This window comes from Dokdonella sp. (assembly GCF_041395345.1).
GTDB lineage: Bacteria > Pseudomonadota > Gammaproteobacteria > Xanthomonadales > Rhodanobacteraceae > Dokdonella.
In genome coordinates, this window is record NZ_JAWLAR010000003.1 from 57,672 (window position 1) to 115,342 (window position 57,671).

Annotated in this window: 45 protein-coding genes, 2 tRNA genes and 3 rRNA genes (1 of these 50 only partly in view); 14 read left to right on the top strand and 36 right to left on the bottom strand. The window is 59.8% G+C overall.

Annotated features, from left to right (window positions below):
• Window positions 1-53: 53 nt before the first annotated feature.
• The 7 genes from R3F00_RS03665 to R3F00_RS03695 form a co-directional block, all read right to left on the bottom strand.
• Window positions 54-950 carry a septal ring lytic transglycosylase RlpA family protein gene (locus tag R3F00_RS03665; protein WP_371280359.1) on the bottom strand — a complete coding sequence of 299 codons (897 nt, stop codon included), beginning with the start codon at window positions 948-950 and terminating at the stop codon, window positions 54-56.
• Window positions 947-1,948 (bottom strand): lytic murein transglycosylase B, encoded by a 1,002-nt coding sequence (gene mltB, locus R3F00_RS03670; RefSeq protein WP_371280360.1) that lies wholly within the window; start codon window positions 1,946-1,948, stop codon window positions 947-949. Before mltB ends, R3F00_RS03665 begins: the two co-directional genes overlap by 4 nt.
• An 85-nt stretch (window positions 1,949-2,033) precedes the next feature.
• Complete coding sequence (gene rodA / locus R3F00_RS03675) at window positions 2,034-3,152, bottom strand: rod shape-determining protein RodA (RefSeq protein ID WP_371280361.1); 1,119 nt, start codon at window positions 3,150-3,152, stop codon at window positions 2,034-2,036.
• The gene (gene mrdA / locus R3F00_RS03680; protein WP_371280362.1) at window positions 3,149-5,026 is read right to left on the bottom strand and encodes a penicillin-binding protein 2; all 1,878 of its coding nucleotides are present in this window, start codon (window positions 5,024-5,026) and stop codon (window positions 3,149-3,151) included. The genes rodA and mrdA overlap by 4 nt, the downstream gene beginning before the upstream one ends.
• Window positions 5,023-5,514, bottom strand: a complete 492-nt coding sequence (mreD, locus tag R3F00_RS03685; protein WP_371280363.1) for a rod shape-determining protein MreD — start codon at window positions 5,512-5,514, stop codon at window positions 5,023-5,025. The genes mrdA and mreD overlap by 4 nt, the downstream gene beginning before the upstream one ends.
• A complete protein-coding gene (mreC, locus tag R3F00_RS03690) occupies window positions 5,511-6,443 on the bottom strand; it encodes a rod shape-determining protein MreC (RefSeq protein WP_371280364.1) in 933 nt (310 codons plus the stop codon). Before mreC ends, mreD begins: the two co-directional genes overlap by 4 nt.
• Before the next feature lie 19 nt (window positions 6,444-6,462).
• Window positions 6,463-7,509 (bottom strand): rod shape-determining protein, encoded by a 1,047-nt coding sequence (locus R3F00_RS03695; protein ID WP_371280365.1) that lies wholly within the window; start codon window positions 7,507-7,509, stop codon window positions 6,463-6,465.
• A gap of 316 nt (window positions 7,510-7,825) precedes the next feature.
• On the opposite strand from R3F00_RS03695, the gene R3F00_RS03700 reads away from it, so the two are divergent.
• Window positions 7,826-8,761 carry a carbohydrate kinase family protein gene (locus tag R3F00_RS03700; RefSeq protein ID WP_371280366.1) on the top strand — a complete coding sequence of 312 codons (936 nt, stop codon included), beginning with the start codon at window positions 7,826-7,828 and terminating at the stop codon, window positions 8,759-8,761.
• A gap of 279 nt (window positions 8,762-9,040) precedes the next feature.
• Here R3F00_RS03700 and rrf read toward each other — a convergent pair.
• From rrf to R3F00_RS03730, 6 genes are all read right to left on the bottom strand, one after another.
• A 5S ribosomal RNA gene (gene rrf, locus R3F00_RS03705) occupies window positions 9,041-9,155 on the bottom strand.
• 210 nt (window positions 9,156-9,365) lie between these two features.
• Window positions 9,366-12,229 (bottom strand): 23S ribosomal RNA (locus R3F00_RS03710).
• Between the two features lie 185 nt (window positions 12,230-12,414).
• Window positions 12,415-12,491: transfer RNA gene (locus R3F00_RS03715), tRNA-Ile, on the bottom strand.
• Between the two features lie 131 nt (window positions 12,492-12,622).
• Window positions 12,623-12,697 (bottom strand) — tRNA-Ala (locus R3F00_RS03720).
• Between the two features lie 125 nt (window positions 12,698-12,822).
• Window positions 12,823-14,345 (bottom strand): 16S ribosomal RNA (locus R3F00_RS03725).
• Together the 16S, 23S and 5S rRNA genes with 2 tRNA genes alongside form the textbook arrangement of a ribosomal RNA operon.
• A gap of 913 nt (window positions 14,346-15,258) precedes the next feature.
• Window positions 15,259-15,444, bottom strand: coding sequence for a rubredoxin (locus R3F00_RS03730; RefSeq protein ID WP_371280368.1), 186 nt, complete (start codon window positions 15,442-15,444; stop codon window positions 15,259-15,261).
• A gap of 100 nt (window positions 15,445-15,544) precedes the next feature.
• On the opposite strand from R3F00_RS03730, the gene thiE reads away from it, so the two are divergent.
• The 3 genes from thiE to R3F00_RS03745 are packed head-to-tail and all read left to right on the top strand — an operon-like array spanning window position 15,545 to window position 18,583.
• Window positions 15,545-16,153 (top strand): thiamine phosphate synthase, encoded by a 609-nt coding sequence (gene thiE / locus R3F00_RS03735; protein WP_371280369.1) that lies wholly within the window; start codon window positions 15,545-15,547, stop codon window positions 16,151-16,153.
• Window positions 16,154-16,169: 16 nt separating this feature from the next.
• On the top strand, window positions 16,170-17,453 hold the full coding sequence (hemL, locus tag R3F00_RS03740) for a glutamate-1-semialdehyde 2,1-aminomutase (protein WP_371280371.1): 1,284 nt from the start codon (window positions 16,170-16,172) through the stop codon (window positions 17,451-17,453).
• Entirely contained in the window at window positions 17,450-18,583 is a 1,134-nt protein-coding gene (locus R3F00_RS03745; protein WP_371280372.1) for a PLP-dependent aspartate aminotransferase family protein, read from the top strand. The genes hemL and R3F00_RS03745 overlap by 4 nt, the downstream gene beginning before the upstream one ends.
• Window positions 18,584-18,598: 15 nt before the next feature.
• Here the strand turns inward: R3F00_RS03745 and R3F00_RS03750 are convergent, their stop codons facing one another.
• The 8 genes from R3F00_RS03750 to R3F00_RS03785 all read right to left on the bottom strand — a co-directional run bounded on the left by R3F00_RS03750 (window position 18,599) and on the right by R3F00_RS03785 (window position 26,795).
• Window positions 18,599-19,813 carry an aspartate aminotransferase family protein gene (locus tag R3F00_RS03750; protein ID WP_371280373.1) on the bottom strand — a complete coding sequence of 405 codons (1,215 nt, stop codon included), beginning with the start codon at window positions 19,811-19,813 and terminating at the stop codon, window positions 18,599-18,601.
• Window positions 19,814-19,895: 82 nt separating this feature from the next.
• A complete protein-coding gene (locus tag R3F00_RS03755; protein ID WP_371280374.1) occupies window positions 19,896-21,470 on the bottom strand; it encodes a long-chain fatty acid--CoA ligase in 1,575 nt (524 codons plus the stop codon).
• Window positions 21,471-21,500: 30 nt separating this feature from the next.
• Window positions 21,501-22,166 (bottom strand): hypothetical protein, encoded by a 666-nt coding sequence (locus tag R3F00_RS03760; RefSeq protein ID WP_371280375.1) that lies wholly within the window; start codon window positions 22,164-22,166, stop codon window positions 21,501-21,503.
• Window positions 22,167-22,538: 372 nt separating this feature from the next.
• Complete coding sequence (locus R3F00_RS03765) at window positions 22,539-23,357, bottom strand: SDR family oxidoreductase (protein WP_371280376.1); 819 nt, start codon at window positions 23,355-23,357, stop codon at window positions 22,539-22,541.
• Window positions 23,358-23,523: 166 nt separating this feature from the next.
• Window positions 23,524-24,114 (bottom strand): LON peptidase substrate-binding domain-containing protein, encoded by a 591-nt coding sequence (locus R3F00_RS03770; protein ID WP_371280377.1) that lies wholly within the window; start codon window positions 24,112-24,114, stop codon window positions 23,524-23,526.
• Between the two features lie 15 nt (window positions 24,115-24,129).
• A complete protein-coding gene (gene mpl / locus R3F00_RS03775; protein ID WP_371280378.1) occupies window positions 24,130-25,524 on the bottom strand; it encodes a UDP-N-acetylmuramate:L-alanyl-gamma-D-glutamyl-meso-diaminopimelate ligase in 1,395 nt (464 codons plus the stop codon).
• Between the two features lie 83 nt (window positions 25,525-25,607).
• Window positions 25,608-26,159 carry a hypothetical protein gene (locus tag R3F00_RS03780; RefSeq protein WP_371280379.1) on the bottom strand — a complete coding sequence of 184 codons (552 nt, stop codon included), beginning with the start codon at window positions 26,157-26,159 and terminating at the stop codon, window positions 25,608-25,610.
• A 72-nt stretch (window positions 26,160-26,231) separates the two neighbouring features.
• Window positions 26,232-26,795 carry an adenylate kinase gene (locus tag R3F00_RS03785; protein WP_371280380.1) on the bottom strand — a complete coding sequence of 188 codons (564 nt, stop codon included), beginning with the start codon at window positions 26,793-26,795 and terminating at the stop codon, window positions 26,232-26,234.
• Between the two features lie 177 nt (window positions 26,796-26,972).
• On the opposite strand from R3F00_RS03785, the gene R3F00_RS03790 reads away from it, so the two are divergent.
• Window positions 26,973-28,229, top strand: coding sequence for a 6-phosphofructokinase (locus R3F00_RS03790; RefSeq protein WP_371280381.1), 1,257 nt, complete (start codon window positions 26,973-26,975; stop codon window positions 28,227-28,229).
• A 405-nt stretch (window positions 28,230-28,634) separates the two neighbouring features.
• Window positions 28,635-30,704 carry a sodium-translocating pyrophosphatase gene (locus tag R3F00_RS03795; RefSeq protein ID WP_371280382.1) on the top strand — a complete coding sequence of 690 codons (2,070 nt, stop codon included), beginning with the start codon at window positions 28,635-28,637 and terminating at the stop codon, window positions 30,702-30,704.
• Window positions 30,705-30,978: 274 nt separating this feature from the next.
• Here the strand turns inward: R3F00_RS03795 and R3F00_RS03800 are convergent, their stop codons facing one another.
• Entirely contained in the window at window positions 30,979-31,821 is an 843-nt protein-coding gene (locus tag R3F00_RS03800) for a hypothetical protein (protein WP_371280383.1), read from the bottom strand.
• Between the two features lie 307 nt (window positions 31,822-32,128).
• Here R3F00_RS03800 and R3F00_RS03805 point away from each other — a divergent pair, with 307 nt between their 5' ends.
• The 4 genes from R3F00_RS03805 to R3F00_RS03820 are packed head-to-tail and all read left to right on the top strand — an operon-like array spanning window position 32,129 to window position 36,534.
• The gene (locus R3F00_RS03805; protein ID WP_371280384.1) at window positions 32,129-34,117 is read left to right on the top strand and encodes an acetoacetate--CoA ligase; all 1,989 of its coding nucleotides are present in this window, start codon (window positions 32,129-32,131) and stop codon (window positions 34,115-34,117) included.
• Window positions 34,118-34,160: 43 nt separating this feature from the next.
• Window positions 34,161-35,099, top strand: a complete 939-nt coding sequence (locus R3F00_RS03810) for an NAD-dependent epimerase/dehydratase family protein (RefSeq protein ID WP_371280386.1) — start codon at window positions 34,161-34,163, stop codon at window positions 35,097-35,099.
• A 35-nt stretch (window positions 35,100-35,134) separates the two neighbouring features.
• A complete protein-coding gene (locus R3F00_RS03815) occupies window positions 35,135-36,103 on the top strand; it encodes a glycosyltransferase family 2 protein (RefSeq protein WP_371280387.1) in 969 nt (322 codons plus the stop codon).
• The gene (locus R3F00_RS03820; protein ID WP_371280388.1) at window positions 36,100-36,534 is read left to right on the top strand and encodes a GtrA family protein; all 435 of its coding nucleotides are present in this window, start codon (window positions 36,100-36,102) and stop codon (window positions 36,532-36,534) included. The genes R3F00_RS03815 and R3F00_RS03820 overlap by 4 nt, the downstream gene beginning before the upstream one ends.
• On the opposite strand, the gene R3F00_RS03825 is transcribed toward R3F00_RS03820, so the two are convergent.
• A complete protein-coding gene (locus tag R3F00_RS03825) occupies window positions 36,526-37,248 on the bottom strand; it encodes a class I SAM-dependent methyltransferase (RefSeq protein ID WP_371280389.1) in 723 nt (240 codons plus the stop codon). The two genes, R3F00_RS03820 and R3F00_RS03825, sit on opposite strands and share 9 nt — an antisense overlap.
• A 282-nt stretch (window positions 37,249-37,530) precedes the next feature.
• Here R3F00_RS03825 and R3F00_RS03830 point away from each other — a divergent pair, with 282 nt between their 5' ends.
• Window positions 37,531-39,771 carry a hypothetical protein gene (locus tag R3F00_RS03830; RefSeq protein WP_371280391.1) on the top strand — a complete coding sequence of 747 codons (2,241 nt, stop codon included), beginning with the start codon at window positions 37,531-37,533 and terminating at the stop codon, window positions 39,769-39,771.
• A gap of 25 nt (window positions 39,772-39,796) precedes the next feature.
• Here the strand turns inward: R3F00_RS03830 and R3F00_RS03835 are convergent, their stop codons facing one another.
• The 8 genes from R3F00_RS03835 to R3F00_RS03870 form a co-directional block, all read right to left on the bottom strand.
• Entirely contained in the window at window positions 39,797-40,969 is a 1,173-nt protein-coding gene (locus R3F00_RS03835; protein WP_371280392.1) for a cystathionine gamma-synthase, read from the bottom strand.
• A 123-nt stretch (window positions 40,970-41,092) separates the two neighbouring features.
• Window positions 41,093-42,661, bottom strand: coding sequence for an FG-GAP-like repeat-containing protein (locus R3F00_RS03840; protein ID WP_371280393.1), 1,569 nt, complete (start codon window positions 42,659-42,661; stop codon window positions 41,093-41,095).
• 253 nt (window positions 42,662-42,914) lie between these two features.
• Window positions 42,915-43,889, bottom strand: coding sequence for an FkbM family methyltransferase (locus R3F00_RS03845; protein WP_371280394.1), 975 nt, complete (start codon window positions 43,887-43,889; stop codon window positions 42,915-42,917).
• A 17-nt stretch (window positions 43,890-43,906) separates the two neighbouring features.
• Window positions 43,907-44,890, bottom strand: coding sequence for an FkbM family methyltransferase (locus R3F00_RS03850; protein WP_371280395.1), 984 nt, complete (start codon window positions 44,888-44,890; stop codon window positions 43,907-43,909).
• Window positions 44,891-44,954: 64 nt separating this feature from the next.
• On the bottom strand, window positions 44,955-46,325 hold the full coding sequence (locus R3F00_RS03855; RefSeq protein WP_371280396.1) for a pyridoxal-phosphate dependent enzyme: 1,371 nt from the start codon (window positions 46,323-46,325) through the stop codon (window positions 44,955-44,957).
• Between the two features lie 609 nt (window positions 46,326-46,934).
• Entirely contained in the window at window positions 46,935-47,168 is a 234-nt protein-coding gene (locus tag R3F00_RS03860; RefSeq protein WP_371280397.1) for a YdcH family protein, read from the bottom strand.
• A 389-nt stretch (window positions 47,169-47,557) separates the two neighbouring features.
• Window positions 47,558-48,529 (bottom strand): OmpA family protein, encoded by a 972-nt coding sequence (locus R3F00_RS03865; protein WP_371280398.1) that lies wholly within the window; start codon window positions 48,527-48,529, stop codon window positions 47,558-47,560.
• Window positions 48,526-48,918 carry a DUF4398 domain-containing protein gene (locus R3F00_RS03870; RefSeq protein ID WP_371280399.1) on the bottom strand — a complete coding sequence of 131 codons (393 nt, stop codon included), beginning with the start codon at window positions 48,916-48,918 and terminating at the stop codon, window positions 48,526-48,528. Before R3F00_RS03870 ends, R3F00_RS03865 begins: the two co-directional genes overlap by 4 nt.
• A 103-nt stretch (window positions 48,919-49,021) precedes the next feature.
• Here R3F00_RS03870 and R3F00_RS03875 point away from each other — a divergent pair, with 103 nt between their 5' ends.
• A complete protein-coding gene (locus R3F00_RS03875; protein ID WP_371280400.1) occupies window positions 49,022-50,125 on the top strand; it encodes a PilT/PilU family type 4a pilus ATPase in 1,104 nt (367 codons plus the stop codon).
• A gap of 331 nt (window positions 50,126-50,456) precedes the next feature.
• Window positions 50,457-51,128: a Fe2+-dependent dioxygenase gene (locus R3F00_RS03880; protein ID WP_371280401.1), complete on the top strand. Its 672-nt coding sequence runs from the start codon at window positions 50,457-50,459 to the stop codon at window positions 51,126-51,128.
• A gap of 359 nt (window positions 51,129-51,487) precedes the next feature.
• Here the strand turns inward: R3F00_RS03880 and R3F00_RS03885 are convergent, their stop codons facing one another.
• From R3F00_RS03885 to R3F00_RS03900, 4 genes are all read right to left on the bottom strand, one after another.
• Window positions 51,488-52,546 (bottom strand): hypothetical protein, encoded by a 1,059-nt coding sequence (locus tag R3F00_RS03885; protein ID WP_371280402.1) that lies wholly within the window; start codon window positions 52,544-52,546, stop codon window positions 51,488-51,490.
• Between the two features lie 27 nt (window positions 52,547-52,573).
• Window positions 52,574-53,215, bottom strand: coding sequence for a 2OG-Fe(II) oxygenase (locus R3F00_RS03890; RefSeq protein ID WP_371280403.1), 642 nt, complete (start codon window positions 53,213-53,215; stop codon window positions 52,574-52,576).
• Complete coding sequence (locus tag R3F00_RS03895) at window positions 53,205-55,025, bottom strand: sulfotransferase (RefSeq protein ID WP_371280404.1); 1,821 nt, start codon at window positions 55,023-55,025, stop codon at window positions 53,205-53,207. The genes R3F00_RS03890 and R3F00_RS03895 overlap by 11 nt, the downstream gene beginning before the upstream one ends.
• A gap of 391 nt (window positions 55,026-55,416) precedes the next feature.
• Window positions 55,417-57,246 carry a sulfotransferase gene (locus R3F00_RS03900; RefSeq protein WP_371280405.1) on the bottom strand — a complete coding sequence of 610 codons (1,830 nt, stop codon included), beginning with the start codon at window positions 57,244-57,246 and terminating at the stop codon, window positions 55,417-55,419.
• Between the two features lie 27 nt (window positions 57,247-57,273).
• Between R3F00_RS03900 and R3F00_RS03905 the strand changes: the two genes are divergently transcribed.
• Window positions 57,274-57,507, top strand: coding sequence for a hypothetical protein (locus tag R3F00_RS03905; RefSeq protein ID WP_371280406.1), 234 nt, complete (start codon window positions 57,274-57,276; stop codon window positions 57,505-57,507).
• Window positions 57,508-57,579: 72 nt separating this feature from the next.
• Here R3F00_RS03905 and R3F00_RS03910 read toward each other — a convergent pair whose 3' ends face one another.
• Window positions 57,580-57,671, bottom strand: the end of a protein-coding gene (locus tag R3F00_RS03910; RefSeq protein ID WP_371280407.1) for a TonB-dependent receptor plug domain-containing protein. Its footprint extends 2,737 nt past the window's final position; 92 of the gene's 2,829 nt are visible here — the last part of the coding sequence; the start codon falls outside the window, past its right edge — the gene reads right to left on this strand; the stop codon is at window positions 57,580-57,582.

Here is a 57,671-nt window from a genome sequence, read left to right on the forward strand (position 1 = left end):
GATGAAATGACGCGTAACTCTATGTGAAATCGGTGAATCGGCGGTAACGGAGATCAATCATCGATCGCGACTCGCGGCGTGCCAAGGCCCAACGATTCGATGCGCTCGACGAGCGAGTCGGCTCGCGCCACCGAATCGATCGGACCCAGTCGGACGCGGTGGATTTCGCGATCGTCGATACGTGTAGCGACAATTCTGGCCGTGCCCAGCCCAGCGCGCTCGACCTTCTTCACGACCTGTTCCGCATTGGCACGATCCGAGAACGCACCGAGTTGAAGGAAAATTCGCGCGTCGCCGTCCGCCCCTGTGACCGCAGAGGACGATGACGGTTCCGCAGCCGGATGTTCCGGGTCCAGTGCCTGGACCTCAACCAGCCCGGTGCCTTTTGGCCAGACACCGATGCGCACCGCAGCCGCATAAGACAGGTCAATGATGCGACTCTCATGGAACGGCCCGCGATCATTGACCCTGACCACGACGCTCTTGCCATTGTCGAGATTGGTCACGCGCACATAGCTCGGCAGGGGCAGCGACTTGTGCGCGGCAGTGAACTTGTACATGTCATAGGGTTCGAGGCTTGAAGTCATGTAGCCGTGGAACTTGTTGCCGTACCACGAAGCAATGCCGCGCTCGGAATATCCGGTCGAATCGGGCAGGACCGTATAGGTCTTGCCAAGCACGCTGTATGGCGACTTGTTGCCATAGCGCGATTTGGGTTCGCGCCTTGGCACCGGCTCGACGAGCTTGCTGACATCCACCTCCGGCGCCGCGGGTCCGCCATCCTTGGAGTTTCGATAGCGACTCGATTGAGGCAGGCTGGTTTCCGGTACCGGCGCTCGCTGACTCGAAGCCGCGGGCTGCTTCGGCGGAGGCGACGATTCACGCGGTTTCCTCGAAGCGCAAGCCGCCAGCAGGAAAATCGTCGCCAGCAGCAACCACCGCTTGCTCACGGTGTCTTGTCGACGGCGTTGAGGGCAATTTCCTGCGACAGCTGCCAGACCGCCATCGAATACAGGGGACTGCGGTTGTAGCGCGAGATGACATAGAAGTTGTGGAACGTCAGCCAGTCTTCGTTGCCCTTGCTGCCTTCAAGCTTGAGCAAGGTAGCAAGAGCAGTGGCATCGACGGTTTCTGCCGGCTCATACCCCCAGGCACGCATCTGCTCGATCGGATAGACAGGCTCAAGTCCGTTGGCTTCGATACTGCGTGCGTTGGCGGCGGCGGTGGCCTCGATCGCGACCGGTTGTCCAGCCGTCCACCCGTGAACGGAAAAATAGTTGGCCACGCTACCGACAATATCCGGCAGGGAGTTCCATAGATCGATGCGACCGTCGCCATCGTAGTCGACAGCAAAGTTGGCCACGCTGGTTGGGATGAACTGACCCCAACCCATGGCACCGGCGTATGAGCCAACCAGTTCGTCGATCGGGTAGGCCATGCGCGAGTCGCCGAGCAGGAAAAGCTGCCGGAGTTCGCCGCGGAAGAATTTTGAACGGGGTGGATAGTGAAATGCCAGCGTGACGAGCGCATCAAGCACCTTGTAGCTGCCGAAGTTCTGGCCGTAGCTGGTTTCCACTCCAATAATGGCGACGATGATCTCCGGGGCCACACCGAACTCGTTCGCTGCACGTTCGATCAATTCACGATTTCCCTGATAGAACGCAACTCCCTCATTGATCCGCTTGTCGGTCAGAAAAATCGGTCGATAATCCTTCCACGCCTTGGTCGCTTCAGCCGGCCGGGAAATCGCGTTGAGGATGCTTTGCTGCACCCTGGCCTTGGCCAGCGTAGCGAGCACCTCGGCTTCCACAAGACCGTCATCCTGATGGAGCTCACGCGCAAATTCCCGGTACTCGGGATCGACATCGAGCTGGGGGCGGGCGAGAACCTTCGTCGCTTTCGCATTGGCCGCCACAGCCGTACCCGCAACTGCCAGGGCAAGAGCCATGGCCACGCCTGGAAGGATCCAATGCCTCAATTTCAAGTTCGGACAGCCTTTGTAGGGACAACAAATAGGGTATCGCGTCGGGTGCTCATGCGGCTACTCGTCGGCGTTGCGCGTGTATCGACATGAGAACCCCGAAACCGGCCAGCAACGAGACTGCGGATGTCCCGCCATAGCTGACCAGGGGCAGGGGCACCCCGACAACGGGCAGGATACCCGTGATCATGCCGCCGTTGACCATGACATAGACAAAAAACGCCATTGCGATCGAGCCGCCGAGCAGCCTTGAGTAGGTGTCCTTTGCATTGGCCGCAATCCACAAGCTGCGACCAACGATGAAGACATACAATGCCAGCAGCAGCAGGACGCCGATCAGGCCCCACTCCTCGGCAAACACCGAGAATATGAAATCGGTGGTGTGCTCCGGCAGGAACTCGAGCCGGGACTGGGTCCCCATGTGCCAGCCCTTTCCCCAGAGGCCGCCGGAACCGACCGCGATTTTCGACTGGATGATGTGCCAGCCCAGGCCCAGCGGGTCGGATTCGGGATCCAGCAACATGCGCACGCGATTGCGCTGGTATTCGTGCAGGAAATGCCAGGCAATCGGAGCCGCTGCGGCGACAGTTCCCACGATCAGGCCGATGCGCCACCAGGCCAGACCGGCCAGAAACACGACGAAGAGGCCGCTTGCGATGATCAGCAGGGCCGTGCCCAGGTCAGGCTGCTTGGCAATCAGGCCGGCTGGAATGGCAATCAATATCAGCACGCCAGCCAGACTGCCCCATCCCGGTGGCAGCGGACGCTGGTTGAGATACCAGGCCACCATCATCGGCATGCTCAACTTGAGCAATTCGGAAGGCTGGAAGCGCACGAAGCGAAGGTCCAGCCAGCGATCAGCGCCCCGCCCTTCGCCAAGTACGGCGACGAGTATCAACAGGACAATGCTGCCGGCGTAGAGCCAGGGCGTCCAGTTGCGCAGACTTGACGGCTGCACTCTGGCAATCGCAACCATCAGAAGACCACCCAGCAGCAGGCGAATACCCTGGGCCATGGCCTGGTCGCCATTCAGGTCGCTGGCGCTGTATTGCGTGGCGAGCCCGATCATGGCGAGCAGAAACAGGGCTCCCAGCAACGGCAAGTCGAAGCGTGGCCTGCGGATGATCGAGGCAGCTCGATAGCGGATTCGGTCGAAGACACTTGCTGTCATCGGACCGATTCCACGCTCGGCTCGATCGCGGCCGGCGACTCGGAGAACAACCACGCATCGAACATGTGCCGGACAACCGGAGCAGCATCCCGGCCGCCGCCACGACCGGCCTCAAGCGCCACGATTGCCGCAATGCGCGGCTCCAGAGCGGGCGTGAAGGCTTCGAACAGGACCTGGTGACGTTCCTCGGCAACCTGGGAGATGTGCTGCCAGGTTTCGTTGGTGCGGGAGAATCTCTCAGCCGTGCCACTCTTGCCCGCGATCACATAGGGAAAGCTGTTGCCCATGGTCCGCGCCGTGCCGGTGGGTCCGTTGACGACCGCGATCATGCCCGCCCGTACAGCTTCCCAATTGGAAGGATCCTTGAAGAACGGCTCCCCCCCCGGCTTGGTCTCGACACGTATCGGCGCATCGCCGATGCCCTTCTGCGTTGCATAAAGCAGATGCGGTTTGTGCGAAATTCCTCCTGCCGCCAACATGGCTACACCATGCGCAAGCTGCACCGGCGTCACGACCCAGAATCCCTGTCCGATTCCCGCGATAACCGTCTCTCCGGGATACCAGGCTTCATTCATGCGCTCCCTTTTCCACTCACGCGACGGCAATACGCCGCTGCTTTCGCCGAGCAGGTCGATACCGGTGGGCGCACCAAAACCGAACTTGGCCATGGTTTCGGTCATGCGCTCAATGCCCATGTCCTGGGCCAGCGAGTAATAGTAGGCATTGACTGACTGGGCCAGCGACTCGACCAGATCGACCCTGCCGTGGCCGCCCGCGCGCACGTCGCGATAGCCGCGCTTCTGTCCCTGAATATGAAACTCGCCAGTCGAGAGCGTCGTGTCCGAGGGGCGGCGCAAACCAAGCTCGAGCCCTGCCGCTGCGAGAAACGGCTTGATCGTGGAGCCCGGAACGTAGCTTCCGCGCAAGGCACGATCAAGCAGCGGCTTGTCCGGCGAGTGCAGCAATGCGTTGTAGTCGGTCTGGCTTATGCCGTTGACGAAGAGGTTTGGATCGAAGCTGGGCACGCTGATCATCGCCAGCACTTCACCATTGCGCGGATCCATGGCAACCGATGCGCCCGGTCTTCCGGCAAATGCATTGACGCCCGCCTCCTGAATGCGCGTGTCGACAGTCAGGTAGATGTTCTGTCCCGGGGTTGGCGCCACCCGCTCGAGCACCCGCAACGGTCGCCGATCCGCGTTGACTTCAACCAGCTCATAGCCGGGCTCGCCATGCAGCAGATCTTCATAAGAACGCTCTATTCCGGTCTTGCCGGCATGCGTCGTGCCGGCGTAACGCGCGGCATCCAGGCGCTTCACGTCGGCTGCATCGATGCGCCCGACGTAGCCGACCAGGTGACCGAATACCTTTCCCCGTGGATAGTAGCGGGTCAGGTATGGCACGACGTCGACGCCCGGAAAGCGCCATCGATTGACTGCAAATAATGCGATGTCCTCGTCGGTGAGTTTCAGGCGCAGAGGCACGCTCTGGTAGGAAGGCTTGCTCTTGACCAGGGCCTTGAATCGCTCGATGTCGTCGTCAGTGATCCCGATCGTGTCGCGCAGATCCACCAGCAAGGTGTCGATGTCGGCCACCTGCTCGGGCACGACTTCAAGGCGGAAGGCCGCGATGTTTTCAGCCAGCAATACACCGTTGCGGTCATAGATAAGCCCGCGTGCCGGCGCCAGCGGCCGGGTGAGAATGCGATTTGCGTCCGAACGCGCCTGGTATTCCTCGTGCTTGGCAACCTGAAGAAACCAGAAGCGAACACCGAGAATGGTCAGCGCCGCGAAGATGATCAAGAAGCCCGTCAGTGCCCGGCGTACAAACTGTGCCGCTTCCTTGCGCGTGTCCTTGATCGGCCGGTATTTCATGACTCTTTTGAACGCACGCGTGCCCGCAGGTCATCGAGCAGAAGGAATACAAAAGGCCAGGCCAGCATGCCGAAGAGCGGCGCGATCCAGAAACCCACGGCCGGTATCGGGTCTCCCGAAAAACCGCGGATCATCAGGACCACGATGCGATCATTGAGCAGCAATGCGAGCACGGCCAGCGACTGCTGTCCCATCGGAAAGAAGCGCAGACGCGAACGAAAACGCAACACGATGAACGCAAGTATGACCAGTCGCAACGCCTGCTCACCGAGCAACTGGCCCGTCAGGATGTCGCCGGAAATCCCGAGCAGAAAAGCAAGGCCCAGTCCTATTCGATGCGGCGCCTCAATCGCCCAGTAGATGACGACCAGCGCAATCCAGTACGGCTTGAACGGCAATATCGCCTGTGGCAACGGGGTCAACTGCAGTACGAACGCCAGAAGAATGCTGGCTATGAAAATCAGCAGTTCGGTGCGTTTCCTGTTCATTGCGCCTGGACGCCTTCCTGAAAGCTGCTGGCACCTTCGAGAGGCTTCTGTTCTGTAGGCGCAACCGGCGCCGGCGGACCCATCGGCTGCGGCAAATCCTGCAGCAACAGGACTTCGCCACTGCGATCCAGCGCCGCTGCCGGTCGGGCAATGGCCGCCGCAAACATGCCGCTTTCGTCATTGCTGATTTCCAGTATCTCGCCTACAGGAAATCCGACCGGAAAGCGCCCGCCCAAACCGGAGGTGACCAGCGAGTCGCCGACCTTGATGTCCGCACTCATGGGCACGTTTGGCAATTGCAGCCGGTCAATCGCGCCTGTTCCATAGGCAATAGTGCGCAGGCCCGTGCGCTCGATCATCACCGGTATCGCATGGCTCGGATCGGTGACGAGCATGGCCACCGAAGTGCGTGGCAAGACTTCGACAATCTGGCCCATGATTCCGTGCGCATCCAGTACCGGCTGACCTACTTCGATGAATTGGGCAGCACCGGCATCGAGGACGATGCGATGTCTGAAAGGGTCGAGATCGATATTGATGAGCCGTGCAAGCTGGACCCCGAGGCCGAGTTCGTTTTGCACGTCGAGCAGCTTTTTCAAGCGGTCGTTCTGGGCAGATAGAGCAGACATCCGGTTGAGTCGAACCTGGGCCAGCAGCAGCGCCTCGCGCAAACTGCGGTTCTCGTCCACGAGATGGCTCTGGGTGGCGATGGCCAGGCGTCCCGCACGCGCCACATCGGAGGGCAGTGCAGCAAATCGATAGACCGGTTCGACCACGGCACTTGAAAACGTGCGCAGTCGTTCGAGATAGGCTCCACGGTGATCGATCACCATGACGATCATGGCGAGGGTCAGATAGGCGATCAGGCGCAGCGTGCTGACTGCGCCTTCAGCAAACAGGGAAACCTTGTCAGGAGCTGCAAGCGCCATGAGCGCAACTCACCTGATCCTACTCGGGAGCGAAGAAGTCACCACCGTGCTGGTCGACCAGCTCGAGAGCGCGCCCACCACCGCGGGCAACGCACGTCAGTGGCTCGTCAGCCACATGCACGTGCAACCCCGTTTCTTCGGAGAGCAAACGGTCGAGATCACGCAGCAGTGCACCGCCCCCAGTCAACACGATGCCGCGTTCAGCTACATCGGAACACAACTCCGGTGGCGTCTGTTCAAGCGCGCTTCGCACCGCGCTGACGATTCCTGAAAGCGGTTCGTGCAACGCTTCCAGAATTTCATTCGAGTTGACCGTGAACATGCGCGGTACACCCTCGGCCAGATTGCGGCCGGATACCTCGATTTCCTTGACGTCCGATTGCGGAAACGCACATCCGACTTCCATCTTGATGCGCTCGGCTGTCGCCTCGCCAATCAGCGTCCCGTGATTGCGACGTACATAGTTGATGATGGCTTCATCGAAACGATCACCGCCGATTCGTACCGATTGCGAGTAGACGATGCCGTTCAGGGAAATGACTGCAACCTCGGAGGTGCCGCCGCCGATATCCAGCACCATTGAACCACGTGCCTCACCCACCGGAATGCCTGCACCGATGGCAGCCGCCATGGGCTCCTCGACGAGAAACACGTCGCGAGCGCCAGCGCTTTCGGCCGATTCCTTGATCGCACGACGTTCGACCTGAGTCGAACCACAGGGGACGCAGACCAGCACGCGAGGGCTGGGCCTGAACATGCGCGAACGATGCACTTTTCGAATGAACTGCTTGAGCATCTCCTCAGTCATCGAGAAGTCGGCAATGACGCCATCCTTGAGTGGCCTGACGGTGACGATATTGCCGGGAGTTCGCCCGAGCATTTTCTTGGCATCCGAGCCGACTGCAGCAACGCTTCTCGGGCCTCCAGGGCCGCGGTCCTGCCGGATCGCCACAACCGATGGCTCGTTGAGCACGATACCCTGGCCGCGTACGTAGATCAGTGTGTTGGCCGTGCCGAGATCAATCGACAGGTCGTTGGAAAAGAGACCGCGCAAGCCTTTGAACATGAGAAAACTTGACCTGAAAAGTGGAGCCGCAAAGAACGCGACAGTTTAGAGACGGCCATCCACTCAGGCAAGCCAATTCGCCGTTAAGAAGGGCTTATTTCAAGCCTTTTTGACAAGCGAGGGACGACTTCCAGCCACGTGGATCACCATATGGTTGCCTTGCACCCTGCCTGGCGCGCGGACCGATCGTATGCACAGACGTGCTTCCCTGCCCAAAGTCGGGCAAGATTCCCCTCCTTTGCCGTCCATTTGAGCTTTTCCGGATCATGACCGGAAGGCAATGGCCGTGCAGCAATGACAAAATCAGGGGCAAAAGATGTCGGCTTTGATCTGCGGTTCGCTTGCGTACGACACCATTATGGTCTTTCCGGACCAGTTCAAGAACCACATTCTTCCGGACAAGGTCCATATTCTGAACGTGTCGTTTCTCGTGCCTCGCATGCGTCGGGAGTTTGGTGGTTGTGCCGGCAATATCGCCTACAACCTCAAGCTGCTGGGCGGAGAGCCCGTGCCCATGGCCACCGTTGGCCAGGATTTTGCGCCCTATCGCGAACACTTCGAGGCATGCGGGATCCGTCTCGACCAGGTCAAGGAACTGGATGATCTGTTCACGCCCCAGGCGTTCATCACGACCGACCACGACAATAACCAGATTACAGCCTTCCACCCCGGCGCCATGATGCGCTCCCACGAAAACCATGTTCGCGAGGTAGAGGGCATCAAGTTCGGTATCGTCAGTCCGGACGGTCGGGATGGCATGCTGCAGAACGCCGGCGAATTCGTCGAATGCGGCATCCCGTTCATATTCGATCCGGGTCAGGCCATGCCGCTGTTCAATGGCGAGGAGCTGCGACATTTCATCGAACAGGCTGACTACGTAACCGTCAACGACTACGAGTCCAGCCTGCTCCAGGAGCGCACCGGCTGGAACGAAGCCGATATTGCGAAGCGTGTCAAAGCCTACATCACCACCTGCGGACCGCGCGGCGCAAGGATCCATGCCGACGAGAAGTGCCTCGACATACCGCCAGCCCACGAACGCAGGATCACGGACCCCACGGGCTGTGGAGATGCATTCCGGGCTGGATTGATCCACGGGATCATGAAGGGCTACGACTGGATGACGATCGGCCGCATCGGCAACCTGATGGGCGCGCTCAAGGTCGAGCACCCCGGCACACAGAACCAGCGCTTCGACTACCGACAGTTCTCCGACCAGTTCAAGCAGCAGTTTGGCTATTCGTTGAGTTGATCGGTCAACGCAACCAACGGCAGGGCCACTCGGGTTGAGTGCGTGACCCGGTAGTTTGCATTGGCGCAGTGAATCAAGATCCGAACTTCATGTCTGCGTGTGTGTCGGGGCGAACCCGAGACCCGCCTGGTCAATCGATCCTGTCTTCTGGCCTGAGAGCGGGCGAGTCTGAGACTCGCCCCTACCGGGCCCTGATTGCAGTTCGCGCGGCTGCGCCGCCGGCTGCAAGAGGGCAATAAAAAACCCCGCAGGAGGACTCCTGCGGGGTTGGGATAAAGCGCTCAGCGATGACCTACTCTTGCATGGCTTGAGCCACACTACCATCGGCGCTGCTGCGTTTCACTTCCGAGTTCGGGATGGGATCGGGTGGTTCCACAGCGCTATGTTCGCTGAGCAAGCGGTGGAGACAGCGCATGGGTATGCGCCAGTCTCACAGGGGGTCTTGGGACGTAATAAGTCGTTTTGGCTCGAGAGTTTTCTGTGTTGCTGAGGCTTGTAGCTGTGTTCATGCTGCAAGAAAGCGTCAACGAGAGGCTTTCAGAGAAGTGCGGTCTGGAACCGCTTCTTCGTGCAGCGATGCACACATGAAGCAACTTGGAGTTATATGGTCAAGCCGCACGGATCATTAGTAGTGGTTAGCTCGGCATTACTGCGATACACACCCACCCTATCAACCACGTAGTCTTCATGGTTCCTTCAGGAGCCTTGTGGCTCGGGAGGTCTCATCTTGAGGCGCGCTTCCCGCTTAGATGCTTTCAGCGGTTATCGCTTCCGAATATAGCTACCCGGCAGTGCCACTGGCGTGACAACCGGAACACCAGGGATTCGTCCACTCCGGTCCTCTCGTACTAGGAGCAGCCCCTCTCAAACCTCCAACGCCCACGACAGATAGGGACCGAACTGTCTCACGACGTTCTGAACCCAGCTCGCGTACCACTTTAAATGGCGAACAGCCATACCCTTGGGACCGGCTACAGCCCCAGGATGTGATGAGCCGACATCGAGGTGCCAAACACCGCCGTCGATATGAACTCTTGGGCGGTATCAGCCTGTTATCCCCGGAGTACCTTTTATCCGTTGAGCGATGGCCCTTCCATTCAGAACCACCGGATCACTATGACCTACTTTCGTACCTGCTCGACCTGTCCGTCTCGCAGTTAAGCTGGCTTATGCCATTGCACTAACCTCCTGATGTCCGACCAGGATTAGCCAACCTTCGTGCTCCTCCGTTACTCTTTGGGAGGAGACCGCCCCAGTCAAACTACCCACCATACACTGTCCCCGATCCGGATTACGGACCCAGGTTAGAACATCAAGCACATCAGGGTGGTATTTCAAGGTTGGCTCCACGCGAACTGGCGTCCGCGCTTCAAAGCCTCCCACCTATCCTACACAGACGAATTCAAAGTTCAGTGTAAAGCTGTAGTAAGGTTCACGGGGTCTTTCCGTCTTGCCGCGGGAACGCTGCATCTTCACAGCGATTTCAATTTCACTGAGTCTCGGTGGAGACAGCGCCGCTGTCGTTACACCATTCGTGCAGGTCGGAACTTACCCGACAAGGAATTTCGCTACCTTAGGACCGTTATAGTTACGGCCGCCGTTTACCGGGGCTTCGATCAAGAGCTGCTTGCGGCTGACCCCATCAATTAACCTTCCGGCACCGGGCAGGTGTCACACCCTATACGTCCACTTTCGTGTTTGCAGAGTGCTGTGTGTTTTGATAAACAGTCGCAGCGGCCTGGTCACTGCGGCCCAAGAATGCTCAGCTCCGCATGGAGCCACACTCCTGGGCGCACCTTCTCCGGAAGTTACGGTGCTATGTTGCCTAGTTCCTTCACCCGAGTTCTCTCAAGCGCCTTGGGATTCTCACCCTGCCTACCTGTGTCGGTTTACGGTACGGTTCTATCGCAGCTGAAGCTTAGAGGCTTTTCCTGAAGCGTGGGATCAGTGACTTCGTCCTAAAAGGACTGTCCGGTGCTCGGCATAAAGAGACGCGGATTTGCCTACGCCTCATGCCTACCTCCTTTCCCCGGGACAACCAACGCCCGGTACACCTACCCTTCTCCGTCCCCCCATCGCACTGCGATAAAGTGCTGGAATATTAACCAGCTTCCCATCGACTACGCGTTTCCGCCTCGCCTTAGGGACCGACTCACCCTGCGCCGATGAACGTTGCGCTAGAAACCTTGGGCTTTCGGCGGGGAGGCTTTTCACCCCCTTATCGTTACTCATGTCAGCATTCGCACTTCCGATACCTCCAGCAACCTTACGATCCACCTTCACAGGCGTACGGAACGCCTTCTACCGCTTACTCTAAGAGCAAACCCCGAGCTTCGGCATAGCTTAGCCCTGTTAAATCTTCCGCGCGGGCCGACTCGACCAGTGAGCTATTACGCTTTCTTTAAAGGGTGGCTTCTAAGCCAACCTCCTGGTTGTCTATGCCTTCCCACTTCGTTCACCACTTAGCTATGACTTTGGGACCTTAGCTGCGGGTCTGGGTTGCTTCCCTTTTCACGACGGACGTTAGCACCCGCCGTGTGTCTCCCGTGCTTGCACGTGCTGGTATTCGGAGTTTGCAATGGTTTGCTAAGTCGCAATGACCCGCTAGCCATAACAGTGCTCTACCCCCAGCAGTGATACACGAGGCGCTACCTAAATAGCTTTCGAGGAGAACCAGCTATCTCCGGGTTCGATTAGCTTTTCACTCCTATCCACACCTCATCCCCGTCTTTTGCAACAGACGTGGGTTCGGGCCTCCAGTCCGTGTTACCGGACCTTCACCCTGGGCATGGATAGATCACCCGGTTTCTGGTCTACGCTGTGCGACTATGCGCCCTATTCAGACTCGGTTTCCCTTCGCCTCCCCTAGACGGTTAAGCTCGCCACACAACGTAAGTCGCTGACCCATTATACAAAAGGTACGCCATCACCCCACGAAGGGGCTCTGACTGCTTGTACGCATACGGTTTCAGGTTCTATTTCACTCCCCTCTCCGGGGTTCTTTTCGCCTTTCCCTCACGGTACTGGTTCACTATCGGTCGGTCAGGAGTATTTAGCCTTGGAGGATGGTCCCCCCATGTTCAGACAGGGTTTCACGTGCCCCGCCCTACTCACTTTCATCGCACCAGCCCTTTCGAATACCGGGCTATCACCGTCTATGGCGGGCCTTTCCAGACCCTTCTTCTAGAACTGGCGCAACTTTTGGGCTGTTCCCCGTTCGCTCGTCGCTACTGAGGGAATCTCTGTTGATTTCTTTTCCTTCAGGTAATGAGATATTTCAGTTCCCTGAGTTCGCCTCCACACGCCTATGTATTCAGCGCGGGATACTCCTTGCGGAGTGGGTTTCCCCATTCGGACATGACCGGATCAATGCTTGTTGCCAGCTCCCCGGCCCTTTTCGCAGGCTGCCACGTCCTTCATCGCCTCTGACCGCCAAGGCATCCACCGTATGCGCTTAGTCGCTTGACCATATAACCCCAAGTTACCTCGGGATTACACGCAAACCACTCGTGTTACTTCGCCTACTTGCCTCAACGACACGTTCGACTCGTTCGAGCCAAAACGCTTATTACGTCCCAAGTTTTCAAAGATCACAACGCTGGCCTCAACGCCAGGTCGTTTCTAAATAAAGTGTGTACGCAGTACATTCAGAGTGGTGGGTCTGGGAGGACTCGAACCTCCGGCCTCACCCTTATCAGGGGTGCGCTCTAACCACCTGAGTTACAGACTCTCTTGGCTTGTCTTTGGCCTGCTGGACGGCAGCCTTGGTCGCTCACTCGGTCACGTACTGATGTACGCTCCCTCGTTCGCTCCGGCGGCCCCTTTGCCAGCGACCCAAAATCCGGCGCCAAAGCCCATCGATGGTGGAGCTTGTCGGGATCGAACCGACGACCCCTGCTTGCAAAGCAGGTGCTCTCCCAGCTGAGCTAAAGCCCCAGGTGTCTGACTGTGCGAGGACGACCCCACACACCAAATCACGACGCTCCCGCGTTGATCAGCGATCAACCGGAACTCTGAATGCAGGTAACTTGTGGACGCCTTGACGCGGCGAAGCCATTTCTTAAGGAGGTGATCCAGCCGCACCTTCCGATACGGCTACCTTGTTACGACTTCACCCCAGTCATGAACCACCCGCGGCAAGCGCGCCCCTTGCGGTTACGCTACCTGCTTCTGGAGCAACCCACTCCCATGGTGTGACGGGCGGTGTGTACAAGGCCCGGGAACGTATTCACCGCGACAATGCTGATTCGCGATTACTAGCGATTCCGACTTCACGGAGTCGAGTTGCAGACTCCGATCCGGACTGAGATCGGCTTTCGGGATTGGCTTCACCTCGCGCTCGCAACCCTCTGTACCGACCATTGTAGTACGTGTGTAGCCCTGGCCGTAGGGGCCATGATGACTTGACGTCATCCCCACCTTCCTCCGGTTTGTCACCGGCAGTCTCCTTAGAGTTCCCACCTTTACGTGCTGGCAACTAAGGACAAGGGTTGCGCTCGTTGCGGGACTTAACCCAACATCTCACGACACGAGCTGACGACAGCCATGCAGCACCTGTGTTCCGATTCCCGAGCACTCCCGCATCTCTGCAGGATTCCGGACATGTCAAGGCCAGGTAAGGTTCTTCGCGTTGCATCGAATTAAACCACATACTCCACCGCTTGTGCGGGCCCCGTCAATTTCTTTGAGTTTCAGTCTGCGACCGTACTCCCAGGCGGCGAACTTAACGCGTTAGCTTCGACACTGAGCACCTAAGTGTGCCCAACGTCCAGTTCGCATCGTTTAGGGCGTGGACTACCAGGGTATCTAATCCTGTTTGCTCCCCACGCTTTCGTGCCTCAGCGTCAGTGTTGTCCCAGATGGCCGCCTTCGCCACTGGTGTTCCTCCCGATCTCTACGCATTTCACCGCTACACCGGGAATTCACCATCCTCTGACACACTCTAGCCAGTATCCACTGCAGTTCCCAGGTTGAGCCCAGGGCTTTCACAGCAGACTTAACTAACCGCCTACGCACGCTTTACGCCCAGTAATTCCGAGTAACGCTTGCACCTTCGTATTACCGCGGCTGTGGCACAGAGTTAGCCGGTGCTTATTCTTTGGGTACCGTCATTCAACCGAAGTATTAGTCCGGTCGGTTTCTTCCCCAACAAAAGTGCTTTACAACCCGAAGGCCTTCTTCACACACGCGGCATGGCTGGATCAGGCTTGCGCCCATTGTCCAATATTCCCCACTGCTGCCTCCCGTAGGAGTCTGGACCGTGTCTCAGTTCCAGTGTGGCTGATCATCCTCTCAGACCAGCTACGGATCGTCGCCTTGGTAGGCCTTTACCCCACCAACTAGCTAATCCGGCATCGGCTCATCCAATCGCGTGAGGCCCGAAGGTCCCCCACTTTCACCCGTAGGTCGTATGCGGTATTAGCGTAAGTTTCCCTACGTTATCCCCCACAACAGGGTAGATTCCGATGCATTCCTCACCCGTCCGCCGCTCGCCGGCATCCCGAAGGACCCGCTGCCGCTCGACTTGCATGTGTTAGGCCTGCCGCCAGCGTTCACTCTGAGCCAGGATCAAACTCTTCAGTTGAACCTTCTAACCTTCCGGGTTGCCCCTTCCGGTTTGTTCCTGAACGTTTAACCCAAGCTTTCTCAAACTATGGCTTATAGCTTTTGCTTGATCTTGCTTGGACGTTCTTGATGCTTTGGACTTTCGTCCACACCAAGGCGCCCACACAAGATACCTGCGCACACTGTCAAAGAACCTTCGCGTCGCCGGAATTTGCATCCCGGCACCTGACCACCTTTCGTCGTCAGCGAGCCGCACATCATACAACCATTTTTCTAACCGTCAACACCCTGCGACACCCCATCCCGCAGCGTCTCAGCCTGCCAACCCACCCCCAATCACGACCCCTTCCAGCGGCCCTGACTCGGCGGGGCGCGCATCCTAACCGCAGGCGGGGGTTTGGGGAAGCGGTTTCGGGAAAATAATCCGAAACACAAGCCAGGGCCTTCTGATTCCAGCCCGTTCAACTGCTCGACCGGACGCGCGCACGGACCGCAAACCCGGTCATGGGGCCGCTTTCGATCTGCGCTCCGATCATGCGCCAGGCAATATCAGACGGTCCGGACCACCCGCGAAACACTTCTAGCCGAGGACTCTACCAGTGCCATCCTGATCGGCAGCAGTCGACCCGTGCCGCCGATTCCAGCCGGCATCCATCATGGCGAACTGTGCCCACATCTCCGACCGCTGCGCTCGGCGCAGGGCATGCTCACAGGCAAGGCCGCACTGATAGGGAACAAGCGGCGCGGTATGCCATCCGGTCGGAGCGTCTTCCACGGGGACGAAAACTCGCACTGGAACCACCTTCGCCGATCTGGCGCTTGTTGACCGGATATCAGTCAAGCATCGGCAGAGGCACATCCAGCTACATGACAAGACTTTTTGCAGAAGAAATCTGACGGTCTTCTGGCGATTCGTGCGAAGAGGCGATCTCTCAGACTTCGATCATCTCGAAATCCGACTTGGTCACGCCGCAATCCGGGCAGGTCCAGGTCTCGGGCACGTCTTCCCAGCGCGTACCCGGCGCTATGTCGTCGTCCGGCCAGCCCTCTGCCTCGTTGTAGAGGAGTCCGCAGACCACGCACATGAACGTTCGATAGGGGGTTTCCGGCTGAGTCATGTCTGTTCGGGAAATGAATTGGGGAGGCGCATTGCGCACTGCGCTTATCATTGTGTCAGCTTGCGCAGTTCGCGAAAAGCGTGGCCACGGCAGATGACGGATGATTCGACTACAGGGGCTATATGCCATCACCAATGGTCCGCGTGCGGACCTGGAACCGGCCGTGCGTGCCGCGTTGGCTGGCGGCGCACGCATAGTCCAGTACCGCGACAAGACTCCGGATCGCGACCGCCGCAGCAGGGAGGCCGCCAACCTCGTGCAGCTCTGCTCCCGCTTCGGCGTTCCGCTCATCATCAACGACGATGTGGATCTCGCTGCGGAGTGCGGCGCCGCCGGCGTGCACCTGGGCACGGATGATGTCGACATTGGGGTGGCGCTGGAGCGACTCGGGACCGACGCCATCATCGGCGTTTCGTGCTACGACTCGCTCCCGCGCGCGCGACAAATGGCCGCGCAGGGCGCCAGCTACGTGGCGTTTGGTGCCTTCTACCCATCCTCGACCAAGCCCGGCGCGCGTATCGCCAGCCAGAACCTGCTGCGAGATTCAGCGGACCTCGGCATCCCGAGGGTGGCGATTGGTGGCATCAGCCCGGACAATGCACTGGAGCTGATACAGGCAGGCGCAGACTGTGTCGCCGTCATAAGTGCGCTGTTCGACACTGTGGACATCGAATCTGCCGCCCGCCAATTCAGCCGCCTCTTTTCCTGATCCCGTCGAGAATTCCATGAGCTCCAACCATGAACTGTTCCAACGCGCGCTCGAACTGATGCCGGGTGGCGTCAACTCCCCGGTACGCGCCTTCAATGCTGTTGGTGGAGAACCGTTTTTCACCCGGCGAGCAGACGGCCCCTACCTCTGGGATGTCGAAGGCAAGCGATACATCGACTACGTCGGATCATGGGGACCGATGATCGTCGGCCACAACCATCCTGCGGTTCGCGATGCCGTTGCGCGCGCAATCGAGAATGGCCTTTCCTTCGGCACGCCTTGCGAGGCCGAAGTGAGAATGGCTGAGACGATCAGCAAGCTGATCCCGTCGATCGAAGTCTCGCGCATGGTCAACTCCGGGACGGAAGCCACGATGTCGGCCATCCGACTGGCTCGCGGCTTCACTGGCCGTCCACGCATCGTGAAATTCGAGGGCTGCTACCACGGCCATGGTGATGCATTTCTGGTCAAGGCCGGCTCAGGCGCCCTGACCCAGGGCACACCCACCTCACCCGGGGTGCCCAAGGCTCTTGCCGACCTGACCCTGACCCTGCCATTCAACGATTTTGAAGCCGCAAGCAGGATGTTCAAGGAGTCGGGCAGCGAAATCGCCGGCCTGATCGTCGAGCCGGTTCCAGGCAACATGAACTGCGTGCCGCCGCGCGAGGGCTACCTGCAACATCTTCGCGATCTGTGCACGCAAAGCGGCACGCTGCTGATATTCGACGAAGTCATGACCGGTTTCCGCGTCGCCCTCGGCGGTGCGCAGGCCCACTATGGCATCACCCCTGATCTGACTACGCTGGGAAAGATCATTGGTGGGGGCATGCCGGTGGGTGCCTATGGTGGCAAGCGCGAAATCATGCAGCAGGTCTCACCCGCCGGACCGATTTACCAGGCTGGAACCCTGAGCGGCAACCCGGTCGCCATGGCTGCGGGCCTGGCGATGCTGGAACTCGTGCAGGCCCCCGGTTTCCATGCAGAACTGACACGTCGCACCATCCTGCTGACCGACGGCCTGCAGGCACTCGCAGACGGCGAAGGCATCGATTTCACGACCACGCGTGTCGGGGCCATGTTCGGCCTGTTCTTCAGCAAGGAGAAAATAGAAACCTACGCGCAGGCGACAGCGGCGGATCGCACACTGTTCAATCGCTTCTTCCGGAACATGCTCGAGCAGGGCGTCTTTTTTGCCCCCGCGGCCTACGAGGCGGGTTTCATGTCCATGGCGCACGACGAGAGCATCATTGCCGATACACTCAGGGCAGCCCGAAACGCATTTGCCTCACTACGCGCATGAAAAAGCTGAACCTTCACCAGCACACTCTGGCCGTACACGCCGGCGGGGAATCCGACCCGGAAACGGGCGCTGTCGTCGCGCCGATTCATCTGGCCACGACGTTTCGCCACGGACCTGCGGGTGAACGCGTTGGAGGCTACGAGTACCAGCGCGAAGGCAACCCGACCAATGACCGACTGTGCAACGCCATAGCGGCTCTCGAGGGCGGAGCCCGTGCACTTACATTCGCGTCGGGCATGGCCGCAATCAGCAACCTTCTCGAATCGTTGCCAGCCGGCTCACGCATCGCCATTCCGGATGACTGCTATACCGGGCTCAGGATATTGGCCGCCGAGTTCCTGCCGCAGCGCGCGATCAAGGTCGTCACGGTCAACATGGCCAATACCGACGCCGTGCAGGCCGCATGTGCAGAAGGAATCGATCTGATCTGGGTCGAAACACCGTCAAACCCGCGCATGACAATCAGTGACATCGCCGCAATCGCGGGGATTGCTCACGCTCACGGTACTCTGCTGGTTTGCGACAACACATTCGCTTCGCCCGTATTGCAGCAGCCGCTGGCACTCGGCGCCGATGTCGTCATGCATTCCACGACCAAGTATTTCGGTGGACACAGTGATGTGCTCGGTGGCGCCCTGGTCTTTGCCAGGGCCGACGAACTGCACGACCGCGTGGCCCATCGCGTGCATGTCACCGGGGCTACGCTGGCACCGTTCAGTGCCTGGCTGACGCTGCGCGGGTGTCGTTCGCTTCCGGCGCGCATGGCCATGCACTGCGCGAATGCGCGAGCAGTGAGCGAATTTCTTTCGGGCCATCCGGCTGTCGAGCGGGTCAACTATCCCGGATTGCCGAAGCATCCGGGTCATGATGTGGCAAGGCGGCAGATGCGCGATTTCGGCGGCATGCTCAGCATCGAATTGCGTGGCGGCAAGACCGCTGCACTGGCGATGGCTGGACGACTGCGCCTGTTTACCAACGCGACCTCGCTCGGCGGCTGCGAATCGCTGATCGAGCACCGCGCCTCGGTAGAGGGCAACGATCCCGTTTCGCCGGCCAATCTGTTGCGCCTGTCCGTAGGCCTGGAACATGTCGACGACCTGATCGCCGACCTCGAGGCAGCGCTTTCCTAGGCTGCAGGAATGCGTTCAGACAAGCTGCCGAATTGCCCGGCCCAGTCGCGCCAAACCCTCAGCGATGTCATCTTCACCAATGTTGAGCGCCGGCACAAAGCGCAACACACCTGCACCGGCCTGCAGCAGCAAGAGGCCTTCGCGCGCAGCCGCATCGAGTATTTCATCGACACGCGTTTCGAACGCAGGTGCCAATACTGCGCCAAGCATCAGCCCGCTTCCCCTTACCAACTTAATGGCGCCTGATTCCGCACCCAGTTTTTCGAGTCCCGAACGCAATGCCGCGGATTGCCGCTGCACGTTTGCGAGCAGATCGGGCGAGGAAAGTTTTCTCAGGGCAACCCGGGCGACGGCAGCGCCCAGCGGATTGCCGCCGAATGTCGTCCCATGCGAACCGAACTGCATGGCTTGCGCGGCACTGGTGCCGACCAGCATCGCGCCGATCGGGAACCCGCAGCCCAGGCCCTTGGCCAGGGTCATGACATCGGGGATCACCTGCGGCCACTGATGCGCCCACAATCGCCCCGTTCGACCCATGCCACACTGGATTTCATCGAACACCAGCAAGGCGCCGAGGGCATTGCAGCGCCGGCGCAGCTCGTGCAGGAATGCGGCATCGGCCGAAACCACCCCACCTTCGCCCTGAATTGGCTCGACCAGAACGCCGGCGACATCATCTCTCAGGACGTGATCAAGAGCGCCAGTGTCATTGAAGGCCGCATGGCGGAATCCCGCTGGCAGCGGCTCAAAACCCTGCTGATATTTCGGTTGAGCAGTAGCCGTGACGGTAGCGAGGGTACGGCCGTGAAATGCGCCCTCGAACGTGAGGATCACGCGACGCTCGGGCGGTCTGCCCCGGTCTGCGGCGTGCTTTCGGACGAGCTTGATGGCAGCCTCATTGGCCTCGGCGCCCGAGTTGCAAAAGAAGACCCGCTCGGCAAAGCCACTTGCCCCCAGCAGCTCTTGCGCCAGCCGAATCGGCGGTTCTGAATAATAGACGTTGCTGGTATGCCAGAGTTTTCCCGCCTGATGAGTCAGCGCCTCAAGAATATCCGGGTCGGCATGGCCGAGCGCGCTGACCGCAATCCCCGCTGTGAAATCGACATAGTCGCGGCCGTCCTGGTCCCAGACACGCGAGCCGAGGCCACGCTCGAGGATCATTTTCCGCTGTCGATAGACGGGTAGCAGGCTGCGTTGCGCCGCAGCGATCAGTGGCGACTCAGCGTTCACGCCGGCACTTCCGCAGCTTGCCTGTCGATGTTCGCATGTCCTGCAATTTCACTCCGCGCAAGCTGGCTTCGACCCGGTGCGCTCACTCTCTCGAGGCGCGCTCGCCAGCGACCAGCTCGCGCTTGAGGATCTTGCCCGATGCGGTCATCGGAAGGCTCTCGCGAAACTCGACGCTGCGTGGATACTTGTAGGCGGCGATGCGTTCGCGTGCCCACTGAATCAGCTCGCTTTCGCTGACATCGGCACCGGGCTTCAGAATCACGAAGGCCTTGATCTCCTCGCCATATTCGGAATCCCCGATGCCGACAACCGCGGCCAGGGAAACGGCCGGGTGGGTCACCAGCAGTTCCTCGATTTCGCGCGGATAGACATTGAATCCACCGCGGTTGATCATGTCCTTGCTGCGATCGACGATGAAATAGGCCCCATCTTCGTCGCGACGTGCAAGGTCACCGGTTCGAAACCAGCCATCACGTATCGCCGTACGCGTCTCGGCATCGCGCCTGAAGTAGCCCTTCATGATGTTGTGTCCGCGCACGGCGATCTCGCCGATATCTCCGACCTTGCTGACTTCGCTCCAGTCGTCGTTGATCAGCTTGACCTGCACACCCCAGATCGGCACGCCGATCGAACCCACCTTCAGCGGCATGTCCTTTCGCGAGAAGGTCGCCACAGGTGAGGTTTCCGAAAGACCATAGCCTTCCAGTATCCGAATGTTGAAACGCCGCATGAATTCCTTCTGGATCTCCTGCGGCAACGCAGCGCCCCCCGACACCGACATGCGTAACCGCGAGGCGATCCCCACCACGTCAATGGTGTCATCCAATGCATTCAGCAAACCCCAGTACATGGTCGGCACGCCGGCGAAACAGGTCACCTGCTCGGACTGCATCAGCGCCAGCGCGCCCCTGGCCTCGAAACGCGGCATGAATATCAAGGTTGCCGATTGCAGGAATCCCAGAATCATCTGCACGGTCTGACCGAAGGTATGAAACAGCGGCAGCACGATCAGGATTCTGTCGTGGCCCTGCGGATGTTCGCCAAACAGCCGCGTCAATGCGAAGGCATTCATCATGATATTGGCGTGAGAGAGCTCTGCACCCTTGGCGCGCCCGGTCGTGCCACTCGTATAGAGGATGACGGCCGTGTCTCCGGAATCGCTGATGTGCGCATCGAACAGCGCAGGCAAATCACTCACCGCGCTCGAGAATGTCTGCGCGCCTTCGATCGGCGAAGCCGCCGCAGGATCGGCGGTGACCAGAAAGAATTGCTCGCAAGTCTCCACCATTTCGAAAGCAGCCCAGCCTTCCTTGCCCATGGGGAGCTCCGACGACCCCTCGAAGCAGAAATACATGCGAACTTCGGCATCACCGATGTGATAGGCGATTTCGTCATGCTTGAGCAAGACGTTCAGCGGGACGACAACGGCTCCTGCCTTGAGGATGCCGAAGTAGATGATCGGAAAGTACGGCAGGTTCGGGCAGCTCAGCGCGACCTTGTCGCCGGGCTTGATGCCGTTCCGCACGAGCAGGTTGGCAACCTGGTTCGCCGCAGCATCGATTGCGGAATAGCTCAGCCGTAAATCGCCGAGGACAACGGCATCTCGATCGGGAAAATCGCGAGCGCTGGATTCCAGGACGGCGGACAGGTTGAGCAAGGCAGGGACTCCTGGTGGTTCTTCCCCGGATCAGGGCGACGAGAGCGGGCAGATCGACTGCCCAAGGGTGTTGGATCGAAGCGCGGGCTCGATGGCCGCCGAGGCGTTCGCTTCGGCCGCAGTGACTGCCGCAGCAACGTTGCCGCCGATCAGGCTGAACAGGGTTGCGTTGCAATCGATGTTGGTCAGCAAGTAGTTGCTGATGACAACACCCGGAGGCATCAGGTCCACGCTGTAGACACCGTCAACACCATCGGTCTGCATGAGGTAGTCGAGGGTGTAACCCAGGCTGATCGAATTGAGACTGATCGAGCAGGACGGGAAAATGTTGGTCGTGATCGGAACCGTGATATTGGCCGCCGAGCCGGGGCCTGTGAAAAGTCCATTCACGAAGTCGCCGGAAAAACTCCCTGCGCTGATCGAGACCGGGCAGCCTTCCACTCCCGTACCACACCCGTTCGGGGTTGCGCACACGGAATAGGTGACGCCGGTCTGGCTGCCCGATTGAGAAGGAATGCAGGCACTTGTCCCATTGATGCTCGTGCGCATTGTTTCCAGAAACTGCGCCTTGGTCTGGCCAGGATCCCAGCAGGTCTCGAAGCCCTGGTGAAAGAGCAGTTGCGCGACCGTTGGCTGCGCCCAGGTGGCAACCAGAACCATGCTGGCCAGCGTCATCAGGCGCGTCTTCGTTCGCATCCAGGCTTTCTCCCTTGAATTTCCTGATCCTAGTCGAGCTTCGCCGAAAGCGCCATGGCTGAGGCAACGCCCATCAATTTGCCCTGGGGCAACGCTGAACAAGTGGCACAATCGTCATGGCATTCAGAAGGTCTGCCAGTCGTGCTGCGAGGCGAAGTGAAGGCGGGTGGCCTTGGCAAGACTCGCGGTGCGGCTGGCGGGCCTTCTGAAAGCCACCTGTTTCAATAGAGAATCAATCGGTCAGGCGACGCCTGTCTGCGCGCAGCTCCTTGTTGCGCTGCCTTGAAGGACGGCCGGTCCATCTGCGTCAGCGCGCCGCGATCTGCACGCAGACAGACGTCGTGACGGTTGCGCCACTTGTTCAGCGTTGCCCTAGTCCAGAAACAGATCGGGCAGCAAGGGATGCCCCGGCGCAACGGCGTACTGGTCGAAATCGGTAACACCGCCCTTGGCAAGCACCGCATCGTCAATCAGGAATCCGCCTGTCTGCTCACGACTGGGCTTGATCAGAATCGCGTGCGCGGCATCGGCGACAATCTCGGGCTTGCGGGCATTCTGGGTACTGACCCCCGGAATCATGTTCAAGGCATCTGTCGCGATCAAGGTCCTTGGCCACAAGGCGTTGACCGCAATCCCGTCGTCGCGGAATTCCGCAGCCATGCCGAGTACGCACAGACTCATGCCGTACTTGGCTATCGTGTAGGCCACATGGGGTGCGAACCATTTCGTGTCGAGGCTGGGCGGGGGCGACAACACGAGGATATGCGGATTTTCCGCCTTCCTGAGGTGCGGCAGGCACGCCTGCGAACAGAGAAATGTTCCCCGCGTGTTGACCTGATGCATGAGGTCAAAGCGTTTCATCGGAGTATCTTCCGTGCCGCGAAGCCAGATCGCGCTGGCATTGTTGACGAGAATATCGATGCCGCCGAATCGACCCACTGCCTCATTCACGGCTGCATGCACGCTTTCATCACTGCGAATGTCGACCATCAGCGGCAAGGCCTGACCGCCAGCCGCTTCGATTTCGGCCGCGGCGGTGTAGATGGTTCCCGGCAACTTGGGATTGGCCACTGCACTCTTGGCTGCAATGACGATGTTTGCACCATCCGCGGCGGCGCGTCTTGCAATCGCCAGACCAATCCCGCGCGAAGCGCCAGTGATGAACAGTGTCTTTCCCTTCAGTGTGCTCATGCAGCTCTCCGGGGTTCGGGCATGGAAAATCGGGATAGGGAGATTGGAGTATCGCGACGGGCGGCGTCAATCGATGACGGTGCCTCGAGTTTCAAGGCAAGTCCCGCGAATGAAGCGGCCACTTGCGGCGGCCAGTCGAAGCACAGTCTGGTACCCCGCGGAACGGCTAGTCGCGCTGAAAGCGGGGCAAGTGGTGCATCAATTGATGCAGGCGCTCGATCGGGTCGTTGATCTGCAACAGCAATTGCCGTTCGGGTGCCTCCAGCGGCAAGACTTCGGCAAGGCGAAATCCGACCCAGGCGGCATCATCGTAGAGGGTGCGGTCGAACCGGGAATATTCACCACCGACCTGCTCGTGGACGCGCTCGAGGATCGTGGCCAGCAGACCGCAGTCGGGCGGCATGGAAACATGCTCTTCGCCGACAAGAAACCGGACGTCACCCTGAATCAATCCGTTGTCGCGAAGATGCGTGCCCAGCACGGTGAATCGCTTGCTGCCTTGCGCGTGAATTCCCAGCAAGCCATCCGGCAAGGTGTGGAAATCGGTGATGCGAGCCAATGTGCCAATCGCTGCAGGCACCGATGGATCCCCTGCTTCTTCGCCATCAAGAATCAGACAGACGCCGAATCCGCTGTCGTTGCGCGTGCAGTCCCTGACCAGATCCAGATAGCGGGGCTCGAAAATGCGCAGACTCAGGTGCCCGCCCGGATACAGGACCGAAGAGAGCGGGAACAGCGGCAGGCTTTCGGTAGACATCGGGAATTCGTGCGCTCAGGCGTTGCCACGCAAACGCAACACCTCGACGAAACGGCGCGGCGCACTCTCGAACCCGCCATTGGACATAAAGACCACCTGGTCACCTGCTCGAACCTCAGCCTGCATTGCATCCAGCAGGGCGTCCACGCTGGCCGTTGCTGTCGCACGCCCGTTCATGGCGGTCACGACACGCCCCGCATCCCACGGCAACTCCGGGCGTTGAAGGAAGACCACACGGTCTGCATCAATGAGAGAAGGTGCGAGTTGATCGGCATGAACGCCGAGACGCATCGAGTTCGAGCGCGGTTCAAGGGCGACGACAATACGCTTGCCGCCGACGCTTGCGCGCAAACCGGCCAGGGTCGTGGCTATCGCTGTTGGATGATGGGCGAAATCGTCATAGACAACGACACCCGCCTCTTCGGCCACCCGCTCCATGCGCCGCTTCACGCTGCGAAAATCGGCAAAGGCGGGCAACAGCGCCGTGAGGTCGGCGCCGGCGACATTGGCTGCAGCCAGCGCGGCCAGCGCGTTCATCACGTTGTGCCTGCCGAGCAGTGGCCAGCGCACCGTGCCCAGCAGCGCTTCTCCATGCCGGACCTCAAACTCCGAACCATCAGCCTGAAGCAGCCTTGCACGCCAGTCGCCACGTTCGATTCCGAATGTTTCCACCGGCGACCAGCAGCCCATGGCCAGCACTTCGGCCAGGCGCTCGTCCTCTGCATTGACGATCACCCGACCATTGCCGGGAACAATGCGCAGCAGGTGGTGGAACTGACGCTGGATTGCCGCGACATCAGGAAAAATGTCAGCGTGATCGAATTCGAGATTGTTCAGTATCGCCACCGATGGGCGGTAGTGAACGAATTTCGAGCGCTTGTCGAAAAAGGCGGTGTCGTATTCGTCGGCCTCGAGCACGAACGGGGATCTCGCAGCCCGATTTTCACGGACGGCCAATCCGCCCAGTGCGGCAGAAGTCGGGAAGTTGCCGGGCACTCCGCCAATCAGGAAACCAGGCTGGAGGTTGGCGCACTCGAGCAGCCATGCGAGCAGCGATGTCGTGGTCGTCTTGCCGTGCGTACCGGCCACGGCAAAAACCTGCCGACTTCCGAGCAGTTGCTCACCCAGCCATTGCGGGCCAGAGATGTAGCGCAGACGCTTGTCGAGCAGGGCTTCGACTGCCGGATTGCCGCGCGACAAGGCATTGCCAACGATGACCAGATCGGTGCCTGGGTCGATGTTCTCCGGCGCGTAGCCGGATTTCAGGGCAATCCCGAGTTCTTCCAGTTGGGTACTCATCGGCGGATAGACATTGCTGTCGCTACCTTCGACCTGATGTCCCAACTCGCGTGCCAGGGCGGCGATGCCACCCATGAAGGTGCCGCAGATACCGAGGATATGAAGTTTCATGGCGTGAGTTTACCCTGCAGATCGCCACGCGCAGCGCGGCGACCGAAGGCCATGCTGAACACGTGGCGTAGCGTGACCTCCGCTCAGGCAGCCACCTCACTGAACAGCGCGCGACTCAGGGCGAAATCCGCAATGGCCCAGGAAACGGCGAGCAGCAGGCCCAGCCAGTATGGGGCATCAATGGCGTGGCGCACGACGTGTGCATCCACGGCAACTTTCCAGAACAGTACGCCCAGGCCGAGCCACACAATAAGTACCTGCGCCGGCGTCAGGATCACGTCCTCGCCCTGTGGGTTGCCGAAGAACCAGGCCAGCGGAAGAATCAGCAGTGAAAATGCCATTGAGCAGGACACCAGTGCCGTGGCGGTCTGCACGAAGCGATTGGCCAGTCCGCGGATGGAAAGGGCCGTCCAGCACAATGCCATCAGCAGCGAGATCGACAGCAGCGAGCGCGCAAGCAGGGTGTCGTCATAGCCCAGCAGGCTGCCCGAACCGTAGTCGAGCATTACCGAGGCTCCCAGCAGGGCGATGAGCAGGGCACCCGAGTACGGGAGGTCCTGAGGTCCACCACGGAAGCGGCAGAGCCCGACCACGATCTCGACAACGCGCGCGAATGTGAAGGATTTCTCGCTCATGACTCAGGAGTCAGGTGGGGCGACCGATCCTGGCAGCCCCGCCCAGGATCGCTGAACTGGAAAGAGTCAGGATCAGGCCGGCAAGGCAGCAACGATACGGTCGAAGACTTCATCCAGCTCGCCGACACCATCGACCGTGACCAGCTTGCCAATGGCCGCAAAGTGATCGGCGACCGGGGCGGTCTGTTCGGCATACACCCGCAATCGGGCGCGAACGGTCTCCGGCGTGTCGTCCACGCGACCTTCGGCAGCGGCACGGCCAGCGATGCGCTCGACAATCAGTTCGTTCGGCACATCCAGCTTGACGGCGACATCCAGTGGCTGGTTGATCCTGTCCAGCAAGGCCTCGAGTGCGGCGCATTGGGCGAGATTGCGCGGGTATCCGTCGAGGATGAATCCCGCCCGGGCATCTTGCTCGGCCACGCGATCCTCGAGCATGCCGAGCACGATGTCGTCGGAAACCAGTTTCCCGGCGTCCATCACGGCCTTGGCCTGTAGACCCAGAGGCGTACCGGCCTTGACTGCAGCCCGCAGCAGATCTCCGGTCGATATATGGGGAATGCGCAGTGAATCCCTGAGCATTGCCGCCTGGGTGCCCTTGCCCGATCCGGGTGCGCCGAGTAGCACGAGTCGCATACTGATCCTTCGATGACGCGCGCTCGGGGAAAACCCCACGACGCTGCGCTAGACTTTAAGCAGGAAAACGCGGCGTAAAGCTATCTGCTGGAGCAGGCGCAGTCAAACCGGCACAATTGAGGCAACGCAGATCTGCGTTGTCTTGACCCCTTCCCGTCGACCTGGAGCCACTTCCCGATGCAAGGCAATCTGCTCTACGCACAATCCGGTGGCGTCACCGCCGTCATCAACGCCAGCGCCTGCGCCGTCATCGAGACTGCGCGCAAGCACAAGGTCCGCGTACTCGCCGCCCGCAACGGCATCATCGGTGCCCTGCGCGAGGAGCTGATCGACACCTCGAAGGAGTCAGCCAGTGCAATTGCGGCATTACGCCACACGCCCGGCGGCGCGTTCGGCTCGTGCCGGTTCAAGCTCAAGTCGCTCGAGCAGAACCGCAATCAATACGAACGCCTGATTGAAGTCCTTCGCGCGCACGATATCCGCTGGTTCCTTTACAACGGCGGCAATGACTCGGCCGACACGGCGAACAAGATTTCACAGATTGGCAAGGCCCTCGGCCATGAGGTGACCGTGGTTGGCGTGCCGAAAACGGTCGACAACGATCTGGCCGTGACCGACTGCTGCCCCGGCTTCGGTTCGGTGGCCAAGTACACGGCGATTTCCGTCCTCGAGGCCAGCCTTGATGTGGCTTCCATGGCCGAGTCCTCGACCAAGGTCTTCGTGATGGAGGTGATGGGGCGTCACGCGGGCTGGATCGCTGCCGCTGCGGGCCTGGCCGGCAAGTCGCCCGACGAGGCTCCTCACATTATCCTGTTCCCCGAAATTCCGTTCGACGAACAGTCCTTCCTGGCCCGGGTCAAGGCGACCGTCGAGCGCATCGGCTGGTGCACCGTCGTCGTATCGGAAGGCGTGCGCAACAAGGAAGGCAAGTTTCTTTCCGAAGTCGGTACGCGGGACGCGTTCGGACATGCCCAGCTCGGCGGCGTCGCACCCCTGCTGGCCGACCTGGTCAAGCAGAAGCTCGGCTACAAGTATCACTGGGCCCTGCCAGACTACCTGCAACGATCGGCCCGGCACATCGCCTCGAAGACCGACGTCGAGCACGCCTACGCGGTCGGCAAGGCCGGCGTCGAATACGCCCTGGCCGGCAAGAACGCGGTGATGCCCGTGATCGTGCGGACTTCCGATGCCCCCTACCGCTGGAAGATCGAGCCCGCGCCGCTGAAGAAAGTGGCCAATCACGAAAAGAAGCTGCCGAAAAGCTACATACGGCGGGATGGATACGGCATCACCGAAGCAGCAAGGCGCTATCTGGAACCGTTGATCCGCGGCGAGGAAGCGCCGCCTTCGGGCAAGGATGGCCTGCCCAAATATGTGCGCCTTAAAAACGTGATGGTGAAACCCAAGCTGCCACGCTATTCGATTTCGGACTGATTGCCCGGCGCGGGGAGGCTGGACAGCCGGATGTGCGGCATCGGATCAATCCTTGCGGCGCCTTTGACGCAGTGCATGCAACGGCCACCTGATCCGGATGACTCTGACCCAAGCCAGACCGGACCAAGTCCTGCTGCTCGTTCCGAATCTGTCGAAGGGCGATTCCGGATCGCCGAAATTGTTCGGCAATCTTCGATCATCCTTCCCATCGCCTGGCCCGGTGCAGCCTCGGTTCAACACGAAAGCAAGTTGCTCGGAATACCTCTGGATCGGCGCCGCTATCGCCTGATCCGACCCGGATGTTGCACTGCAAGAATGTGATGCCAGCCAAGGCATGGCTATACTCGCCCGGTTTGTGGGGTCTCCGCTGTTTTCTCTGATTTGCCTGCTCCTTGGGAGGGATAAATGTTGCAGCAACATGGTTTACTGTTTTCGATGATCTGCGCGGTATTGGCCATTCTTTACGGGGCATGGTCGATTCGCTGGATACTTTCCAAGCCCGCGGGCAATGAGCGCATGCAGGAAATCGCCGAGGCGATCCAGCTGGGCGCGCGTGCCTACCTCAACCGGCAGTACATGACGATCTCCATGGTCGGGGTCGTGCTCTTCGTCGCCCTCGGTTTTGCATTGAACTGGCCCACCGCGTTCGGCTTTGCCGTAGGTGCCATTCTTTCCGGGCTGGCCGGCTATATCGGCATGCATGTCTCGGTGCGAGCCAACGTGCGTACGGCCGAAGCGGCACGCAGCGGCATTGCCGCGGCATTGGCGGTCGCGTTCCGTGGCGGCGCCATCACCGGCATGCTCGTGGTCGGCCTCGGCCTGCTCGGTGTCGCCGGCTACTTCGTGCTGCTCTCCAAGCTTGGCCACACTCCGGACGAAGCCCTGCACGCCCTGATCGGCCTGGCATTCGGCTCGTCGTTGATTTCGATCTTCGCGCGACTGGGCGGCGGCATCTTCACCAAGGGTGCCGACGTGGGCGCCGATCTGGTCGGCAAGGTGGAAGCCGGCATTCCGGAAGACGATCCGCGCAACCCGGCTGTGATTGCCGACAATGTCGGCGACAACGTCGGCGATTGCGCCGGCATGGCAGCCGATCTGTTCGAGACCTACGCAGTCACCCTGATTGCAACCATGTTGCTCGGCGGCGTCATGTTTGCCGGCAATCCGAACGCCGTGCTCTATCCGGTCGTGCTGGGCGGCGTCTCGATCGTTGCCTCGATCGTTGGCACGTTCTTCGTCCGGACGAGTTCCGGCGGCAAGATCATGAATGCCCTCTACAAGGGCGTGATCGTTTCTGCCGTTCTGTCGGCGATCGCATTCTGGTTCGTCACGCAGGAGCTGTTCAGCGCGGGACTTGAAGTAGGTGCCGGCATCGTCATCCCGGCCGCCAACATCTTCTATTGCAGCCTGGTTGGTCTGATCCTCACGGGTGCGATGGTCGTGATCACCGAGTACTACACCGCAACCGAGTACGCACCGGTGCGGCATGTCGCGCAAGCTTCGACAACCGGCCATGCGACCAACATCATCGCCGGCATCGGCATCTCGATGAAGTCGACCGCCTGGCCAGTGCTTTCGGTGTGTGCGGCGATCTGGGCTGCGCATCATTTCGGTGGCCTCTACGGCATTGCCGTGGCAGCCACCGCCATGCTGTCGATGACCGGCATGATCGTCGCCCTCGACGCCTACGGCCCGATCACCGACAACGCCGGTGGCATCGCCGAGATGGCCGACATGCCTCCCGAGGTCCGTGCGGTGACCGATCCACTGGATGCAGTGGGCAACACGACCAAGGCAGTGACCAAGGGTTATGCGATCGGATCGGCCGGCCTCGCCGCACTGGTCCTGTTTGCCGACTACACGCACAAGCTGGCCGTCGAACATCCGGACAAGATCTTCACCTTCGACATTTCCAACCATTACGTGATCATCGGCCTGCTGATCGGCGGTCTGATCCCGTTCCTCTTCGGCGCCATGGCCATGGAAGCGGTTGGCCGTGCCGCAGGTTCCGTGGTCGAGGAAGTGCGCCGCCAGTTCCGCGAGATCAAGGGCATCATGGAGGGCACGACCAAGCCCGACTACTCGCGTGCGGTCGATTTGCTGACCAAGTCGGCGATCAAGGAAATGATGGTTCCGTCCCTGCTCCCGGTGCTGGTACCGATCGTGGTCGGATTCGGATTCGGCTGGATCGCCGGTCCGATGGCCGGCGCCCAGGCGCTGGGCGGCATGCTGATCGGCACCATCGTCACCGGCCTGTTCGTGGCCATCTCAATGACGACGGGCGGCGGCGCGTGGGACAACGCCAAGAAGTACATCGAAGACGGCAATTTCGGCGGCAAGGGCTCCGAAGCGCACAAGGCCGCCGTGACCGGCGACACCGTGGGCGATCCGTACAAGGACACTGCCGGACCAGCCGTCAATCCGCTGATCAAGATCATCAACATCGTGGCCCTGCTACTGGTGCCGCTGCTCTGATTGCAGTCGCCAGGACGGGTCGTTGACCCGTCCTGGCGCTGACCGGATCGCGACACGCTGCCTCTGCAGGAGCAGGCTTCAGCAACGAACGACGCTGAAACGTGGTTTTGAGGTGAGCGAGAGCGAACCCCGACTCCTGCGCGATATCGATAAAGCGAGCTGGAACTCCTTGGCTACCGGGAGTGCGGCCCACCCCGTGATTGGCGACAACCGCCGTTGGGCATCGTGACCAAGGCGAATCTCTTTTCCGGGGCGTTCGCTCAGCCCGGCCCACTCAGGGCTTTTTTGACATCAGCCCGCGCAGCTTGCCCATGGCGTCGCCAATCTTGTTGAAACGCGCTCCGATGCCGTATTCGCGCTTCAGCATTTCGATGTCCTGCTGCTGACGCGCGACGATCTGCGATTCCCAGCGCCGTTTGACTTCCTGCTGGTGCACGCGTGCGCGCAGCTGGCTGCGGTAATCCTCGGGCAGGACTTCCCGCATCAACTCGGTCGGGTCGCGCATCAGGTAGCGGCCAATCTGATCGTACAAGTCTTCGTTGACCCGATCCGGTGCGACGGTCTTCACCGCCGTGGCCAGGTCATCGAAGTTGCTGAAGCTCATGCGCAGCTGCCCGCTGGCCGCATCGGCGGCAAACACGGCGGTCAGCGGGATCCTGCCCTTGGCCTTGAAGGTCGCGCCGACGATCTCGCCGGAGGCATCCTTGGTCGGCGCCAACGGTGCGCCCAGCCGATAGCGCTGGAACAGGGCCGACAGGGCGCGGACACGGTTCGCCCCTTCAACCTGCACGCTGGGGCACTCGGAACTGGCAATCGGCGCGAAGAAGGTCAGCGTGATCTCCTTCGACGATGGCTGTCGGGATTCACTCAGCTCATATTCGTGTTCGACATAGCCGACCAGATCGCCGTAACCGGCAAGTGCGTGCCTGATCGCGATTTTCGGCTGCAGCACCTTGAGTTTCGCCACCAGCTCGCCCAGGTAGGCAAACAACGCAGCCATGGCGGGCTCCAGCACGGTGCGATAGGCCGTTTCACGGGCAGCCTTGAGCGCCGCCGCGTCCTCCTCGGTGGACTTGCGCCGCTGCGCTTCGCTTTCGAGTTCGTCGAGCAAGCCCACGATCATTCTCCTGCGATCGCGGCTTCTGCCGCATTCGCATCCATCCAGAAAAGCGCCCCTGGCCAGCGACCGGCAACCCCGGCCACGCTGACCATCGAGCGACGATAGTACCCCCGCCGAAATGAAGCAAGAATGCTGCCAGCCTGCCCTTGCCGCGCAGGAAATTCAGTCCGGCGCCCGGCTGTCGCGGCCCCGACTGGCACTCTGCTCACCGCTGGCCGGGACATCGATGCGATTTTCCGGCAACGCGGGACGGTGCTGCCCCGGTTCCTGCTAAGTTAGGGCGGTCAAACAGGAAAACGATTCAATGGCGCCTCAGGCCAAGAGCATGGATTCCTACCACTCAAGCAGGCCGATCTGGGAACCTGGCCCCGATCGTATCGAACGGGCGAACCTCAATCGCTTCATGCGTTTCGTGCGAGAGCGGACCGGCAACGACGATATCCGTCGCTATGCACCACTCTATGATTTCTCGCTTCGCCAACCCGGGCAATTCTGGCAACTGGTCTGGGAGTTCTGCGGGATTCGCTCAAGCGGCGATTTCGAGCCCGCCCTGGTCGATGGCGAGCAGATGCCGGGGGCCACCTGGTTCCCTGGCGTACGCCTGAATTTTGCCCAGAACCTGCTGCGCTACAAGGATGAGCGCGTGGCTATCCTGTCACACAACGAGCGCGGCCAGTCCCGGCAGATCAGCTACGCGGAACTGCATGTCGAGGTGGCCCGGGTGGCGCATGCGCTGAAAGGTGCCGGCGTGGGGGCTGGCGATCGCGTCGCCGGGCTGCTGCCAAACATTCCGGAAGCGATCATCGCCATGCTCGCGGCCGCCTCGCTCGGGGCGATCTGGTCTTCGTGCTCGCCTGATTTCGGCGTCGAGAGCCTGGTCGACCGCTTTGGACAGATCGAACCCAAGGTCCTTTTCTGCGTCGATGCGTACACCTATGCCGGCAAGCCCTTCGACTGCCTGGAAAAGGCACGCGGCGTCGTCGCGCGGGTTCCGGCCATCGGCACCCTGGTTGCGATCCCCTATGCCGGTGATCCTTCAAGGCTGAACAAGCCGGGCAATGTCTCCACGTGGGCCGATTTTGCCGGCACGGGCAATCCGCCCCTGAACTTCGAGTCGCTACCCTTCGACCACCCGCTCTGTATCCTCTATTCCTCGGGAACGACCGGTGCCCCCAAATGCATCGTGCACGGTGCCGGCGGCACGCTGATCCAGCACCTCAAGGAACTTGTCCTGCATACCGACCTGAAGCGAGACGACCGCTTCTTCTTCCATACCACCTGTGGCTGGATGATGTGGAACTGGCTGGCATCGAGCCTCGCCGTCGGCTGCACGGTCGTCCTCTACGACGGTTCACCTGCTTGGCCCAACGCGGATGTCCTCTGGGATCTCGCTGAGGAAGCAGGCATAACCGTTTTCGGAACCAGCGCGCGCTGGCTTGCGTCGATCGAAAAGGCAGGGCTCCGCCCTGGTGCCACGCACAAGCTGCTCAATCTCCGCACCATTCTTTCGACCGGTTCCCCGCTTGCGCCGGAGAGCTACGACTATGTCTACGGGCAGATCAAGGCGAACGTCCTGCTGGCTTCGATTTCCGGCGGAACCGACATCATCTCCTGCTTCGCCCTTGGCAATCCGCTGATGCCGGTCTATCGGGGCGAACTTCAGTGTCGCGGCCTCGGCATGAAGGTCGAGATCCTCGACAATGCCGGAGAGCCGCTGGTCGGCGAAAATGGTGAGCTGGCCTGCACCGCGCCGTTTCCATCCATGCCCGTCGCCTTCTGGGACGACGCTGATGGCAGTCGTTACCGCGAAGCGTATTTCTCGCGCTTTCCGAACGCCTGGTGCCATGGCGACCAGGCCATTCTGACCAAGCGCGACGGCATCATCATTCTCGGCCGTTCCGACTCGACCCTGAATCCGGGCGGCGTGCGCATCGGCAGCGCCGAGATCACTCGCCAGCTGCTTGCCTTCGAGGAAATTGTCGAATCGATCGTGATCGGCCAGCGCTGGAACGATGACGAGCGCATCGTACTGTTTGTCGTGCTTCAGGAAGGCATTTCACTCGATGACTCCCTGCGCGAAAGAATCAGCTCGCATATCCGCCAGAACACGACTCCCCGCCACGTGCCTGCGAAGATCATCCAGGTGCCCGACATTCCACGTACGCATTCCGGAAAACCCAGCGAAATAGCAGTCCGCGATGCCGTTCATGGAAAGCCGGTGCGCAATCGACAGGCGCTCGCCAACCCGCAGTCACTTGACGTCTATGCGATCATTCCCGAATTGCAGGATTGAACGACCGCATCGCGTCGGATAGATCGCCCCAGGATTGCAGGACATGATGGAAACAAACGGACCCGTACTCGTGCTCGGTTCTGCGGGATTCATTGGATCGGCGCTGTGCAGGCGACTCGCCGAACAAGAGCGGGCCGTGTTTGCGCTGGGACGTTCCGAGCCGACTGGAGTCGCGGGCCGCATTACCCATGTACGCGGATCGATCGAGGACAGGCACCTGCTGCGCGAGGCCATGGCTGCCTGCAGCACCATTGTCTACGCAGCCAGTATCAGCACCCCCGCGACATCCGCCGGAGACCCGGAGCTGGAGGTGATTGGCAACCTGTTGCCCTTGTCACGCGTGCTGGAGTGCGCCGCGGATTTTCCTGCCCGCCATCTGGTGTACCTGTCATCGGGCGGCACGATCTACGGCGACAAGGCCACCGGCGCCAGCGAAGAGTTCCCCCTGCGGCCGCGCTCCTACTACGGCGCCGGCAAAGCCGCCGCCGAGGCGCTGTTGCACGCCTGCGTGGCAACCAGCGACTGGTCTGCGGTTTCGCTGAGGCCCAGCAATCTCTACGGCCCGGGCCAGCCCGTGTCCAAGGGATTCGCCATCGTGCCGACCCTGTTTAATCGCGCCAGCGACGGGAAGACTTTCCAGGTCTGGGGCGACGGCTCCATTGTGCGGGACTATTGCTACATCGACGACCTGGTGCGGGCCATCATTGCCGCGAGCGCAGCTGCAGCTGCGCAGCGCTTCCGCGTCTACAATGTCGCCAGCGGGCAGTCGACCTCGATTCTTGAACTCGTTCAGGCTTGCGAACAGGCCAGTGGCCGGCGCATAGGCATCGAGTTCCTGCCAGCTCGCGGAATCGACGTCGCCAGTGTCTCGCCGAATACGAATGCCATCGCGACGGATCTCGGCTGGAGCGCAGAGATCGACCTGGCCACGGGCCTGCGACGGACCTGGGAATGGCGCCAGCGAGCCATGCACGCGAACTGAACCCATCCACACACTCGAATTCGAGAATACTGCTGATGCCGCTTCTGTCCACGGAAGAACAAATCGATGTTTCCGTTGTGGTTCCCGTCTATGGTGGCTGCATGGCGTTGGGCGAGCTCAGTCGGCGCCTGGCCGAGACGATGTCGGCTGCAGGCCTTTCCTACGAACTGATCCTGGTCGATGACCGTGGCCAGGTTGAATCGTGGCCGGTCATTCGCGAGCTGGCAAAGAATGATCCACATGTGGTCGGCTTGCGCCTGAGTCGAAATTTCGGCCAGCACGCCGCAACCATTTGCGGCATTGAAAACGCCCGCGGCACCTGGATTGTCACCATGGACGATGATCTGGAACACCCGCCGGAATCCGTTCCTGCACTGCTCGCCGCAGGCCATGAAGAATGTCCGCTGGTCTATGGCCTGTTCCCCCGGCGCACGCATGCCCGCTACCGCAACCTCAGTTCCGAACTGATGCGGCGTGCGTTGAAACGCGCCTTTCCGGATCTCAACACGGAATATTCCTCGTTTCGCGCCATCCACAGGCCGCTGGCCCGCCAACTGATCGGGTTCAAGCTGAGCCGACCCTACATCGACGGCATGCTTTCGTGGATGACATCTTCTGTCGCGACCGTCGAAGTCGAACACGGTGAGCGCAGGCACGGAGACAGTGCCTACACCCTGCGCAAACTGATATCGCACGCGGTCAACATCTTCGTGACGTTTTCCCACTGGCCATTGCGCATTGCCAGCTACGGTGGCGCGGTGCTGGCCCTGGCCAGTTTTGCCTACATGATGTTCGTCGTCTATGGCTACTTTGCCGGCACGATTACCAATCCGGGTTATACCTCGCTGATGTCGGTCATCCTTTTTGCCTGCGGCGTACAGCTGCTGATTCTCGGTGTGCTGGGTGAGTACATCGGGCGATTGATGGGGGCGGCCTATCGCAAACCCGTGTATCTGGTCGAAACCCGAACACCGCCGGGCTCGAAAGAACTCCCGCAAGCATGATCGATCCATCGGATCCCGCCGCCAAGCATCCGGAGACAGCGCTGGAAGGCAAGCGAAATTATCGCCAGGTTGGCGGCGAATTCTTGCGCTATCTGATCATGGGCGGCACCAACACGGTTGTTGCCTATGCGATCTATCTGCTGCTGCTCAACTGGATGCGCTACGAAGTGGCCTACACGATCGGTTATGGCGTGGGCATCGTCATGGCTTATGCATTGAGCGCGGTGTTTGTATTCCGCAAGCCGATGCGCAAACGCTCGGCACTGCGATTCCCGCTGGTCTACGTGGCCCAGTTCCTGATCAGCCTCGCCCTGCTGCGACTTGCCGTCGAGGTCATCCACATTCCGCAGTGGTTGGCGCTTGGATTCGCCGTCATCCTGACCATCCCCGTCACCTTCCTGCTGTCACGCTGGGTGCTGCACTCAGGATGACTCGCGACAAATCGGTTTGCGCGCGCAAACGACATATTGCGCACCCAACGGCAGCCAGCGCAGCAGTCGGTCGAAGCGCCGTGCCCACGGCCGATCGAACGGCAAGAAGAACAGATAGCGCCGGGTCACGATCTCAAACCCCTGGTCCTGCAGCAGCTCAAGCACTCTCCGGGCACGGAGCAGAACCGCATCGTGATCAAACGGGCATCGCCACACCGCCCAGCGCGTCATCGGGTTGATCGGGTTGTGCTCGTAGACCGCGAACAATCCCCCGGGTTTGGTCACCCGCCAGGCCTCGGCGACAAACGAAGGCCATTGATCAGGTGGCACGTGGTGCATGACGCAGGTGGTGCTGCAGAAATCGAAGGTCGCATCATCGAATGGAAGCCGCTCCACTTCCTGTACGGCGTACTCGACCCCCTCGTTTGCACCACGTGCAGCCTCGATGGCCTCGGCAGAGACATCGACGCCGACCAGACGACTCAGGTGAGGCTTCAGAAGCGGGTGGGAGACACCGACACCGCATCCGATATCGAGGCAACTGACCTGCCCTTCACCCGCAGCGGAATGCAATCGCAGAAGTTCAAGCGTGTCGACCACCCTGCCACGCGCGAACATATCCATCCCGAGTCCGGAAAAACCGATCGAACGATTGACGTCGTCCTGGTAGGTTTCAGGGTAGGACTCCGCCGCCCACCGATTGTCACTCTGCATTTGAAGTATCCGCTTGAGGAATGGTGGATCCTGGAAAACCATGCCGAAATCCACGGCAGATCGAACGCTGCAGGAAGTTGAGCAGAATAACCGCGCAGACCTCCAATCCGCGAGGGGAGTCGGTGTCGAGGCGCCTGAACAAGAGCAAGAGGCAAGTATATTCCGCTATATTCCTGTACGGAGCCATCGCTCAACGCATGGCTGTTGGTGCACCCTGAACAGCTCGCACGTCGTGGATAGGGAGCCCGGGTTTGTGCCAGGAAACCGAATCACGGATGTTCAATGACTGACGCTACGAAGCTTCGCCTGATGGATGCGCTGGTTGCCCTCGCAGCAGCTGTAGCCAGCCTGCTGATTGCCGCACTGTTCCTTGGCTACGGCAACGCGCCTCTGTTTGTACCAAGTAGCTATTCGGGCGATGCGCTCTTTTACAACATGCTGATCAAGGGCGTCATCGAGACGGGCTGGTATATGCACAACCCGCTTGTTGGTGCGCCTTTTGGGCTCGACATGGGGCCGTTCCCGATGGTCGAAGGGAGCCATATGGCGCTCATCGCCGCAATTGGACATGTGGTCGACGACTTCGGCCTCACCTTCACGCTGTTTTACCTGGCATCGTTTGCGACCGTTTCAATCTCAAGCTATTTCGTGTTCCGAGCCATCGGAGTTGGCCTCTCCCTGGCCACTTCCGGAGCGATACTCTATTCACTGCTGACTTTTCATTTCCTCAGAGGCGGACATCTGTTTCTTGCCTCCTATGCCAGTGTTCCAGTTTTCGTCTGGATGGCAATGAGGTTGTACGACTCATCGGAGATCAAGCCAAGACCCATGGCCATCCTGGCCTACGGCTCGCTCACGATCATTGCAGTCAGCAGCGGCGTCTACTACGCCTTTTTCGGATCCATCCTGATCTTGTTCGCCGCAATTACAGCCAGCATCGAAAGGGCTAGCTGGCGACCTATTCTGACTGGCGCGATGACAGGCGCCTTCGTAATCGCCTCCCTGTGGCTCAACCTGGCGCCGCATCTCGACTATCTGGCAGCGCACCCTCAGGAAGCAGCGCTTGTCGAGCGCGAGCCTCAGGAAGCAGAGAACTATGGATTGAAATTCATCCAGCTTGCCCTGCCTACAAAGGTGCATCGAAACGCCTACATGAGCAGGATTGCAGAAACCTATGGCCAGAAGGCCCCGCTGGTCAACGAAAACATGACTTCATCGCTGGGACTACTCGGATTGGCCGGCTTCCTGATATCGATTGGGGCCGTCCTGATTCGCCGGCGATCCATCGCACCGAATACGCTTTCAAGGATCGGTGGACTCAACCTCGTCGCCTTTCTGTTCGGGACGATCGGCGGAGTTGGCGCACTATTTTCGTGGGTAGTCACACCTCAGTTCCGGGGATTGAACCGGATCAGTATTGTCATTGCCTTTCTGTCTCTCTGCGCACTGTTCTGGGGCGCAAGTCAGATAACTGCCCGGGTCAGTTCAGCTCTTAAGCGCAGTCTGCTCAATGCGTGTCTGGCTGTTGCGTTCCTGGCAGTGGGCTTGTGGGATCAGATTCCTGCGAACGCGGGAAGACTGGCCCCGAACTTTCAATTGACCTATGAGAATGATGCCCAAAATGGGGCGGCGATCATGCAAATCCTGAACAAGGGGGATCGCGTCTATCAGTTGCCCTACGTTCTGTTTCCTGAATCTGCCCCCCTCTATGCCGAACAGGTCTATGGACTTTCACGCCGCTACCTGCACACCAAGAATATCGCATGGAGCTACGGGTCCATGAGCCTGAGTCCGGGCGATCAGTGGATACGCCATGTCGAATCCCTCTCCTTGCCCGAGCGAATCTCAACGTTGGCAGCTTCGGGGTTCAACGCCATATTGGTCGAACGACGTGCATACAGGGATGCAGGAATGGCTGTCGAGCTGCAGATTACCGAAGAGATCGGTGAGCCCGCCTTGATATGCCCGGATAGGAGTTGCGCACTATTCCTGCTGAACAGAGAGACGAGTGAGTCGGGCGCGCCTATGCTACTGCCGGTACTCGGCGGCGGATTCTCGAACTGGTTGCCCGGGTCGAGTGGCCGGCAATTTGCCAAAACCACCGGTAGTGGTGCAGCGTCGATCTTCCTGCTCAATCCAACGAGACGAACCTTGCCTGCCAGGATTCGTATTGCACTGTCCAGTGAGAACCCTGCCACCATCGCCGCAAGTCTGGACGGCGCCGAACTTCAACGATTCGATTTCGACGGGCGGGGAAATTGCGAGATCGATACGATCATCGACCTCCCTTCGGGGATGAGCACTCTAGAGCTGCGGACGACTTCAGCAGAAAATGCATCCTCTGGATCCTCTGCAGCCAACCGCGCTTATCAGCTGAACGAACTACTGCTGGGCGCGGTGGACGAGCACGGCGTGCTCCTAAGACCCGACGATTGGCACTTCGTCAAAGATGCGATCTTCTCGAACGCAGACGCTGGAAAGCTGGTGACAGCACACAAGCCAAAGGGCAACGCCAGGAAGTAAACCTGACGATTCAGATCCTTACTCTCTACCCGAGTGCGGATTCAAGCTCCGCTCGCAAATCGGCTTCGTTTTCGATACCGACAGATAGCCGCACCAGGCCATCACTGATTCCCAACCGCTTCCGGTTTGCCGCTGGAACAGACGCGTGAGTCATGATGGCCGGATGTTCGATCAGGCTTTCCACTCCGCCCAGTGACTCCGCCAGTGCAAAGAGCTTGCAGCGCTCCAGGATCCGGCGCGACTTGCGCAATCCACCCTTGACCTCGACCGAGATGATGCCGCCAAAACCGTCCATCTGGCGCTTGGCCAGGGCGTGCTGCGGATGCGACTTCAGGCCGGGATAGATCACCTTCTCGATCGCAGGGTGCTTGTCCAGCCATTTCGCAATGGCCATGGCGCTTTCGCAATGCGCTTGCATGCGTAAATGCAGGGTCTTCAGTCCGCGCATGGCAAGAAACGAATCAAACGGTCCGGCGACGGCTCCGACCGAGTTCTGCAGGAAAGCCATCTGCTCGGCCAGCTCGGCATTGTCTCCGGCGACAACGATGCCACCTACCATGTCGGAGTGGCCGTTGAGGTACTTGGTTGCCGAATGCAGCACCAGGTCCGCACCGAATTCAAGGGGCCGCTGCAACATGGGCGAGCAGAACGTGTTGTCCACCACCAGGATCAGGCCATGCTTGCGGGCGAATGCGCCAAGCCTGGCCAGATCAACCAGCTTGAGCATGGGATTGGTCGGCGTTTCCGCCCAGATCATTCGTGTATTCGGCTTCAATGCCGCCTTCATGGCCTTGGTATCGTTGAGATCCATGAAGGTGAAATCGAGACCGGCCGAACGACGGCGCACGCGCTCGAACAACCGATAGGTACCGCCGTAGAGGTCATCCATGGCAATGACGTGACTGCCCGAATCAAGCAGGTCGAGCACCGTGCTTGCCGCGGCAAGACCCGAGGCAAATGCGTATCCTTGCGAGCCGCCTTCCAGATCTGCCACGCAGCGCTCATACGCCATTCGGGTCGGATTCTGCGAACGCGAGTATTCATAGCCCTGGTGCACCCCGGGGCTCTTCTGGACGTAGGTCGACGTTGCATAGATCGGTACCATGATGGCGCCGGTCGATGGATCCGGGCTCTGGCCGGCATGGATGGCGCGGGTACCCAGCCCCATCGGCTCGACGGACTTCGATTTCTTGCTCATAGGATTCGTATTCCAGGGTTTTGATCGAGCAGGGGCCGATCCGAAGGAGCGGCCCCTGCCTGACAAGCGGAGTCAATCGCCAATTGTAGCGCTGTTGCTGCCTGCGCCGCGAAGTGCCCTGGATCAGGGGTTTGCGTCAAATCCGTTGGCAAAGACCACTTCCGGCCTGTACACCCCGCTATTGAGCGCGTCCCGACGAAACATGGGCCAGTCGATGTATCTGGCGTCGGCAACGCTGCTGTTGAAGGTCCAGGCATAGACGGTAACGTAGGAGCCTGAATGACCAGGTACATGGCTGTTGGTACCTGACCCGATCACCTCAAGTCTTCCGTTTCCGTCAAGATCGGCTATGGCCGCCGAACTGAAGAAGCCATCGCTATTTGTTGACAGATTCAGTTTACCGGCCGGAATCGGGCAACCTGTAGGTGCCGTCAATTGCTCGCCACTGCGATTCCAGATAACAAACTCATTCGCCGAGGGCAGGACGATTTCGGGGTCGGAATTACCCAGCAGGTTGGCAACTACTGGAGACGCCTGAGTTCCGTAGTGGAGCGAGTTGCCGGCGCAATCAGCCGGAATGTCGGGTTCAACCGGCCAGCCTGGCAACTCGGTGCCATTGGGGAGGATCGCATGGACGACACCATTTACATCGTCATTGCGCATCGTGTTGGTTATGGATACCAGCCCCCCGATGCCGGAAAATTTCGCCAGCGCCGGAGATGCGGTTCTTGAGGCTTCGGCAGGCGTCGCATGCGGCCAGCCAGGCAAGTCCTGACCAGATGAATCCACGGCAAGCATCTGTTTGGTTACCGGATGAACGACGGCGCAGGAAGGCAGATCCCAACAGCGGCCGCTACCAACCGAGATATCCCAACCGCTATCGCCGACAATGTCGCCAATAGCTGGAGATGAAAAAATCACGTCGTCATAGAGTCTCGGAAATCCAGGCAAGTCGCCACTGCCGTCCCCGCGCATGGCACGCAACATGCCACCGTCAGGCAAAGTGATGCCCGGAAGCTGGTGGAAGTTGCTATCAGCACCAACCACGATATCGAGCATCCCGTCCATGTTGAGATCAACAATCGATGGGGATGACCAGATCGTATCGACAACATACTCCTGAACCCCGTGCTCCCACCAGACACTGCAATCGTGGTGCAGTACTCGAAATCTGAAGTCGAAACTTGCAACTGCGATCTGCATCTTGTCGGGCGTTGCAGGATCGAGACGGCCGACAGCTGGTGAGCTGTACATTCCTTGTGGATGCTCGGGATTAAGGTCCGTAAAGGAGCACTCCAGTTGCCCGGTTGCGCCAAGCACGTATATCCCGCCCCCAACGAACGGGCCCGCCCCGGCACCCACAACGACCTCCAGCTGCCCATCCCCGTCGATATCTGCAACTGCTGCCTTGCTCTGTACCGGAACAGATCCCGTGAGATAGGACCACATTAGCGTGCCATTGGAACGTACGGCGACTACACGACCACCCTCAGTTCCGAACACGATTTCCGGACTGCCATCGCCGTTCAAATCAACTATCGTGGGGCTGGATGGCCCAACCCTGTCATTGCCCAACTCCACCAGCGCGGAGGGAAAGCCGGCCTGGCAGGGCGGGTCGTTGGGTACCCCGGGGTTGCTTCGCGTAGGGCATGCCAAATTGACGGCTGCAAAGCTTGGATTGACAGAAAGCATTGCGATCAGCGCAAGACATGCGTGAATCACGCATATCCAACTACGCAAGTTCAATGGCAGGCCAGATCCGTACATTCTGAGTACCCAGGGCAACTATCGGCATCTCAAGGTAACCCGACACGTGGCCCGGAATCCAATCGGGAACGTACCGTTTTGCGAAAAACTTTCGCATCGTTGTCTGAAACTTGATTGCTGCCGGAATATTGCACCTGCTGGCTCGCCTCACACTCTTTGTGGCTGCATTCATTTCTATCTAGCTTGCTGGATCGACAAGCAGGTCCAGATGTAGCTCACCATTCAGTCCAAGCATCTCATTAGCCCGCTGCCACTCCAGCATTACTGCCGACACACTTGGACACCGTATCTGTTGATGATCGCGAGAAAGAACCGTGACGTATTCGCCAGCGAACTCGAACAGCTCATGCAGATACAGTTCCGGATCGATCCGGGAATGATTCCGTATGGCAACTGGACTGAATTCCGTGAAAATTCTTGGTTGAAATTTCTTAACAAGAGACTTCAGTCCTTTCCAGGCAATTGGCTCGTGTCCCTCGATATCCATCTTGACCACATCGAGTCGAGAGATGCCATGCAACAGGAAATCGAGGCGCTGTGTAGGAACGAAATCGACCGAAGATGACGGGGAAACATAAAAATCAACGATGCCGTTGGACGAATCACTTCTCCTCAGCACAGCGACAACCGCACTCCTGTCGGACGCCGCTACTGGAAAAATCATCACGTTCGAGAAATCGTTGCCATGGATCCCGGCACATAGGGACTGCACGTTTCTTGCGACAGGCTCAATGCAATAGACCCTGCCATTGGCTCCGATCCTGTTAGCCGCGAGAAGCGAAAAAATTCCCACATTCGCGCCCACATCGAGCACATGGTCGCCTTCACTTAAGCCGTCGAGAAAAATTGGCAATACGTTTGGCTCGTACACCTCAGTTGCGGAAACGTTGTCGCCGATCAGGTGATCTCCTTCCCAAGGAAACAGCTTCACGCCGTCGATCTCCACTTCCCTGAGTCCGCCGGACTGCTTGCTTTTCGCTGAATACTCTTCGGAAGACATGATTATTCGCGCGATCTCCAACGCGGAAAGATTATCCGCATGAACCATCTTGGAATAATGCGCAAATCCCTCCGTATCAGGTTCCCTACCAAGAAGAAGTCGATATGCAAACCTGACGTCTTCCTCAACTGCCCTGATTAAATAGCTATCCATAGAATTCCCTACCGTTCTCAATCGCGGGGGCGCAAGAACAGGTCCAAATGCGAAGTCCCGTTTCCGCCATGTCTCTTGTCGCTCAGCAGCCACTGCTCCATCACCGCTTCCTTGGTGTCGCAGCTAACCAGTTTTTCCGGTGACACAATGACATCAATGGATGAAGAATACGCCAGCATCATCTGCAGATACTCATCGTAGTCGAGACCTGAATTTTCCTTCATCGCGTATGGATGAAACTCCGTGGCAATTCGAGGCTTGAACCTCGCCAATGTGTCTGCCGCCCCACGCCAGGCAAACACCTCGTGACCCTCGATATCCATCTTCATGAAGTCGAGACGATCAATACCTTGGCACATCCAATCAAGGGTTCGAACAGAGGCAAATGTCGAAATGCTCTTGTTTGAGGAAACGCTCTGCACGAGAGCATTCGAGGTGTTCGGGTCTGTGACGATCGAGACTATCCCGTTGTGGCTGGAGGCGCCGATAGGGAATACCTCGACGTTGTTGAACTTGTTCTTTTCGATGCCCAGGTAGATGAGCTGAACGTTCTTGTCCATTGGCTCGATCGCGATCACCTTGCCGGAAGCTCCAACCAGATGAGTCGCCAGCATTGTGAAGTAGCCGATGTTTGCACCTACGTCGAGAAAGGTATTACCGCTTTTCAGCTCGCGCTTGAGTAGCGCAGTGACGTGCGGCTCATAGGAAATTCCTTTTGCTATTGCGCCGCCGATGTCACGATCGGAGCCACGGACGTAGACACTGTAGCCATCGAGCGCAATCTCCACGGGGTCGTGCAGTCCGCCATTCTTGCTCTTGAACTCTTCCGAGTTGATCAGCAACCGCGCGATTTCGTGCGGAGAAAGTTTCTGGGATTCCGCGAGCGAAGCAAAGTATGCCAAGCCTTTCTCGTCGGGCGCCCTTCCGAGTACAAGCTTGTAAGCCAGCGTCACATCGTCCTGCGTCGCCACAGCCGTATTGCCATCCATAATCTTGTGCATGCCCAGCGCCTATAGCCTGGTCCTATCGAATCTGCTCAACAGGACGAACAACGATCCCTGTTTCCTACTGAACCCGCCGCCGCAAGTAATTGAGCAGATCAATTCGCGTAATCAGTCCGAGGAATTTCTCGCCATCCATGACGATGGCGACATGCCCCGCGTCGAACACCGGTAGCAGGCTTTCGATGGGCGCGGTGACATCGAGTTTTTCCAGCCGGCTGATCATTGCGGTGGAAACCGGGTCGCGGAATTTCGATTCATCTCCGTAGACGTGCATGAGTACGTCGGATTCGTCCAGAATGCCCACGATCGAATCGCCCTCCATCACCGGAAGCTGGGATACGTCGTACAGCTTCATGCGGTTATAGGCGGTGATCAGCAAGTCCTTGGGGCCGATCACGACCGTGTCGCGCTGGGCATACGGACGCAGGATCAGATCGCGCAGGTCGCCATGTGTTTCGCGATCGAGGAAGCCGTTATCGAGCATCCAGTAGTCGTTGTACATCTTCGAAAGGTATTTATTGCCCGTATCGCAGACGAACACCACCACGCGCTTCGGCTCGACCTGCTCCTTGCAGTATTTCAGCGCAGCCGCAACCAGGGTTCCGGTCGATGAGCCACCCAGAATGCCTTCCTGGGACAACAGCTCGCGGGCCGTGAGAAAACTTTCCTTGTCGGTGATCGCATACGCCTTTTCGACGCGGGTGAAATCGCTGATGTCGGGCAGGAAGTCCTCGCCTATTCCTTCGACCATCCAGCTCGCGGACTTGTCGGAAAGGGTACCTTCGTTGATGTATTCGGTCAGAATCGATCCAACCGGATCGGCGAGGATGAGTTCCGTATCCGGTGAGTGCTCGGCGAAATATTGTGACAGTCCGGTCATCGTGCCGGAGGATCCGCAACCAAAGACGATCGCATCGACGCGGCCGTCCATCTGCTCGAGGATTTCCGGGCCGGTGGTCAGCTTGTGCGCGAGTGGGTTGTCGGGGTTGCCGAACTGGTTGATGAAATAGGCGCCGGGTGTTTCACTGGCAATCCGCGCAGCGAGATCCTGATAGTAATCGGGGTGCCCCTTGGCCACGTCCGAGCGGGTAAGGATGACTTCGGCGCCCATGGCCTTGAGGTTGAAGATCTTCTCGCGACTCATCTTGTCCGGCACGACAAGCACCAGTCGATATCCCTTTTGTTGCGCGACCAGGGCGAGGCCGATGCCGGTATTCCCGGCGGTACCTTCGACCAGGGTGTCTCCGGGCTTGATGCGCCCCTCGCGCTCCGCCGCTTCGATCATGCTGAGGCCAATGCGATCCTTGATCGACCCGCCGGGATTGTTGCATTCCAGCTTGAAGAACAGTTCGCAGCTACCGGTATCAAGGCGCTGGGCCTGCACTATCGGCGTATTGCCGATCAGTTCGAGAACGCTTTCATGGATCGTCATGCGGGCTCCGCGCAAGATCGGACAGGGAGCCGAATGATAACCCAGGGTGCTGGTTACGCCGGCCGGGACCGTTGGTGCGAGGGCCGGGATCGACACGGCGAATCCTGTTCGCAAGCGTACGTTGCGGTGCGCCTCGAACCCGCCAGCATTTATTCATGGCCGGGCGAAAAAGCGAGAAGCGGGCGGGTCTGAGACCCGCCCCTGCGAGTTGCATGGAAACTTCGGGGCTGAGGACCTAAACAAAGCGGAAGCGCGTGGTAGGTGATCGAAACCCGCGCCGCCATTCGGCTTGTCTGCAGGAGCGAGCATCAACCGCGATGTCCTTTTGGCAACCGGGCGAAATAGCGAAAAGTGGGCGGGTCTGAGACGCGCCCCTGCGAAATATATGGTGGATGACCGAAACCGATCGTCGCCATTCGGCTTGTCTGTAGGAGCGAGCTTCAGCTGCGATGCTATTGCGCTCACATACGAGAGCATCGCAAGTGAGGGAGCACCCTTTTCGGGACGGCTGAAGCCGGCCCCTGCTGTGTTCAATGGGGATGTGTCGCGCGTCTGGAACGCAGCGCCGCTGGCTTTCTTGAGCATCAGCGGCGCGCAGAATCGGGAAGATCAGTGTGAGGCGGGGGCCTGGTGCAAGTGTTCCCACATGTAGGTCAACTTGTCTTTCGCCAGCAGCTTTTCTTTCTTGAGAGTGTGCAAGGTGACCACGTCCATGGGCAGTACGCCAAGTTCGGCGTCGCGTACCTTGTCATCCAGTTCCTTGTGCTTGTGATAAAGCTGACGGAATTCGGTGTTGCCGTGCATCAAGGATTCCAGATCTTCTCTCTCAGCTTGTTCGAACATCAGGCTACCTCCTCAAAAGTCGGAAACGCATACCCATGACGCGGCGCCGGAGAGGCGTCGCGTCATGGGTTGCGAGGACGATGGAACAGACACGCTATGGCCTGTAATCAGGCCGCCAGGGCCGTAGGGTCCAGCACTCGGGCCGCGCGTACCAGCTTGCGACTCGGGCGGGCGCCACTGCCAGGCACTCGACCGTGCGTTACGGCTCTGCAAAGCCGAAATCGCTGGGTGAACGGTCATCTGTGCTGAACTCATGGGCTAGGCATATCCCATGCGGGTTCCAGAGAAACACCGGGTCGCATGGGATTTAGAAACTACTCCTTTGCCCGAGGCTTGGCAACCGTCATTCCGCGCTTTTGTCGGGGCCCAGCAAAAATCGCAAGTTGTTGTTATTCCTCAAGAATTACATCAACCCTGCGATTTTTGGCGCGGCCGGCCGCGGTGTCATTCGAGGCTACAGGCCGCTCTGCGCCTACGCCTACGGCGGTCATTCGAGCGGCATCGACGCCCATCGCGACCAGGGTCTCAAGCACGGCTTCGGCACGCTTCTGGGACAGAATCAGGTTGGCATTGGCGTTGCCGGTCGAATCGGTATGCCCCTCGATCAGAATCCGCTTGTTCGGGTCTGCGGCCACGAATTCGGCGAGCTTGTCGAGCGATTCGCGGGCCTCGGGGCGCAAATTCGACTGTCCGGAGGCAAAGGCCACGTCGTCGAGGGTCATTTGCATGCCGCGCGAGCCCTGGGTGGCGCGCAGATTGCTCAGGCGAACCCTGAGCGCTTCTGCAGCGGCACCGGCCAGTTCGGCCTCCTGGCGCGCCAGTGCAGTCTCCTGGGCCTGCGCATCGGCCAGTCGGCGGGCCTGGATCGCTTCCTCGCGTGCCGCCGCCGTGGCCTGTTCACCCAGGATCAGGGCCTGTTCGGCATTCATGGCCTCGCGCTGGGCCTCTTCGGCACGGATCTGGGCCAGCAGGCGCTGCTGATCGAGTTCACGCCGCGCCTGTTCAGCTTCGTGGCGAGCCGCGGCCAGTTGCAGGCGGCCGTGCTCGCGCTGCAGGGCCTCCTGCTCGTTTTCCAGGTCCGTCACCTGGGCGGCGGCCCATGCGATATCGACGCGGCGTTCCGCCATGTAGAGCAGATGCGGGCGCTTCTTGCCGCGGCCATCCTTCTGCAGCGCAGCCAGCGCAGCCTGGGCCCTGGCAATTTCGTTGGTCGCGTAACTGCCGAGTTTCGGATCGGATTCGAGCTGGGCCAGGCTGCGAGCAAGGCGCTCGACATCCATATCCTGCTTGGCCGCCTTGCTGGGTCCAGAGGCGATCAGGGCGGCGACAACGAGGGCCAGGGTGAGAACGAAGCGGATCATCGGGACTCTCCGTAGCTGCTTTCGCTGCTGCCCAGAAGGCGCTCGATCTCGGCGTTTTCCTGCTTGAGGCCATCGACCGCCTCACGCAGTTTGCCGAGCTTGGCCTTGGTCATGGCCAGTTCGCTGTTTACTGAGGATTCGTCAGCCAGGTTGGCGGCCTCGGTGTATTCGCGATCCTGGCTCGCCAGCCGTGCCTGTCTGAGCTTGTCCTCGGCAAAACGCAGCTCGAGCGGGGCGTAGGTCTGGGCGCCGGCGCTGCGGGCGCTGGCGAGGCGCTGCGGGGCGTTGCCGAGCACATCCGGCGGCGGGCGCGTGGGGCCGCAGGCAGCCAGTAACAGGGCCAGCGAAACGACGAATGGAGCATGGATTTTCGTACCGCTTGGTGTCATAACTGTTCTCTGTGCACGGAGCATCGCCCTATTGTGGGAAGCTGGCCGGGCATTGGCAACGTTCTTCGTTGGGTTTGAACCAGGTTTCAGGGGATTTGATCAGATGGATATCGGATATTTTCTCAAACTGATGACCGAGAAAGGCGCGTCAGACATGTTTCTGACAACAGGCGCCCCGGTAAACATCAAGGTCGAGGGCAAACTGTATCCGCTTGGCAATACCGGCCTGCCCGGCGGCATGGTCAAGAAGATCGCCTATTCGCTGATGGATGAAGGCCAGGTTCCGCAGTTCGAGAAGAACCTCGAGCTGAACATGGCCATTGCGGTCAAGGACGCCGGCCGCTTCCGCATCAACGTGTTCAAGCAGCGCGGTGAAGTCGGCATGGTCATCCGTGCGATCAAGAGCGAGATCCCGACCATCGAACAGTTGCGCCTGCCGCAATTGTTCAAGGACCTGATCATGGAGCCGCGCGGTCTGGTTCTGGTCGTGGGTGCCACCGGCTCGGGCAAGTCGACGACGCTGGCAGCGATGATCGACCATCGCAACCAGAACACCTCCGGCCACATCCTCACTGTCGAAGACCCCATCGAGTATCTCTACCGGCACAAGAAATCCGTGGTCAACCAGCGCGAAGTCGGCCTCGACACGCACAGCTACCACGAGGCATTGAAGAATGCGATGCGCGAAGCGCCGGATGTCATCCTGATCGGCGAGATCCGTGATGCCGAAACCATGGAGGCAGCCATTTCGTTCTCGGAAACCGGCCATCTGTGCCTGGCGACCCTGCACTCCAACAATGCCGACCAGACCCTGGAACGCATCCTCAACTTCTTCCCGGAATCCGCGCACCGCAACATCCTGATGAACCTGGCCCTGAACCTGCGTTCGGTCATTTCGCAGCGCCTGGTCATGGGCAAGGATGGTCGGCGCCTGCCAGCCGTGGAAGTCTTGCTGAATACCCCGCTGATCCGCGACATGATCCGCCGCGGTCAGATCCATGAGATGAAGGAAGCCATGGATCGCAGCCTGCAGGAAGGCATGCAGACCTTCGACCGGGCGCTCTACACGCTCTACAAGGAAGGTCTGATCGAGCTCGAGGAAGCCCTGGCCAAGGCCGATTCGCGCGATGGCCTGGCGCTGAAGATCCGCCTGGCAGAAGGCGGCGAAACACCGATGGACGAAGGCTTCGAAGACGCGCATTTCTAGGCCGATCCGATTTCCTGGTAGCGATTCCTCGACGGTCTGATCAACGTCCGATCCTGATTCGACAGGCTCACCACGAACGGAGCAAACAAAAGCGGATCGATGGACCTCGGCCATTCTCCTCGGTAGAAAAGCCGTTCGTCCCCGGATCGAGTCCGCGAGTCTCACGCCATGCCGTTCGCACCTCTGTTCCGGCCCTTCCTGTTCCAGCCCGCCAAGGGTTGATCCCCGGGCCATGAGGCAAAGTGCCCCGCCTGGCGGGCGCCATTCGGGGTGAGGCCGAGATTGGGTAGTGCGATACTGGAACTCCGATTTCACCCGAGGCCCGGCTCCGATGATCCACCATCTTCGCAACGTGCTAGAACCCGCTGAGCTTGCCAACCTGCGTGCCATCGCGGCACGAGCGCAGTTTGTCGACGGACGCATCTCCAACCAGCACCACCCGCTGAAGAACAACCAGCAGATCGCACAATCCGACCCGGCCGCGATCGAGCCAGGAAAGATTCTGCGTGATGCGCTGTTCCGACACCCGAACATGCGCGTCGGCGCATTCCCGAGGAACATGGCCAACCCGACCATTTCCCGCTACGAGCCCGGCATGAAGTATGGCTGGCACATGGATGAGGCGCTGTTTCCGTCAACCCCGCCGATGCGCTCGGATGTTTCCTGCACGGTCTTCCTGTCGGATCCGGAAGACTATGACGGTGGCGAGCTGATGATCTCGCAGGGGCAGCACGCGCTTCCGATCAAGTTTCCCGCCGGCGACGCGGTGCTGTATCCCTCGACCACGATTCACCAGGTCGCAGCGGTGACCCGCGGCGTGCGCCTGGTCGGCATCACCTGGCTGCAAAGCTACGTCCCGAACGCCCAGCATCGCGAACTCCTGCAGCAGGTCGAGGAGGCTCGGGAAATCGAGATGAACCGTGGCGAACAGGCCGATTTGCGCATGCTGCTGATGCTCGGCGCGTTGCGCAACAACCTGTTCCGGATGTGGTCGGACGCCTAGGGAGACTCCTCCAGTCGAAGAAACATGCGTCGTCCGAATTCACGCGCTCACAGCGTAGGAGCCGGCTTCTGCGGCTATGCGTTTGAGGATCCTGCAACAGGAGCATCGCGGCTGAAGCCGGCTCCTACAGGGAATGGGGGAGGCGTCGCGACTGAAGCAAGTCTCCCTTTCAAGGCGGTTTAAGCCACTCCCGCGAATTTCGACCAGGAGCATCGCGGCTGAAGCCGGGTCCTACAGGGAATGGGGGAGGCGTCGCGACTGAAGCAAGTCTCCCTTTCGAGACGGTTGAAGCTACTCCCGCGAATCTCGAATCTCGAATCTCGAATTCCGAGTTGGAGCATCGCGGCTGAAGCCGGCTCCTACAGGAGCGCTTGCAGTTCTGGATGGCGCTTTGCCATGTGTTCCGCGAAGCGCAGCCCGTCAGCGATCTCGCTTGCGAACTTTCGGCGTGACAGGTCGAGGTCGTGGATTCGGTCAGCCGGCGAATAGGCGTGCGCCGGGCTCTTTGCGTAAGCGCGCATCTCCGGCCACTGTGCGACAGCGCCGGCGCTCGTTGCACGGCCGCTCAGTCCAAGATGCTTTCTGGCCGCATCGAGCAGCGCGTCGGGCTGCTCGAGCCACTGCTCGAAGTCGAGCATCATGATCCTGCCTTTTCCTGCATCGGCGTCCGCGGCGCGCCGAAAACGCAGCAATTCGGATAGCCAGCCCATTGCCAGAATCTCGGCGTGACCGAGTTCATGCAGCCGTGGGGACTCAGCTCCGAGGGTTTCATGCAAGTACTGGAGCCTGGCCGGCGCACCGTGCAAGGCGTCGAGTCCGCCGCCCTGCCCCTTGAGCATGGTCGCCATATAACTTTCAAGCGGAATATGCAGAAGAATCAGGCGACTTGCCGAATCGTGTTCGAGTGCACTTTCGATGAGGTCGTTGCAGGTACTGGTGGCCTTGATCAAGGCCCGTTGTCCTGGCGAGAAACCGCGTCCGAGCAGTTTCAACGAGCCATCGAACAGGGCCGACCATTGCGCGGCGGAAACACGTGACAGGGGTGAATCAAGCTCACGCCGCGCGGCGGAAAGTTCACGCAATGCGAGCGGTTCACGCAAGCCGAGTAGATTGCCGTCCTTGTCCAGCAGACGGCTGATCAGCGTCGAACCGCAATGCCCGATATGGAAGATGTAGTGTGGCGCTTCGACAGGATCTGCAACCGCGGCAGATATTGCCGACAGGGTTTCCAGAGTCACCCAGAACCCGTCCCGTCCCTGCAAGCCGAGCCGCTCGTCGAGAAAGGATGCCGCTCGCAAGTCCGCTTCCGTCAGGCGAACGAACAGCGCGCGACGCTGGATCGTATCCAGTTGTTGCAGGAATGCGCCCGGATCGCGCGCAATGCCTTCGACTGCCGCCGGATCAATTGCGGCCGTCATTGCATCCATCCTGCACGGCGAAGAGCCTCATTGGGTCGGGGACAAGTTGCCGGGATCAACGCGTGGATTCTTCTCGAACAACAAGTAGGTCGATACGATGTACTTTGCGTTGGATATCGGTGGCATGCCAGCGTGCTGGTACATCCAGTAGGGCGGAAACATCAGGAGGCGTCCCTTGCGCGCCTGCACGCCCATGTCCAGATCCATGAAGCGCGTCTCGCCACCTTCTTCAACGTCGTTCAGATACCAGAGAAAGACCATGTAGCGATCACAGCGGTCATAGATCGAGTCGAAGTGAGGCTCGAACTGCTCAACCTTGTCGGCGGCATAGCGCTTGATGATGAGATCGGAAGACAAGTGCGTTGGCGGAACCGGCAAGCTGACCCCGATTTCCGCATTGTAGCGCTCCAGATATTGATCGATGAGGCTGATGAAATAGCCTTTCATGGCGGGATCGGCGAACTTCGACAGATTGAGCTCTGTCCACTTGCTGCCATCCAGACCCTTGCGCACGCCCACTCCATTGACCACCTGAGCGTCGCGCATCTGTTCGAACCCTGCGACCAGACCGTCGCAAAGCTCAACCGGCAGCACATTGTCGTACCAGCGCACGTAATGGCGCAGATCGACCAGAGGTCGATTCGCGTCGACAGCGGATTCAGACTTCATAGCCCCAGTACTCCAGGATCGGAGCCAGTGTCGGCAACACCGGCTCCAGGTATTTCCGATAGCGTTCCCAGCGGCCCACTGCATCCGCATTGAGACCCTGCACGACCTGGGAATAGCTGGGTGTGCCGATGAATCCCCGCGCCCGGGCATGCTCGCTGAACTGGTGCATCGAGGAAACGTCGGAAAGACCGAGAAACTCGCCAATGCGCTGAAGTTCGGTATCCACGCTCGAAACCAGGTCTTCGTGTCGGCAATAGAGGAGATGCTGCGGGAACAGGCTCGAATCATGGATCCAGCGCGCCGTCAGCCTGAGATAGAGATCAGCGAGGCGATCGAGACTCGCGCTTGCGGCAGCCAGCCGGGCATCGCGGAAGTTCTGCATGTAGCTGCTCAGCATCGAATCACAGGGATGCCGCTGGCAAAAGATCACGGGCGCTTCCGGAAAGATTCGGCGAATCAGCGGTAACGCGAGGAAGTTCAGCGGGTGCTTGTCGACCAGGCGCTTGCCTGGCTTCCACTCGAGCATTCTCGCTGCCTCGGCCCAATACAGTTCACGCAGGGATGCGCACTCGGAGTCTGTCAGCGCAGACAGATCCTGCGGGTAGTTTCGACCCCATTCCCGTATCTGCTCGAGCACGCGCTGGAGCATCGGTTGCTCATCGGCCGAGACAAAATCAGGATGCGCCGCCAGCATCTGCTCGAGCAAGGTCGTGCCTGATCGCGGAAAGCCGACGACAAACACGGGGGACTCCGCCGTGCTCGGGGCATCCCGGGTGGACCACTCGATCGGGCCCTCGATGTTTGATGACGGGTAGGACAATTCAAGCAAGCCCTTGCCGGCTACCTTGCTCTGCTCTTTTATGGCCTGCTCGGTCAGTTCGCCCTGGTGGGCATGCTGCAATGCGTCCATCGCCGCGCTGGTGTCGCCGAGCTGGTCGTAGGCTCGGGCCAGGCCGAAATACAGCGATCTCTGGTAGCGCTGCGGCAGCTCAAGCGCCAACGCATCCTGGTAGTGTTTACGGGCAGATTCGAAATCCTTTCTGCGTACGGCGATGATCGCCAGCGCATTGAGCGTATCCATGCGCGCTTGCTTGTCGGCAATGGTTGCGGGATCGCGCATGCGCTCGATGAGGGCGGCGGCTTCGTCGATGCGGTTCAGTCGCTCCAGGGCCAGTACGCGTCGTGCCAGGGCGCTCTGGCGGTAGTTGGCGTTCTGGAATTCGCCTCCGAGCACCGCTTCGCTGGCCTCGTGATCACCGAGCTGGAACAGCAGCCATCCGAGCTCGACCAGCGCTTCTTCGGACGGCCGCGGCCACTGTTGCCATTCCTGGATGAGGGCACCAGCCGTATCGTCATCCGCACAGGCCTGGCAGGCAACGCCGGCCCAGATGCGCATGCTGGGCTCGGCACCTTCCATGTTGCAGGCCGCCACCAGGGCCTCGCGTGCCTTGCTGAATTCACCGAGATTCAGTTGCAGCAAGCCATAGTTCGCGCTGATTCGCGGGCTGGTCGTGTTCAGCGCAAGAGCACGTTCATAGGATTCACCCGCTGCACGCAGTTTCCCTCGCAGCCGTTGCACGTTGCCGAGATTGTTCCAATGCTGCCAGGTGCCCGGGTGGTTCCTGGTCAATCCAAGCAGGATGTCATGCGCGGTGTCCAGGTCACCGGCGTTCTGTTCGCTGACCGCAAGCAGCGAGAGAGCGCCCTCTTCCGTCGGAAAGGAGTGCACCAGCTCGCGCGACATGGTCAGCGCGTCTGCATGCTGACCGGCTTTCATGGCGGCAAGGATGTTTTCTACCAGTTGTTGCATGGGTGGATCCTGTTCTAGAGGGTCTTGCGCTGCAGCGCCGATACGATTGTCACGAGAGGGAGCCGATCGTTGGAACCTGGTCTGCTTCCGTGCTCTTGCGAGGTTGTTGTGCGGTGACGGAAAGCATCGCGGCTGAAGCCGCTCCTACGATGATTGTGGGGTGCGTTGCTCTCGCAGGAGGTCCTTTCAGGGGCGATGCTTTTTGTCCGGTGGGAAGTCGCGTTGTCTTGGCGGAAAGCATCGCGGCTTGAGCCGCTCCTATGACGGGCGTGGGGTACGCGACTCTCGACGGAAATCCGTACAGGCACCACAGCGTTGGACGCGTCCGTGGCGAGGACTCGAGTGTCCGGACAACCGTTGTCGAAGGTGTCCTGATGCAGCGGGCACGCTTTCACGATTCATAGCCCCAGCGCTTCATGGCGGGCTCCAGTGCTGGCAGGACCGGCTCGAGATACTCGCGATAGCGCTGCCAGCGCCCGACGGCCTTCTTGTTCAGGGGCTCGACAACCTGCGCATAGCTCGGCGTGCTGATGAACCCCTTGGCGCGGGCATGCTCCTGGAACTTCTCGAGCGCCTTCGCATCCGACAACTCCAGATGTTCGGCGATGCGCCGGGTCTGGGCGACCACATCTTCGAGCAGGTCTTCGTAGCGCAGTTCGAGCACGGCGGGCTTGAACAATGCGACGTGACGTACCCAGAAATCCATGGCGTTGGCATACCCCCTGGAAAGCCTGTCGAGCGTGGAACAGAGCACCTGAAATGCAGGGGCGCGGAAGCTCTGCATGTAGTTGCTCAAGATGACATCGCAGGGGTGACGCAGGGCGAGCACGATGCGCGCATTCGGGAAAATGCGGTGGATCATCGGCAAGCGCAGGATGTTCAGCGGATTCTTGTCGACCAGACGCTCGCCGGGCTTGAGGTCGACCACGTTGCGCACGCAATTCCAATAGGTCTTGCGCAGAGTCTCCAGATCCTCGGCTTCAAGCTTGTCGAGATCTTCCGGATACTGGCGCTCACCCGATTCCTGCATCCTGGCGATCACATCCTGCAGGAAGGCGCGTTCATCCATTGAGCGCAGTCCGGGATGCGCATCGAGCATCTGCTCGAGCAAGGTCGTGCCCGAGCGCGGAAAGCCGACAATGAAAATCGGCGAATCCTGTGCGGATGGAGCGCTCGGATCGACGATCCAGCGTTCGTGCGCGTCCTTGTTGACCGGGTAGCTGGTAATGCTGAGCGGATTCGAATCGGCAGCCATCAATTCGGGGACCAATTTGGCCGCCTGCGCCATCTGGATGTCATGGGCCGTGGTCAGAGCCTCCATGGCTCCGGCAACATCCTTCATCGAATCGCAGGCCTTGGCGAGGGCAAACCACGCTGGTGCCTTGGTCGCTTTCTTGCCGGCGCTTTCGAGCATGCTCCGGTAAAGCGTCACGGCTTCCTGATGTTTTCCGCCGCGCTGGGCCAGAGCCGCTCGCAGGCCGAGCTCTTCCTCTCGATCCTCGGGTCCGAGCTGCGCGTCAGCCAGCAATGCTTCGGCTTCCTCGATCCGGTTTACACGCTCAAGTTGACTTGCGAGGCGAAGGCGAGCGACCCCTGAGGCTTCGGGATGCGCCATCAAGTTGCGCAACCTCTGTTCGGCGTCATCCGTGCGTTCGACCTGCATCAGGGCCGTGGCCAGATCCGGCTCGAAGACGTGGCCCAGGTACGGCCAATCTTCGCTGCCCTGAAGGAGCTGCTTCGCGGTTTCGGTATCCGCACATTCATGGGCCGCCAGCGCGCCGTAGATGCGTGCTTCGGGCAACCCCTGATCCAGCTGGAACGCAGCCTGCATCAATTGGCGCGTCTCGACGGCGTCTCCCTGTTGCCAGCGAAGGGTACCGAGACTGGCCAGAGCAGGTGGATCATAGGGATTGATCGACAGACCTTGCCGATACTTTTCTTCGGCACCGGCCAGATCACCCGTTTCGCGCAGGCTGGTGCCCAGGTTGTGGTAGTGCGAGGTCTCTTCAGGTTCAACCTCGGTCAGCTTTCGATAAATGTCTGCCGCCTCCTGAAAGCGGGACAGCATGCTGAGCGAAATGGCGAGCAGGACCAGACCCTGCGAATCCGATGGATCCTGATCTGTGCGTGCCCGGGCCGCACGTTCGGCCGCAGCGGCATCCCCCGCCTGGAGCAGGCCGACAATGTCAGCATTGGAGGGTTTGGGTGTCGGTTCGCTCATGGTGTCGTTCTGCTTCCGATAGTGGTGATGAAGAAGTCTTTCTGGAGCATCAACGCGTTCAAGCGCGATGCCTCGCCGGACGCCCTGCGCGACTTTGGCTCGAATAAATCGGCTTACGGTAACACGCCCGCCCGATACGCCAAATGCGGCCTGTTGTCGTATTGGCAAGGTCAAGAGCCGTTGCGCCCGCTCCCTACGCATTCTGCGGCGACGATCGCGGGCCGCACGAAACCCGTGCACGAACCGCTCTGCCTGACTTGACACAATTTGCGCAAAAAAAAACCGCGCGGCTTGTGGCCGCGCGGCTAGTTTTAAAGCAGTCGTTCTATGGGATCAGAACTTGACGGTTGCACGTGCCCAGTAGTAGCGGCCAACGGTGTCAAAGGTACGGACATCGGTGTTCGCATTGGTCACGTTGTTCTGGA

Bases quoted from the DNA above. Each gene is read 5' to 3' on its own strand.
- mltB (WP_371280360.1), bottom strand. From the start codon at position 1,948: ATGGCTCTTGCCCTGGCAGTTGCGGGTACGGCTGTGGCGGCCAATGCG.
- rodA (WP_371280361.1), bottom strand. From the start codon at position 3,152: ATGACAGCAAGTGTCTTCGACCGAATCCGCTATCGAGCTGCCTCGATC.
- mrdA (WP_371280362.1), bottom strand. From the start codon at position 5,026: ATGAAATACCGGCCGATCAAGGACACGCGCAAGGAAGCGGCACAGTTT.
- mreD (WP_371280363.1), bottom strand. From the start codon at position 5,514: ATGAACAGGAAACGCACCGAACTGCTGATTTTCATAGCCAGCATTCTT.
- mreC (WP_371280364.1), bottom strand. From the start codon at position 6,443: ATGGCGCTTGCAGCTCCTGACAAGGTTTCCCTGTTTGCTGAAGGCGCA.
- R3F00_RS03695 (WP_371280365.1), bottom strand. From the start codon at position 7,509: ATGTTCAAAGGCTTGCGCGGTCTCTTTTCCAACGACCTGTCGATTGAT.
- R3F00_RS03700 (WP_371280366.1), top strand. From the start codon at position 7,826: ATGTCGGCTTTGATCTGCGGTTCGCTTGCGTACGACACCATTATGGTC.
- R3F00_RS03730 (WP_371280368.1), bottom strand. From the start codon at position 15,444: ATGACTCAGCCGGAAACCCCCTATCGAACGTTCATGTGCGTGGTCTGC.
- thiE (WP_371280369.1), top strand. From the start codon at position 15,545: ATGATTCGACTACAGGGGCTATATGCCATCACCAATGGTCCGCGTGCG.
- hemL (WP_371280371.1), top strand. From the start codon at position 16,170: ATGAGCTCCAACCATGAACTGTTCCAACGCGCGCTCGAACTGATGCCG.
- R3F00_RS03745 (WP_371280372.1), top strand. From the start codon at position 17,450: ATGAAAAAGCTGAACCTTCACCAGCACACTCTGGCCGTACACGCCGGC.
- R3F00_RS03760 (WP_371280375.1), bottom strand. From the start codon at position 22,166: ATGCGAACGAAGACGCGCCTGATGACGCTGGCCAGCATGGTTCTGGTT.
- R3F00_RS03765 (WP_371280376.1), bottom strand. From the start codon at position 23,357: ATGAGCACACTGAAGGGAAAGACACTGTTCATCACTGGCGCTTCGCGC.
- R3F00_RS03770 (WP_371280377.1), bottom strand. From the start codon at position 24,114: ATGTCTACCGAAAGCCTGCCGCTGTTCCCGCTCTCTTCGGTCCTGTAT.
- mpl (WP_371280378.1), bottom strand. From the start codon at position 25,524: ATGAAACTTCATATCCTCGGTATCTGCGGCACCTTCATGGGTGGCATC.
- R3F00_RS03780 (WP_371280379.1), bottom strand. From the start codon at position 26,159: ATGAGCGAGAAATCCTTCACATTCGCGCGCGTTGTCGAGATCGTGGTC.
- R3F00_RS03785 (WP_371280380.1), bottom strand. From the start codon at position 26,795: ATGCGACTCGTGCTACTCGGCGCACCCGGATCGGGCAAGGGCACCCAG.
- R3F00_RS03790 (WP_371280381.1), top strand. From the start codon at position 26,973: ATGCAAGGCAATCTGCTCTACGCACAATCCGGTGGCGTCACCGCCGTC.
- R3F00_RS03795 (WP_371280382.1), top strand. From the start codon at position 28,635: ATGTTGCAGCAACATGGTTTACTGTTTTCGATGATCTGCGCGGTATTG.
- R3F00_RS03805 (WP_371280384.1), top strand. From the start codon at position 32,129: ATGGCGCCTCAGGCCAAGAGCATGGATTCCTACCACTCAAGCAGGCCG.
- R3F00_RS03810 (WP_371280386.1), top strand. From the start codon at position 34,161: ATGATGGAAACAAACGGACCCGTACTCGTGCTCGGTTCTGCGGGATTC.
- R3F00_RS03815 (WP_371280387.1), top strand. From the start codon at position 35,135: ATGCCGCTTCTGTCCACGGAAGAACAAATCGATGTTTCCGTTGTGGTT.
- R3F00_RS03820 (WP_371280388.1), top strand. From the start codon at position 36,100: ATGATCGATCCATCGGATCCCGCCGCCAAGCATCCGGAGACAGCGCTG.
- R3F00_RS03825 (WP_371280389.1), bottom strand. From the start codon at position 37,248: ATGCAGAGTGACAATCGGTGGGCGGCGGAGTCCTACCCTGAAACCTAC.
- R3F00_RS03830 (WP_371280391.1), top strand. From the start codon at position 37,531: ATGACTGACGCTACGAAGCTTCGCCTGATGGATGCGCTGGTTGCCCTC.
- R3F00_RS03835 (WP_371280392.1), bottom strand. From the start codon at position 40,969: ATGAGCAAGAAATCGAAGTCCGTCGAGCCGATGGGGCTGGGTACCCGC.
- R3F00_RS03840 (WP_371280393.1), bottom strand. From the start codon at position 42,661: ATGCTTTCTGTCAATCCAAGCTTTGCAGCCGTCAATTTGGCATGCCCT.
- R3F00_RS03845 (WP_371280394.1), bottom strand. From the start codon at position 43,889: ATGGATAGCTATTTAATCAGGGCAGTTGAGGAAGACGTCAGGTTTGCA.
- R3F00_RS03850 (WP_371280395.1), bottom strand. From the start codon at position 44,890: ATGCACAAGATTATGGATGGCAATACGGCTGTGGCGACGCAGGACGAT.
- R3F00_RS03855 (WP_371280396.1), bottom strand. From the start codon at position 46,325: ATGACGATCCATGAAAGCGTTCTCGAACTGATCGGCAATACGCCGATA.
- R3F00_RS03860 (WP_371280397.1), bottom strand. From the start codon at position 47,168: ATGTTCGAACAAGCTGAGAGAGAAGATCTGGAATCCTTGATGCACGGC.
- R3F00_RS03865 (WP_371280398.1), bottom strand. From the start codon at position 48,529: ATGATCCGCTTCGTTCTCACCCTGGCCCTCGTTGTCGCCGCCCTGATC.
- R3F00_RS03870 (WP_371280399.1), bottom strand. From the start codon at position 48,918: ATGACACCAAGCGGTACGAAAATCCATGCTCCATTCGTCGTTTCGCTG.
- R3F00_RS03875 (WP_371280400.1), top strand. From the start codon at position 49,022: ATGGATATCGGATATTTTCTCAAACTGATGACCGAGAAAGGCGCGTCA.
- R3F00_RS03880 (WP_371280401.1), top strand. From the start codon at position 50,457: ATGATCCACCATCTTCGCAACGTGCTAGAACCCGCTGAGCTTGCCAAC.
- R3F00_RS03885 (WP_371280402.1), bottom strand. From the start codon at position 52,546: ATGACGGCCGCAATTGATCCGGCGGCAGTCGAAGGCATTGCGCGCGAT.
- R3F00_RS03890 (WP_371280403.1), bottom strand. From the start codon at position 53,215: ATGAAGTCTGAATCCGCTGTCGACGCGAATCGACCTCTGGTCGATCTG.
- R3F00_RS03895 (WP_371280404.1), bottom strand. From the start codon at position 55,025: ATGCAACAACTGGTAGAAAACATCCTTGCCGCCATGAAAGCCGGTCAG.
- R3F00_RS03900 (WP_371280405.1), bottom strand. From the start codon at position 57,246: ATGAGCGAACCGACACCCAAACCCTCCAATGCTGACATTGTCGGCCTG.
- R3F00_RS03905 (WP_371280406.1), top strand. From the start codon at position 57,274: ATGAAGAAGTCTTTCTGGAGCATCAACGCGTTCAAGCGCGATGCCTCG.